Source organism: Nocardia nepalensis (assembly GCF_048910785.1).
GTDB lineage: Bacteria > Actinomycetota > Actinomycetes > Mycobacteriales > Mycobacteriaceae > Nocardia > Nocardia nepalensis.
On sequence record NZ_JBKBET010000028.1, the window covers coordinates 1 to 57,671 of the forward strand.

The 57,671-nt window shown below is 66.6% G+C and carries 47 protein-coding genes (1 of these 47 running past the window's edge); 32 read left to right on the forward strand and 15 right to left on the reverse strand.

The genetic code is table 11. From position 1 onward, the window contains the following. From ACHQ4I_RS20730 to ACHQ4I_RS20790, 13 genes are all read left to right on the forward strand, one after another. A partial coding sequence (locus tag ACHQ4I_RS20730; RefSeq protein WP_420773448.1) for a hypothetical protein occupies positions 1-1,863 on the forward strand: 1,863 nt, incomplete at its 5' end. After that, positions 1,863-2,687 (forward strand): ESX secretion-associated protein EspG, encoded by an 825-nt coding sequence (locus ACHQ4I_RS20735; protein WP_420773449.1) that lies wholly within the window; start codon positions 1,863-1,865, stop codon positions 2,685-2,687. The genes ACHQ4I_RS20730 and ACHQ4I_RS20735, both read left to right, overlap by 1 nt. Positions 2,688-2,728: 41 nt before the next feature. Then, entirely contained in the window at positions 2,729-4,333 is a 1,605-nt protein-coding gene (locus ACHQ4I_RS20740) for a hypothetical protein (protein WP_420773450.1), read from the forward strand. Next, a complete protein-coding gene (locus tag ACHQ4I_RS20745) occupies positions 4,330-5,112 on the forward strand; it encodes an ESX secretion-associated protein EspG (protein ID WP_420773451.1) in 783 nt (260 codons plus the stop codon). The genes ACHQ4I_RS20740 and ACHQ4I_RS20745 overlap by 4 nt, the downstream gene beginning before the upstream one ends. Next, a complete protein-coding gene (locus ACHQ4I_RS20750; RefSeq protein WP_420773452.1) occupies positions 5,105-5,608 on the forward strand; it encodes a hypothetical protein in 504 nt (167 codons plus the stop codon). The genes ACHQ4I_RS20745 and ACHQ4I_RS20750 overlap by 8 nt, the downstream gene beginning before the upstream one ends. After that, the gene (locus tag ACHQ4I_RS20755) at positions 5,605-5,901 is read left to right on the forward strand and encodes a YbaB/EbfC family nucleoid-associated protein (protein WP_420773453.1); all 297 of its coding nucleotides are present in this window, start codon (positions 5,605-5,607) and stop codon (positions 5,899-5,901) included. Before ACHQ4I_RS20750 ends, ACHQ4I_RS20755 begins: the two co-directional genes overlap by 4 nt. 150 nt (positions 5,902-6,051) lie before the next feature. Next, positions 6,052-6,372, forward strand: coding sequence for a type VII secretion target (locus ACHQ4I_RS20760; RefSeq protein WP_420773454.1), 321 nt, complete (start codon positions 6,052-6,054; stop codon positions 6,370-6,372). Then, the gene (locus ACHQ4I_RS20765; RefSeq protein WP_420773455.1) at positions 6,369-7,718 is read left to right on the forward strand and encodes a hypothetical protein; all 1,350 of its coding nucleotides are present in this window, start codon (positions 6,369-6,371) and stop codon (positions 7,716-7,718) included. The genes ACHQ4I_RS20760 and ACHQ4I_RS20765 overlap by 4 nt, the downstream gene beginning before the upstream one ends. Positions 7,719-7,731: 13 nt before the next feature. Next, positions 7,732-8,037 carry a PE domain-containing protein gene (locus ACHQ4I_RS20770; protein WP_420773456.1) on the forward strand — a complete coding sequence of 102 codons (306 nt, stop codon included), beginning with the start codon at positions 7,732-7,734 and terminating at the stop codon, positions 8,035-8,037. Between the two features lie 36 nt (positions 8,038-8,073). Continuing rightward, positions 8,074-9,084, forward strand: coding sequence for a PPE domain-containing protein (locus ACHQ4I_RS20775; RefSeq protein ID WP_420773457.1), 1,011 nt, complete (start codon positions 8,074-8,076; stop codon positions 9,082-9,084). Further along, the gene (locus ACHQ4I_RS20780) at positions 9,081-9,863 is read left to right on the forward strand and encodes an ESX secretion-associated protein EspG (protein ID WP_420773458.1); all 783 of its coding nucleotides are present in this window, start codon (positions 9,081-9,083) and stop codon (positions 9,861-9,863) included. Before ACHQ4I_RS20775 ends, ACHQ4I_RS20780 begins: the two co-directional genes overlap by 4 nt. Positions 9,864-9,935: 72 nt before the next feature. Then, entirely contained in the window at positions 9,936-10,259 is a 324-nt protein-coding gene (locus ACHQ4I_RS20785; RefSeq protein WP_420773459.1) for a WXG100 family type VII secretion target, read from the forward strand. Positions 10,260-10,300: 41 nt separating this feature from the next. Further along, positions 10,301-10,594 carry a hypothetical protein gene (locus ACHQ4I_RS20790; protein ID WP_420773460.1) on the forward strand — a complete coding sequence of 98 codons (294 nt, stop codon included), beginning with the start codon at positions 10,301-10,303 and terminating at the stop codon, positions 10,592-10,594. Between the two features lie 57 nt (positions 10,595-10,651). On the opposite strand, the gene eccE is transcribed toward ACHQ4I_RS20790, so the two are convergent. After that, positions 10,652-12,415, reverse strand: coding sequence for a type VII secretion protein EccE (gene eccE, locus ACHQ4I_RS20795; protein ID WP_420773461.1), 1,764 nt, complete (start codon positions 12,413-12,415; stop codon positions 10,652-10,654). Between the two features lie 122 nt (positions 12,416-12,537). Here eccE and eccB point away from each other — a divergent pair, with 122 nt between their 5' ends. From eccB to ACHQ4I_RS20850, 11 genes are all read left to right on the forward strand, one after another. Then, positions 12,538-13,944: a type VII secretion protein EccB gene (gene eccB / locus ACHQ4I_RS20800; RefSeq protein WP_420773462.1), complete on the forward strand. Its 1,407-nt coding sequence runs from the start codon at positions 12,538-12,540 to the stop codon at positions 13,942-13,944. Positions 13,945-14,060: 116 nt separating this feature from the next. Continuing rightward, positions 14,061-15,128, forward strand: a complete 1,068-nt coding sequence (locus tag ACHQ4I_RS20805; protein WP_420773463.1) for a hypothetical protein — start codon at positions 14,061-14,063, stop codon at positions 15,126-15,128. Then, entirely contained in the window at positions 15,125-15,589 is a 465-nt protein-coding gene (locus tag ACHQ4I_RS20810; RefSeq protein WP_420773464.1) for a YbaB/EbfC family DNA-binding protein, read from the forward strand. The genes ACHQ4I_RS20805 and ACHQ4I_RS20810 overlap by 4 nt, the downstream gene beginning before the upstream one ends. Beyond that, positions 15,586-15,990: a YbaB/EbfC family nucleoid-associated protein gene (locus ACHQ4I_RS20815; RefSeq protein WP_420773465.1), complete on the forward strand. Its 405-nt coding sequence runs from the start codon at positions 15,586-15,588 to the stop codon at positions 15,988-15,990. Before ACHQ4I_RS20810 ends, ACHQ4I_RS20815 begins: the two co-directional genes overlap by 4 nt. A 102-nt stretch (positions 15,991-16,092) precedes the next feature. Further along, complete coding sequence (locus tag ACHQ4I_RS20820) at positions 16,093-17,709, forward strand: MFS transporter (RefSeq protein WP_420773466.1); 1,617 nt, start codon at positions 16,093-16,095, stop codon at positions 17,707-17,709. 107 nt (positions 17,710-17,816) lie between these two features. Beyond that, on the forward strand, positions 17,817-18,179 hold the full coding sequence (locus tag ACHQ4I_RS20825; protein WP_420773467.1) for a DUF2721 domain-containing protein: 363 nt from the start codon (positions 17,817-17,819) through the stop codon (positions 18,177-18,179). A gap of 147 nt (positions 18,180-18,326) precedes the next feature. Continuing rightward, a complete protein-coding gene (locus ACHQ4I_RS20830; RefSeq protein WP_420773468.1) occupies positions 18,327-18,986 on the forward strand; it encodes a response regulator transcription factor in 660 nt (219 codons plus the stop codon). A 9-nt stretch (positions 18,987-18,995) separates the two neighbouring features. Then, entirely contained in the window at positions 18,996-20,396 is a 1,401-nt protein-coding gene (locus ACHQ4I_RS20835) for a sensor histidine kinase (RefSeq protein ID WP_420773469.1), read from the forward strand. Positions 20,397-20,467: 71 nt separating this feature from the next. Beyond that, positions 20,468-22,039 (forward strand): hypothetical protein, encoded by a 1,572-nt coding sequence (locus ACHQ4I_RS20840; RefSeq protein WP_420773470.1) that lies wholly within the window; start codon positions 20,468-20,470, stop codon positions 22,037-22,039. Then, positions 22,039-34,779 carry a WXG100-like domain-containing protein gene (locus ACHQ4I_RS20845; RefSeq protein ID WP_420773471.1) on the forward strand — a complete coding sequence of 4,247 codons (12,741 nt, stop codon included), beginning with the start codon at positions 22,039-22,041 and terminating at the stop codon, positions 34,777-34,779. Before ACHQ4I_RS20840 ends, ACHQ4I_RS20845 begins: the two co-directional genes overlap by 1 nt. Before the next feature lie 26 nt (positions 34,780-34,805). Beyond that, on the forward strand, positions 34,806-35,336 hold the full coding sequence (locus ACHQ4I_RS20850) for a type VII secretion system-associated protein (RefSeq protein ID WP_420773472.1): 531 nt from the start codon (positions 34,806-34,808) through the stop codon (positions 35,334-35,336). A 45-nt stretch (positions 35,337-35,381) separates the two neighbouring features. Here ACHQ4I_RS20850 and ACHQ4I_RS20855 read toward each other — a convergent pair whose 3' ends face one another. The 4 genes from ACHQ4I_RS20855 to eccD are packed head-to-tail and all read right to left on the reverse strand — an operon-like array spanning position 35,382 to position 42,594. Continuing rightward, a complete protein-coding gene (locus ACHQ4I_RS20855; protein ID WP_420773473.1) occupies positions 35,382-35,675 on the reverse strand; it encodes a hypothetical protein in 294 nt (97 codons plus the stop codon). Positions 35,676-35,700: 25 nt separating this feature from the next. Continuing rightward, positions 35,701-39,735: a type VII secretion protein EccCa gene (gene eccCa, locus ACHQ4I_RS20860; RefSeq protein WP_420773474.1), complete on the reverse strand. Its 4,035-nt coding sequence runs from the start codon at positions 39,733-39,735 to the stop codon at positions 35,701-35,703. Between the two features lie 11 nt (positions 39,736-39,746). Next, positions 39,747-41,159: a type VII secretion-associated serine protease mycosin gene (gene mycP, locus ACHQ4I_RS20865; RefSeq protein WP_420773475.1), complete on the reverse strand. Its 1,413-nt coding sequence runs from the start codon at positions 41,157-41,159 to the stop codon at positions 39,747-39,749. Then, positions 41,137-42,594, reverse strand: a complete 1,458-nt coding sequence (gene eccD / locus ACHQ4I_RS20870; protein ID WP_420773476.1) for a type VII secretion integral membrane protein EccD — start codon at positions 42,592-42,594, stop codon at positions 41,137-41,139. Before eccD ends, mycP begins: the two co-directional genes overlap by 23 nt. A 226-nt stretch (positions 42,595-42,820) precedes the next feature. Here eccD and eccA point away from each other — a divergent pair, with 226 nt between their 5' ends. Then, entirely contained in the window at positions 42,821-44,641 is a 1,821-nt protein-coding gene (gene eccA / locus ACHQ4I_RS20875; RefSeq protein ID WP_420773477.1) for a type VII secretion AAA-ATPase EccA, read from the forward strand. 143 nt (positions 44,642-44,784) lie between these two features. Here the strand turns inward: eccA and ACHQ4I_RS20880 are convergent, their stop codons facing one another. The 3 genes from ACHQ4I_RS20880 to ACHQ4I_RS20890 all read right to left on the reverse strand — a co-directional run bounded on the left by ACHQ4I_RS20880 (position 44,785) and on the right by ACHQ4I_RS20890 (position 46,089). Continuing rightward, complete coding sequence (locus ACHQ4I_RS20880; RefSeq protein ID WP_420773478.1) at positions 44,785-45,297, reverse strand: tetratricopeptide repeat protein; 513 nt, start codon at positions 45,295-45,297, stop codon at positions 44,785-44,787. 202 nt (positions 45,298-45,499) lie between these two features. Beyond that, the gene (locus ACHQ4I_RS20885; protein ID WP_420773479.1) at positions 45,500-45,622 is read right to left on the reverse strand and encodes a hypothetical protein; all 123 of its coding nucleotides are present in this window, start codon (positions 45,620-45,622) and stop codon (positions 45,500-45,502) included. After that, entirely contained in the window at positions 45,604-46,089 is a 486-nt protein-coding gene (locus tag ACHQ4I_RS20890) for a hypothetical protein (protein WP_420773480.1), read from the reverse strand. The genes ACHQ4I_RS20885 and ACHQ4I_RS20890 overlap by 19 nt, the downstream gene beginning before the upstream one ends. Before the next feature lie 917 nt (positions 46,090-47,006). On the opposite strand from ACHQ4I_RS20890, the gene ACHQ4I_RS20895 reads away from it, so the two are divergent. Then, positions 47,007-47,366, forward strand: a complete 360-nt coding sequence (locus tag ACHQ4I_RS20895) for a hypothetical protein (RefSeq protein ID WP_420773481.1) — start codon at positions 47,007-47,009, stop codon at positions 47,364-47,366. Here the strand turns inward: ACHQ4I_RS20895 and ACHQ4I_RS20900 are convergent. After that, a complete protein-coding gene (locus tag ACHQ4I_RS20900) occupies positions 47,297-47,755 on the reverse strand; it encodes an integrase core domain-containing protein (RefSeq protein WP_420773482.1) in 459 nt (152 codons plus the stop codon). The two genes, ACHQ4I_RS20895 and ACHQ4I_RS20900, sit on opposite strands and share 70 nt — an antisense overlap. On the opposite strand from ACHQ4I_RS20900, the gene ACHQ4I_RS20905 reads away from it, so the two are divergent. Beyond that, a complete protein-coding gene (locus ACHQ4I_RS20905; protein ID WP_420774199.1) occupies positions 47,682-48,419 on the forward strand; it encodes a hypothetical protein in 738 nt (245 codons plus the stop codon). The genes ACHQ4I_RS20900 and ACHQ4I_RS20905 overlap by 74 nt on opposite strands. Before the next feature lie 546 nt (positions 48,420-48,965). Continuing rightward, the gene (locus ACHQ4I_RS20910; protein WP_420773483.1) at positions 48,966-49,778 is read left to right on the forward strand and encodes a lipase family protein; all 813 of its coding nucleotides are present in this window, start codon (positions 48,966-48,968) and stop codon (positions 49,776-49,778) included. An 826-nt stretch (positions 49,779-50,604) separates the two neighbouring features. Here ACHQ4I_RS20910 and ACHQ4I_RS20915 read toward each other — a convergent pair. Next, positions 50,605-51,108: a hypothetical protein gene (locus tag ACHQ4I_RS20915; RefSeq protein WP_420773484.1), complete on the reverse strand. Its 504-nt coding sequence runs from the start codon at positions 51,106-51,108 to the stop codon at positions 50,605-50,607. 401 nt (positions 51,109-51,509) lie between these two features. Between ACHQ4I_RS20915 and ACHQ4I_RS20920 the strand changes: the two genes are divergently transcribed. Genes ACHQ4I_RS20920 through ACHQ4I_RS20935 form a run of 4 tightly spaced genes read left to right on the forward strand, consistent with a single transcriptional unit; the run spans position 51,510 to position 55,234 of the window. After that, positions 51,510-52,313: a hypothetical protein gene (locus ACHQ4I_RS20920; RefSeq protein ID WP_420773485.1), complete on the forward strand. Its 804-nt coding sequence runs from the start codon at positions 51,510-51,512 to the stop codon at positions 52,311-52,313. A 56-nt stretch (positions 52,314-52,369) separates the two neighbouring features. Then, positions 52,370-54,265 (forward strand): fatty acyl-AMP ligase, encoded by a 1,896-nt coding sequence (locus tag ACHQ4I_RS20925; protein WP_420773486.1) that lies wholly within the window; start codon positions 52,370-52,372, stop codon positions 54,263-54,265. Continuing rightward, positions 54,252-54,398: a hypothetical protein gene (locus ACHQ4I_RS20930; protein ID WP_420773487.1), complete on the forward strand. Its 147-nt coding sequence runs from the start codon at positions 54,252-54,254 to the stop codon at positions 54,396-54,398. Before ACHQ4I_RS20925 ends, ACHQ4I_RS20930 begins: the two co-directional genes overlap by 14 nt. Positions 54,399-54,418: 20 nt before the next feature. After that, positions 54,419-55,234, forward strand: coding sequence for a hypothetical protein (locus tag ACHQ4I_RS20935; RefSeq protein WP_420773488.1), 816 nt, complete (start codon positions 54,419-54,421; stop codon positions 55,232-55,234). A gap of 195 nt (positions 55,235-55,429) precedes the next feature. Here the strand turns inward: ACHQ4I_RS20935 and ACHQ4I_RS20940 are convergent, their stop codons facing one another. From ACHQ4I_RS20940 to ACHQ4I_RS20960, 5 genes are all read right to left on the reverse strand, one after another. Then, positions 55,430-55,792: an asparaginase domain-containing protein gene (locus tag ACHQ4I_RS20940; protein WP_420773489.1), complete on the reverse strand. Its 363-nt coding sequence runs from the start codon at positions 55,790-55,792 to the stop codon at positions 55,430-55,432. A 106-nt stretch (positions 55,793-55,898) separates the two neighbouring features. Continuing rightward, positions 55,899-56,435 (reverse strand): GNAT family N-acetyltransferase, encoded by a 537-nt coding sequence (locus ACHQ4I_RS20945; RefSeq protein ID WP_420773490.1) that lies wholly within the window; start codon positions 56,433-56,435, stop codon positions 55,899-55,901. Positions 56,436-56,493: 58 nt separating this feature from the next. Then, positions 56,494-56,811, reverse strand: coding sequence for a hypothetical protein (locus ACHQ4I_RS20950; RefSeq protein WP_420773491.1), 318 nt, complete (start codon positions 56,809-56,811; stop codon positions 56,494-56,496). Between the two features lie 45 nt (positions 56,812-56,856). Further along, complete coding sequence (locus tag ACHQ4I_RS20955) at positions 56,857-57,474, reverse strand: TetR/AcrR family transcriptional regulator (protein WP_420773492.1); 618 nt, start codon at positions 57,472-57,474, stop codon at positions 56,857-56,859. A 55-nt stretch (positions 57,475-57,529) separates the two neighbouring features. Beyond that, on the reverse strand, positions 57,530-57,671 hold the 3' portion of the coding sequence (locus tag ACHQ4I_RS20960; protein WP_420773493.1) for a hypothetical protein. 713 nt of this gene lie beyond the right edge of the window; 142 of the gene's 855 nt are visible here — the last part of the coding sequence; its start codon lies off the right edge, out of view; its stop codon occupies positions 57,530-57,532.

Genomic DNA, 57,671 nt, shown 5'->3' on the forward strand with positions numbered 1-57,671 from the left:
GGTAGGAGCAGGATGGCGGCGGGTATCGACCAGACCGATTGGGCTGGATTGTTGAAGAGTGCCCAGAACGGTCAGCTCCAACTCCTCAATGTCGACAGTGCCGCGCTGGGTAAACTGACCGGATATTGTGAGGATCTGGTCGCCGACATCCTCGGGTTGATCAATTTCGTGACCGGGAAGAACATGCCACCGAGGTTCGACTGGTATTACAACAATCAATCCAGTACCGATCCGAAACGGCCTGCCCAGCCGAAACCGTTCCCGGCCAGTTCCTATCAGTTCTTGAGCATGAAACATCTGTCGGACGCGTTCTTCGACAAAGCGAACCCTGAACTGGTCGACATCCTGGGTAACCATCAAGCGATCGTCACCGATATCGCGAACACCTTCACCGCGGCGAACAAGAAGTACTCGATCACCGAGGGACAGAACGCGAACACCTTCGTCGCACCGAACGCGCGTGATCATTGGCCCGAGATCTCGAAATATCATGCGGCGTCCTCGGTGTCGTGGGCGAACGGGCCGGGTTTGTCGACCACCGCCAGTTCCGGGGTGAGTTTCGACAACTCCCTCAAGGGCAGAATCGATCCGCTGATCGAACTCGGTGGCGCCCTGCACCTCTACGATTTCGCCAACATCGCCATGCTCGTGGGCTCGGTCGGTGGTGACATGCTGTGGTTGTCGGGTGAGTGGCTGGCCCTGTCCCAGATCTGGGGCAACTCGATCGATACCTTCACCAAGAACATCAAACCCGTGTTCACCCGGGGGCACTGGCAGGGCGCGGGCGCCGACCGGGCGATCGCCTCGCTCGACAAATACCTCGGTACCGCCGAAACGTTGCGGGCGGGCATGGTCGACATGTCTCATGTCGTGGGGAACACCGCCAACTTCTTGGCGTTCATCTACGGTCACGTTCCCCGTTACGACCAGATCAAGTTGAACACCAACGGCACGGTCAACTATGTCGCCAAGAGCGGCCGGTCCGGTGATCAGGCCCAAACCTATGCTCAGCAGTGGTGGGACAAGGGCGATGACACCAGTAACAACAAAGGTTTCGTCGCCGAGATGCGTCAACTCATCGGCCAGGTCCCCGAATTCGTCGACCCGAATACCGTGGCACCCGCCAACAATGGTGGCACAGGCGGTGGCGGGGGAACCGGAGGCAACAACGGCGGCAACGGTGCTGGGAGCGGCAACAACGGCCGATCCGGCGCAGACGGAAACAGTGGCACCGGCGGCGGATCCGGAAGCGGCACCGGCGGCGGCAGCGGCAACGAAGCCAGCGGCAACGGATCAGGCGCGGGTTCGGGCAGCGGAAACGGCGGGTCCAGTGGAAACGGCGGCCCGAGCGGCGCACCCTCGGGCAATCCCGGCCAGGGCACCGGTCCGAGCGGTGCCCCCGGCACCGGCGCCAGCGGCGCTCTCTCCGCCTCCGAGATGCTCAGCATGTTCTCGGAAGTGTTGCAGCTCATCACTTCCGGCATCACGACTCTCGCGCAACTCGGCAATCAACTTGCCGCGCAACTCGGCCCGGGATTGCAGGCGCTGACCAAAGCTGTCGAAGACGGCACACTGACGGTGAAGCAGGCTTTGGCCGAGGCTGCCGAGCGGATCGGCGAGGAGATAGCTGAGGTCGAGGAGCTACTCCTCCCACCGGGTGCGACCGGTCCGGTCGAATCGCGGGCGCTGTTGCCCAGCCCGAACGAGGCACTAGAACTACTTCAGCTGGGGGTACTAGGACGTGCGGCGGGCAATCAGCCCGCGGTATTCCAGGATTTCACGACGGCGAGGTCGACCGATGACGTCGTCGGCGAGCCGGGATCGGCGGGCGTCCCGGATATCACGGCGGAGGGTGGCAACTGATGGAACGGACCTGGCGGCTCACCGGCCTCGAATACCTGGTGCTGCGTGAGCGATTGGTCGGACGCCGCACGAGCTGGCCGTTCGCCTACGTCGCCGACGTGAAGGGACATTTCGACTTCCAATTCGTCAAGGCTCGGGTCTGGGGTGAGCTGCAGGCCGCGTGGGACCCCGCGCTGGCCGAGGTCATGGTGAAGTCGATGCAGGCCGATTTGCGGATCGCGGTGCTCGCCAATGATGAGAGCGCGCCCCATGATCTGGCCCGGCAGTGGACGATGGCGGGCAAACTGTTCGGCGACCGAGCGGTTCTGGTCGAGGGATTCCGCGTGCGGTCGCCCTATAGTCACGACGAACTGGTGATCACCGAGTGCGATGCGGTGGAGCTCGCACGGGTGATCGTGGACAAGCTTCCCCCGATGGCGGCGGGCGGCCAGTCGCAGATCGAATTGCTGAGCTCGACGGCCGAGCCCGCGTTCGATCACTGGCACGGTCGCAGTTCGCTGTTCGACGAAGGCGACGGCGATGTCGACACCCGGAGCCGCGGGTGGCAGGCCGCGCCGAAATCCACGGTCGGCCGGATCGAGATCACGCACGGTCACTCGAATTTCGGCCCGAGCGGGCAGGTGACCAAGTGGATCTTCTGGGAAGACCATCCCGGCGATGGCCGCTACATCGTCGATGCCGGGCCGCCGGTGGCCGCGGTCGCGACCGATGCCGAGCGGCTGGTGCGGCTCATCGAACGGGAATGCGCTGAACTGCGGCGCGTCCGGGGGGACGAGTCGCGGGGTGGAATCTCCCGGGTCAGCGTCTACGACGACGGGCTTTGAGATGACCGTTCCGAACCGATTGTGCTGACTGGAGTTTCGACATGGCACTGGATTCCGATGTCTCGGACAACACCAAATGGGCGAGCTTGGCCGGCGCGGAGCTACTGCTCGAGGCGGGCACGGCGCAGAAGTGCGCGCAGCACGTCGAGGACATGCTCAATGTCGTTGTCGGCGTGCACACCTGGGTGCAGGGCAACTATGAACGTGCGAGTCCGGTGTTCGCCGCGTGCGTATCGGGGGTGCAGATGTGGGCCCTGTTCAACTCGAAGATCGCCACCGAGTTGCTGGAACGCATGGATCGGCATCGCAACATCCTCACCAATATGGGCAACACGTTTCTCGCCGCGGGTAAGAAATACGACCTCACCGAGCACAACTCGGCCGTGAGCTTCGAGGGAATCTCCTTCGACAGCCCGCCGGGCACCCCTCCCAGCGGAGCGCCCAAATCGGTGAAGATTCCCCGGCATTCGAACAAGCCGGATACCACGACGCTCTACGACCCGGCCTTGTTCTGGCCCGAGGCGGGCTCGCAGCTGGATTGGTCGATTTTGTACAACGTCGGCCAGTCGATCAATGCGCAGGCGGTCGCCGACGCGGGCGGTGTGTGGTATTGGCTGTCCAAGGAGTTGGACCGTGGTTTCGACACCCTGCGGACCACCATCGCCGGTGCGTCGGATCAGTGGACCGGCTCGGGTGCGGACGCGGCAATTCTGGCGACGACGCAGTATGTATTCGCCTCCGAGCAGCTCACGACGGATATGAATCTGTTGGGTGACTCGCTGGTGTTCAGCTCGGGCTGGCTGCAGCAGACGAAGAACGGCATGCCGCAGACCCCCGAACCACCGCCCGCGACGACCACCTCACAGCAGACGCAGAACGACGCCGACCTGCTCCGGTTCCAAGAGCATTTCCAGACGCATTACACCGAGAACTACACGCATTTGACGACCCATATCGTGGCGCTACCACAGCCGAACGAGGTGGTGACGCCGAGCCTGGACGTCGGCGGGACGGCGCCGACACCGATCGATGCGCTCGACACGCCCGGTGCAGATGGGTCCGGCGATGAGCCGCCGACCGGCTCCGACGACAACGGCGGTGACGCACCGCCCGTCGGCGACGATCCGACGGGCGGTAAAAACCAGCCCGTCGACGGCGACGATCCCTCCTCCGGGCTCCGGAATCCCGAACCCGAAACGGGACCGAACACCCCGAACCTGTCGGAAGGGCTGGAGGACAAACCATTCGAGACGCTGAGCAACCTGCCCGACGACCTGACCTCGGAAAAATCGGGCAGCACCCCGTGGCTGATGAATTCCGCCCTCCTGCCGCCCGGAAACGTCCCTTTCGTCGGCAAGGGCGGTGGCGGCGGAGGTGGGACCGGTCGCGTATTCGCCCTGGAACAGCTGAAAAGCCAGGAGGCCAAGCTGTTCCCCCGCCTCACCGCCGTTCCGGACGAGAAGTTGCCCGGGCGGGCCGGGCCCGCTGGTGGGCGCGAACCGGGTGTCCCGTTCGGCGGTCACCCTGGCCGCCCGAATGGCGAGGAGAAGGAGAAGAAGCGGTCCGAACTGCTGGATTCGACCGAGCATCTCGACGAGGCGCTCGGGCAGCCCGGGCGCGGCATCAGACCGGTGCTCGATCGGTGAGCCGCACCTGGCAGCTCACCGATACCGAACTGATCGCGCTGTGGGACAGGCTCTTTCAGGACCGGCTACCGTCGCCGCTGTTCGCGCTGAATCGCGGCGACAACACGCGGGACTGGGCGCGACTGGCGACGGCGGCGCTGGCCGGGCTGGCCGAGACGGCTGACGGCGGTCTGCACGACGCCCTCACCCGGGTCGCCCACGCCGATATCCGGGTCACCGCGGTGGCGTTCGACCCGCGCGATTGCGGCGACCCCGCTGGCCAGCTTCGCCTGGTCGGAGCCCGGCAGGGCGACGTGGCGACCCTGATTCGCCAGCTTCCCGGCGAAACCCGTTGGCACAGTGGCGGTTATGTCATCACCAGTGGCGATGCCGATCGGCTCGCCGGTGCGGTGGTCGGCGCGCTCCCCGCTCGGGTGGCCGGGCGGGGGCCGGATACGCCGTTGATCACCAGCCCGACGAGCGCGGAGGTCGACCACCACTATGGCCGGTCTCCGGTCTACGACAACTATGCGGCCGATCGCGCCAGCGCGGCGTGGCTGCGACGGCCCGCGGAGCGGCTCGGAGTGATCGAAACCCGTATGGGCAGTTCGATCTTCGGGCCGCGCGGCATCACGCCCTACCGCATCGAATGGCGAGATCTGGTCGATGACGGCCGCTACGCCGTCGCCGAGACGGCAGGACCGGTCGCGACCGCGGTCGACCGGACGGCGCTGGCGACCATGATCGCCGCCGATATCGCGACCGTGTCACAGACCATGGAGGACGAGCGACGTGTCTGAACAACCCCCGAGAATCGACGCCGAGTGGTCCGCGGACTCGATGTTCGGCGCCACGATCCACGAGAGCCCGGTCTTCGACGGGGCCGAGGCCGGGCGAGACCCGGAGACGACGCTCGATCGGGACGCGCCGGAACTGGAAGCACCGAAATCGGATTTCACGCCCTACTCGACCGGCGAGGCCGCATTGCGCGGTGGCGACATCGTGGTGACCGCGACCGATTCGGCTGTGCCGCTGGCGGTTCGGCTCACCGCCGACCAACTCCGGCGCGACCCGGATGATCTCGGTGACGACATTCTGCGGCTGTGCAAGCTCGCGGCCAACCGGGCCGGCTTGCTCCGGCGTGCGTACCTGGCCCAGATCGGTGTCCCGGAATCGGCGCTGGACCTGCTCGAACTGCCGTCCCGGGACGCGGTCGAACACTACGAGCTCGCAGCGGAATTGGAGCACGGGTACGAACCGCACAGCTGGCTCGACCGGGATGGAGATTCGTGGTGACAGATTTCGCTGCCCTCGAGGCGGGTGCTCGCGCACGACTGGATCGGATGCGACGGCTCGCCGCGGATCTCGCCGCGGTCCGGGTCGACCACACCGATGCCGACGGGACCATCACCGTCTCGGTCGACGGGGTGGGCCGACTGCTCGATGTCCGTCTGACACAGGGGATTTCGAGTCTTTCGCCGTCCGAGTTCGAACGGGTGCTCGTTGCCGCCGCCGCTGCGGCGGTGCGGCGGGCTTTGGGAACGCGCGGACAACTGATCGAGGAATTCAACGGTCAGGTGAACAGCTAGCGCTGCCCTGCCGGCACGGCCGAGTCAACGGGCAGGTGAACAGCAGGGGCCGCCGCTCGCGCACCGCTTGCGGACACCGCGGCCCGAATTAGATTTCTGACGCAGCCGTCTAGGTATCGAGATCACAGACCAGCCCAGGAGGGTACCGCGATGAACGTCCTCAATGTGCAACCGCAGACATTCCGCCGATACGGCGAGATTTCGGACGGGATGGCGGCGACGGTCGCCGTCGCGGGGGCCGTCGACCAGGCCGCTGTCATCGCGGCCATCGCTCCGACCTTCGGGTTGATCGGTCAGGAATTCCTGACGAGTTTCGCCTACGCCCAGGCCAACCACTTCGCCGCACTGACCCAGCTCGTCGAAATCCTCACCACCACCGCCGAAACCGCGCGGGTGGCCGCGGCTTCCTATGAACTGACCGAGCAGCACAGCGTGGCTTCGTTCGCTCCGCTGACGGGCACCGAACAATGACTCCCGCGCAACCCCTTGCGGCGCCGCTACATCCGACCGTTCTCGACGCGCTACGAAATACGCCGGCCGCTCCGTTTCTCGATCAGCCGACCCAGCAGGTGCTGGCCGGCATCGGCTTGCCCGCGCTGCCGCAGTTTCCCGCTCTCCCGCCGCTGCCGGGCCTGCCGGTCCTCCCACCGCTCGACCCGGCGGCACTGTTCAAACCGGTAACCGACCTGATCAGCGGCTACGGTAACGGCAATCTGGACGCGGGGGAGTTCAATCCGCAAACGTTGATGCGCAATGTCACCGACGCGGTGCGCACCGCGATGCAGCTGACCTCCACGGGCATTCAGCTGCTGCAGTCGATGGAGAGCTCGGGGGCAACGGCGGCGACCGCGGCGGCGGTCGACACCGTGGCGACGTCCGCATCGATCTCCGAGCAGGCCGCCCGGATCAACCTGACCACCGGTGGCGCCGCGGGCACCGTCGCTGCCGGATATGCGCAAATAGCGGCGGTGGCAACGCGTTTCGCGCTCACCACCGCAGCGCTCGGGCCCACGCTGGTGACGCCGCCCGGCCAGGCGGCGCTGCTGGCCACCGCCATCGAGGCGGGCACCGAGGCGATGGCGATCACCGCCCAGACCAAGGCGCAGTTGCTGGCGCAGTCAGCGGAGATGACCGAGGCGGGCAAGCCGGTGCCGACTCGCAGCCCGAAACGTGCGGACCTCGGCAAAGTCCAGCGTTCGCTAACCCCAACGGTTTCGGCGGCCAGTCCCTCGGCGCCGGATGTGCCGGCGGTCCGTTCGCTGTCCTCCCCGGGATCGGCCTCTGCCACCGCCGGGGTCGCGCCCTCCTCGCCGAACCAGCCCACCGTGACGCAGTTGCTGTCGCAATTGCAGCAGGTGGTGACGCCGTTGATCTCGGTCGCGCAGACCATCGGTACAGAGGTCTCCGCGCAGTTCCCGGCCAAGCCTGCCGCCGACCCCGCGGCGCCGGCTCCGACGCGCTCCGCTACGGCAGCCGTGCCGGTCGGGTCGACGAGTGGGGGAGCGGCGGTCGCCCCGGCGGCGGCTCCGCTGGGCGAGTGGCAAGCCGAAGGCGTCATCGCGGCGACCGCGAGCCCGGTTGGCACGCCGCTGATATCGGCGTCGACCGCGACGTACTCGCATGAAGTACTCCCGCCTTTCGCCCCTGGCGCCGGCTCGACCGGCGACGAGCGGGCCCGCTCGGCGGGCGGCCGACCGGAATCGCCGGTCGATGCCCGCTATGGCGACGAACTGGTCGGAGGTCACCCGCCCGAGACCGCGGCACCCGTCATCGGCGTGGAATCGACCGGCGACCCGGATACCCCATTCAGCCTGTAGGAGGAGAACTTTCATGAGCAGTATCGCGATAGATCACGAACTCGCCCGGATGGCGGCCGGTCGGCTGGACATGCTGGCCGACGGCCTGGAGAGCGGGCTACTGCAGCGCGGCGACGCGCTGCGTCCGGTGCCGGGCGCCGCCGACCCGGTGTCGCGGCACACCGCGCAGGTGCTGCGACAGGTCAGCGATTCGTTCGAGCAGTCCTACCTGGGTGGCATCGACGAACTGCGCAAGATCGCCGCGAACCTGCGTTCCCATGCAGACCTCGTCGGGGATTCCGACGACGAAGCCGTGCAGTCGTTCCAGCGCCTGGTGTAGTACCGCGCGGCAGACACCGAGACGAGGAGTGACGCGATGGTCGAACTTCCGCACGCCGGTTTCACCGGCACGATGTGGGACGCCGTACCGGCCGAGCAGTTGGCACGCGAGCTGACGACCGGCCCCGGCGTCGTGCCGATGGCCGAGGCGGGGCTTGCCTACGCAGCGCTCGCGCTGGGCCTGGGGGAGGCCGGTGCCGAGTATCGCGCCATCCTCGCCATTGTCGGGAACGCGTGGGGATCGGATTCCAGCGCGGAGGGCATCGCCCAATTGGCGCAGCTGGCCGACTGGTTCGACGACATCACCACCGCCGCCCAGCACAATGCCGCCACGGCCGCCGAGCAGGCCGCGGCCTACGAGATCGCTCAGCTCACGATGCCGCACGTGGACGAGGTGGCGGCGGCGGTGCGGATGGCCGAGGAGATGGTCAGCGGCACGCTGCTCGGCGCACCGCTTGCCGGACTGTTCGACACTGCCGAGCATCAGGTCGATGCCCTGCGCGACCACGCCGCCCAGGTGATGCGCACCTACGAGGCGGGCAGTGACAAGCTGTCTGCGGCGTGGGAGCAAGAGACGGCCCCTGCCGTCTCCGCGGGAGCCGCCCTACTCGCTGAGCAGAAGCAGACGTCGAAGCCGGTCGTCGGCGGGTCATCGGGGCCGCCGCCGGACGCGCAGGCCGTTTCCCCTCCCGCACTGCAGTTTTCGTCGGTCGTCGACCTGTCGGCGCTGACTGCCGCGCCGACGCCGACCCTGATGGTCGGCGGTGAGTCGCTGGTGTTCACGCCGATCCCGCAACCCGTCGCACCGGTCGTGGCGGCAACGGCCGGCGCTCCTGTCATGGCATCGGCCGCGCAGGTACCGCCACCGTCGATGCTCGCGCCGCCCACGAATTCGCCGGTTCCGGTGTCGCCGCAAGCCGGTCAGCGGGCGGTGGCAGCCGAGGCCGGAGCTCTCGGCGAGCAGATCGTCGTCCAGGCCGGGTTCGCCACCGCGCCACCAGTTCTGGGCGGCGTAGCGCAGTCTCGTACCGCTGGGGCGTCGCAGTGACGACCCTGACCGTCGATGCCGCCCTCGTCGTCGCCGAAAAGCTCGGCGTGCAAACCCTTCCGATGGTTCTCGCCCTGCGCCCACGGCACCGCGAGCACGCCGACTTCCATGCCGCCCGCGTCGCCGCTGTCGCGGAGCTGTGTGCGCGCGGCGTGCTCGACGAGGACGGGAACGTCCTCGACGGGGAGCTGACCACGGCATTGTTCGCCCTGGCCCGTCCGGAAAGGGAACTTGCCCTGCGGATCCGGCGCGGCGGCGTGCATCGAATCTGCCTGGCCCGGCGCGGCCTGGACCACGCGGTGGCGGTGCGAGTGGGCGACGAAATCCAGATCGGCACCGTGTGGGGTGACGAGGATCCGGTGGCGTTGAGCCGGCCGCTGCTGGCCGCACTCGGCGCCCGTCCACCCGCGGACATCCCGGCGCTCACCGCCCCCACCGCCGAACTGCGTCGACGGCTCGACGACGCGGGAACCACCGAGGCCAGCGCCGCCTACCAGCTCGGCATGTCCGAATCGGACGCGCTGACCCTGGGAGTCGCACTGCGCCAGTGCATTTCGGTCGCCGAGTTGGTGTGCTACTCCCACCGTGACGGCAGCGCGGTGCGGTCGCCCGCCGCCGTCGCCGTGTACGACACCGCGGCCGGCCGGATCATCGGCGGCGGCAGCATGGCCCCTGACGGGCAACCGTGGACGACCTTGGCCCCCGGCAGTGATCGCCGGTTGGCCCACGTCGTCGGTGCGCAGATCGAAGCGCTGCCCGAGGGCCGCTGGATGCCGTAATCGGTACGCGCATCCACCCATCGTCCGGAGTCACTTCTCCGGAATTCTCAACACATCATCATCCGAAAGGAAATGTCAATGGCTGGCGCAGATGCTCTCCACCTTGATTTCGCCATTTTTCAGAAGTATGCGAACGCGTACGCCGACGTGATTCCGCCCATCGACAAGAGCGTCGACAACCTCGAGGCGACGGTGATCGCCGCGAAGAAGGATTGGGAAGGTGAAGCCAATATCGCGTTCACCAAATTCGCCGATGAACTGCAGGCGAAGATCCGCAAAGTGAATGTCGATCTGGGCCAGGTCGCGGAGGCGTTGCGTACCGGTGAAACGAAGGTCGCGGCAACCGAAAATGAGAGCATGGGCGGGTTCACCACGCTGAACACGAATTACCTCTGACCGAACCGACCGAAACCACTTCTGAGAACGGAACCAGCACAATGTTGTACAACCCGCCGGGCGTCATCCAGCTGATCACCGATATGGACAACTACCACACGGCCATTACCGCGGAGCGGGAAAACGCGCAGAACGCGGCGACCTCGCTGGTGCGGGAGGGCTGGCAGAGCGGCGAAGGCGGCGCTGCCGGCTCGTTCCTGGCCAAGCACAAGACCCTGATCGCCGACCTGGACGACCTGCTCGTACTGCTGAAGAAGGGACGTGACAACGTGCAGGCCGCGCTGGACAAGGCCCGGGCGACCGATCAGCACGTCGCGGACGACTTCGTCTGGTAGATCCGGCACCGAGGAGGCCCAGGGGGCCCGCCGCCAACTGGCCGCGGGCCCCCGTTTTCATGCGGATTGCAGGGCCGGCTCCGGTTGCGGCTCGACCTCGGTTTCGGCGTCGGTTCGAGCGCCCTCGAGGTACTCGACTTCCTCCCGGATCGAGACCACCTGGACGGTCAGTTCTTGGCCCGCGCTGCGAATGTGCACCCGCCCGGGCACGTCCGCCGATTCGATCAGCGCGACATCGGCGCCGAGCAGAACCTCCGCGGACTCCCGCGGCGAACGGACATGGACGGCCGTCGCTTCCGACACCTGTCCGGCCGAGGCGACACCGTCGTAAACGATCATCGTGGCCGCGGCCGTGTATCGCGCGCTACCGGGCGCGGGCAACGACAGCGCGGCAGGCGCGCCGACCGCCGCGACCAGGCATTCCCATTCCCGGGGGCGAACGCTGTGCACGATCACCTGCGCACCCACCGCGATCGCGCGCAGCACCATCAGTTGGGTCAGCCGCAGCGACCCGACGATTTCCACCCGCCGGACCGCGGGCCCGAACAGCGGCACCGCGACACCGAGCCCGTCATCGGTAGCGCCGATCACCTGACCACACCCCGCGGCCGGCACCGTGAATCGCGACATCGCCGCTGGTACCCCGCGCAGCGCGGCAGACAGCTCGAGGTGCCCGCCGTCGAGCAGGACCCGGCGCTGCAGGCCGCGCAACGGACGCAACCCGAGTTCGGCGGGCGGTTCCTCGGCGTCGTGATGACCGACGCCGGCCAGGTCGCGCCGCACGACCGCGCTGAGCGCGACCATGGCGCCGCGCCGGCCCGGCGAGTCCGATTCGACGGCCGGTGTCATGCGCAAGCGGGTCAGCACCGACTTGCCGGGAAGCGTCCACACCGCCGCGAGCACCTCCGGTTCGAGGAGCTGTGGCCGGACCGCGTACCCGGTCAATTCGATGCCGCCGCCGCGCAAGACCTGCCAATCCTCGGCCCACTGCTGTGGGTCGTTGTCGTGCAGGACGGCGGCCTCCGCGGCCGCCAGTTCGTCGGCGGTGAGGATCGATACCCCGACGCCGCTGGTGGCGATGCGACCCGCGACCCGGCGCGTCGCGACCAGGGCGGCGCGGATCACGCCTTCCTGTGCGCTGCCCCGGTTGTCGATCGCGCCGACGTTGTCGAGCGGGTCGAAACGCAGGACCAGCCAGACGTTCTGGGTAGCGGCGGCAGGCAGTGGTCCGAGCAGTCTTTCGTAGACCCGGACGACGTTGTGCGGGCCCTGGGTACGGACACCGAGCGTGACAACGTCGACAGCGGCCAGCCGGATGTCGAACTGGGACAGGCACCGTGCCACATCGGCGAGTGAGATGGCCGCGCCCGCCTCGATCCGCGCCGATCCGAGCAGGGTCGGCCGCACCGCGGTGCGGCCGAGCCCGACCATGGTGATCAGGTGGCTGCCGTCCCAGCGCATGCCACAGCGGGCGCCGGCGGAGTCCGGGATATCGACATCGAACGGCTCCTGGCGTGGTTCACTACCACTACCGCGCCGATTGCGCCACCAGAGCGAGCCGCGCATTCCCAGAATTCGCCAAACATTAGTTTTCCGAACTCGGACGCCACCGAGCAACGCAATTGCGATCCCGACGCCGAGCGCCACTCGAATATCTGCGCCGAGGACGATGGCTATGGTGGCGGCCGTTGTTCCCGCGGCCGCCGAGGGCAGCACGATGGACAACGGAACCCGCGTGAACAGTTCGCTCCGACCTGAACTCAGCGGTGGCGGATCCGACGATTCCCGAGTATTTTCCGGCGGCATTGTCTCGCTATTCATTCAGCACATCTCCATTCGGCGCGCACCTGTGTGGTGCGGTAGCCTCTCACACGCCAGACGAGTTTGCGCATTCAGGCACACGGTGTTCATGCGCACGTGTTCACGCGCACGGAGGAGTTGAAATGCCGGCACAATTGACGACCCGGGCGCAGGTCAATGGATACAGATTTCTGCTGCAGCGTTTCGAGCACGCGCTGGTTCGCCGCGATGTGCGAATGCTGCACGATCCCATGCGCATCCAATTCCGTTCCTTGCTGACGGGCTTGGTGCTGGCAGTGCTGGTGACCGCCGGCTGCGGCGTCCTGGCGTTCCTGCGGCCGCAGGGGCAACTCGGCGATGCCAAGATCATCATGGCCGGCGACAGCGGCGCCCTCTACGTCATGGTGGACAAGACCATGCACCCGGTGCTGAATCTGGCTTCGGCCAGACTGATCACCGGTACCAGCGAATCACCGACGTCGGTAAAGTATTCGAAGCTGGCCTCGGTGCCGCGCGGACCGTTGCTCGGCATCCCCGGCGCCCCCGCATCGCTGCCGGGGGCGGTCGATCGCGATCGCTCCGAGTGGACGCTGTGCGAGGACGCGACCGACGGTCTGCGCAGTACGGTTCTCGACGGCGTGCCACAGCTCGGCCCGCGGATCCGGCCGGGCACACCGGATGAGGCGGTGCTCGCGACCTATGACGGCGCCACCTACCTGATCTACGACGGCAAGCATGCTCGCATCGATATGAGCAGTGATGCGGTCGTGGCTACCTTGCAGATTCGCGGGATGCGGCCGCGGCCGATCGGTGCCGGACTGCTCAACGCGACCGTCGCCGCCCCCGAACTCCTCGCTCCGGCGATCCCCGACGCGGGTGCGCCAAGCGCCGTGCGCGGCGGCAATGTCGTTGTGGGGTCGGTGATTCGGGTCCAAGGCGTCAACGGCGCGCAGCCGTATGTGGTGCTCACCGACGGGGTGCAGAAGATTTCGGAGTTCACCGCGCAGGTACTGCGCGCGTCGAACTCGATGGGGCATACCGTCATTCCGCTGCTGTCCCCGGACGCGATCGGCGGTCTGCCGGTGCTGGACACCCTGCCGATCGGGCAGTTCCCGGCCGGCGTCCCGTCCATCGTCGCCATGGACACCGATCCGGTGGCCTGCGCGAGCTGGGCACGTGGCGCGAGCGATCAAACCGCCACCCTGCGCTTGCTCGTCGGCCGGCAACTGCCGCTGGCGTCCGGCCGGACCCCGGTGCGGCTCGTCGGGGGCGAGGCCGCCCACGCGGCCTACATCCCCGCAGGCACCGGCGAATTCGTGCAGGTCACCGGTATCGAGCTGGACAGCACCCGGCGCGATGGCCTGTTCTATGTCACCGATACCGGCGTTCGATTCGGTATTCCGGACGCCGCGACTGCAGCCATGCTCGGCCAGACCGCCGAGCCGAAGCTGGTGCCGTGGCAGATCATCAGCCAACTGCCCGCGGGGCCGATGCTGGATCGCCAATCCGCCCTCATCGCCAGGGATGTCGTCCGCACCGACGGGTCGTAGCCGGTGTCCGCGGGTGACGAGAAGGTGAACGGCTGTGGCGACCAGATCGTGCCCGGTCGCCGCCCGTGCGTCGGATGGGTACTTTCCGGGCAGTCGAACGCGAAGGGGACTTGCTGATGCCGCGGATTGTGGGCAGGCGAAACGATGGCGGCGTCGTCGTCGCTGTCGGCGGGGTGTGTGTCATCGTCGGATCCGACGCCCTCGACGCCGCCGGACACTGTGCGACCCCGCCGGAACAACTGCGGGTGATGTTGGTCAGCGCCACGGCCACTGACGCCGATTGCACCGTTACCGACGAGCCGATGCCCGCCGGTCTGCTGTCGGCGGCGCAGCTCGCAGCGATCCTGGCCTGGGAGGTCGGGTTCGTCGAGGGCGAACTAGGCGACAGTGAGCGGCCCGGACTGAGCGGTGCCGAAACCGAACTCTACCTACGCTATCGACCCGATACCGGGGACGACTATCCGAACAGTCTGGCCGTGGCGGAGGTCGACCGCCCGTTCTTCTCACTCGAACCCGTGCCCGCACCGGTCGCGCCGTCCGATGCGCTCGAGTTCACCGACCACGAGTCCGCGCCGCTGGTTCAGCTCTGCGCATCGATGGCCCACGTCGAGGATCTGTCCGCCGCCGAGGTCGTCGCCGCGGCAGCCGAAGACCTGATCGACCACGTCAGCTATGCCGAGACGGTCGAGGAGTTCTATCCGTCACTGGCGCAAGCGGTTTCGGCGCAGACGGTGCCCGCTCCCGCCGTCGAGGCGGCCGGCGGCGTCGACCGGGACGAAATCCTGGGCTTCTTCGGCCGCCTGCTGGCGGAGCTGGATCGGCGGCGGCCCTGGCCGGATCCGGTCACGGTCGCGGTCGACCCGCACACCTGGCCGACCCCGGGGTCCAGCAGGCTCATCGGCTGGGTGGATATCGGCATCTCGGCCCTGGAGTGGGCGGTGAAGGCGGGCTTTGCCGAGGTTCCCGACGACGATCAGGCGTTGCTGGTCTTGCGTTTACGGACTGGGCAGCTGATCGCGCTGGTGGGGGAGCAGGACCCGGACCCGGCCCGGTTCATGGTGCTGCTGCCCGATCTCGACGGCCAGCAAGATCCCGTGGCGGTGATCGCGTATCTGGCGCGATACGCCGGACTACGGGTCGAATTCGATGAACGGGCGGCGATGGCAGAGGTGGCGGCACAGTGATACGACCGGAGAACGCGAGCGCGGCGGCCGATGCCGCTGATCTGATCGATGCCGTGGGCCGGGCGCTGAGCCAGATGCGCGATCTGCGCGGTGCCCGCGACGCGCTGACCGCGTCCGCTACCGTGGAACACGGCCGAATCACCGTCGTGGTCAATGTTTCCGGCTCGATCATCGAGACGTACTACGCCGAGGACATCAACACACTCAGCTATGGCCAAATCGCCCGCGCGACAGTTCAGGCGGCGCAGGCTGCGGCCGCGAAGGTGGCCGCCAAGCAGGAAACGCTCCTGGCCCCGGCAGCCGAGCTGCGTTCGCGAATGCCCAAGCCCGAGGATCTGTTCGCGGGCCTGGCCGAGCTGCGGGCGCAACTGCCGAGGCACACACCGGCACCGCTGACTCCGCCGTCGGAAAACACGCTGAACGATCGTCGAAATGATGGTCATCGAATTCTGGACCGATGAGCCGCCCCACCGAATTCTCCAGCGCGACGAGAGGACCCGCCACCATGGATGACGATTTCAATGCTGCTGTCGAGGGATTTCAGGCCAAGGTGGCCGAAATCGCCGATCTGCAAGCCGCACGTGCGCTACTGCTCGGCGTAGGCACCACTGCGCGACGGCGGGTGCGCGTCACCGTGAATGCCGACGGAATCGCCACCGACATCAAGTTTTCCGGCGCGATCGGCGAATTGACCCCGGCGGAACTCGCCGACGCGGTCACCGCGGCGTCGCGGGCGGCCGTGCTCGACGTCGCGCGCAAGGCCAAGGAACTGATGGCGCCGCTCGACGTCGACCAGGCCGAGGCGCCCAGACTGGACGACCTGTTCGCCACCATCACCTCGTTGCGCGATCACTTGGGCTGATGCCGACCGCGGTGGGCCGGCGCCGTGTCGATTGGCGAGATCGCCACCGATAGTCGAGACTTCCGATCGGGGGTGGCCGAGCTATCGAGTTGAGGGCGCACCATGGCAGTCGAGATCACCCGTCCAGGCCGAGTGATCCGGGCGCAACCGGCGCTGCCGTCGAACCGCGGGCGGCGCGCACTAGTCCTGTCGCTCATCGGCGCCACCGGATTCCTTATCAGCCAGGACGTTTCGTTGCACAGCGTCGCTGTGTCGACCCTGCTGCAGCAGCTGGGTGACCGGGACGTGCTCGAGTTCTCGCTGTGGATCCCGAAGTCTTATGTGCTGTCGCTCATCGTGTTTCTACTCATCGGTGGTGTGCTCACCGACCGCTGCGGCGCCAAACGAGTGCTGGTTGCCGGGTATGTCACTTTTCTCGCGGGTCTGGTGGCCCACATGCTGCTGGCCGCGACCTCGATTCCGTTGCTGGTGGCCAGAATAGTGATGGGTGCGGGTGTCGCCGCTATCGTCCCCGCGTCGCTGTCGATCCTCGTGCTGGTCAGCAATGCCGGTCGGCAACGCACCCAGGCGCTGCTGTTGTGGGCAGGCTGTCTGGCCGCGGGTGTGACAGTCGTTCCGCTGGTGAGCGGCCTGCTGTTGAACAATCTGTGGTGGCCCCGGGTCGCCCTCGCCGACGCCGTGGTCGCGGTGGCACTGTTGGCCGGCATCGTCAGGTTCGTCCCGCGCTGCCCCGGCGATCCGCAGGCTCCCGTGGATTGGCCGAGTGTCGTTGCGGCGACGGTAGGTTCGGGGCTGGTCGCGCTCGGTCTATTGAAGGCGCCCGACTGGGGTTGGACCGCCGTTCCCGTCATCGTGCTGCTGGGGGCAGGCACCGTCCTCTTGGTGCTGGCGGCGGCCACCCGCCGTGGCGGCGAGTTGCCGCACGACATTCTGCTGCGGGCCGATCCGCGGGCGCAGCCCGCGATGTTCGCGCTGTCCGCGGCGGTCGTGGCGGAATTCGGCATCGTCTTCGTGACGATCCAGTACCTGCAGGCGGTGCGTGGTACCCACCCAGTGGTGGCCGGCGCGCTCATCTTCCTGCCCGCCTGCGTGGCCTCCGCAGCGGGCGCCAAGGCCGGTGCGGTGCTGCAACGCCGTACCGGCGCAACAATTCCGCTGATCATCGGCTTGACGATGGTGCTGGATGGCCTGGCTGTCGGTTTGACCGCGGACGCGGCGGGCAGCCTGGAGCGGATCGTGGGGATGGTCGCGGTGATGAGCGTGGGCATGGGCATCGTGATGGCGGTCGCGCTCGACGCGATCGGTACCGCGCTGCCGTCGACCCGCAACGGCGTCCTGTTCGCGGCGCAGTCGGCCGTCGTCCAACTCGGCAGCCTGCTCGGTTTGGCGGTAGCCGGTGGTCTCGTCGACCAGGGATATCGAGCGGGGCTTGTCATTCCGGCCAAGGTCGCCGCGCACGAAGGCATCGTCGCGGCCGGGCAACCGCTCGGCATGAACGTGGCAACGGCGGCCTCGGTCGGCGACACGCTCGGTGGGCCGCTCGCCCGGGCGGTGCAGAACGCGTTCTTGGTCGGCTACCGGCAGGCGTTGCTCGCCACCATCGTGGTGGTCGTCGTGATGATGCTCGTAATCGGCGTCCTGACCGCCCGCGCCCGCCTGCGGAGTGCCGGGAATTTCACGAGTTATCAAGAGATTCCAAAGAATACGCGGGAAATATAAATATTTGCAAAGTCGATATCAAGAAATTCGCGGCAAGGTTGACGCTTTCGATGCGGTGCGCATAATTCATTTCGGGGCGCACGGACTATTGAGAGGCTGGGGTTGTCGTGAAAAAGGTTGGCGATGGCACTCCCGGTCGGCGCCGCATTCGGCCGGGTGCTGGAACGGCGCGACCGGCTACGTCGCGAACCTCGGCCGAGGAGATCCTGACCCGGGCGCGAGCCGAACGGGCACAGCTCGAGCAGGGCCGGCACTTCTATGCCCAGCTCATCGATCAGGCGGAACTGTTACACGAGGAGATCCGTGCACTGCACGAGGAACAGCGCGAGGTCTATCGGCAGCTGAACAACCTGCGTCGACGGTTCACCAGCCTGCCGCCCGTCCCTCGGCCGACCGGCTATCCGCCGATCACGGTCGCACCGGCCACGCAGGCCGAGCCGCGCGCCGGTGCCGGCCGGGCGACTGCCTGACCTCGGATCCCCTCGGTGAGTGCCGTTGCCGGACAACAACGTTCACCGATCGGCGATGCTCCACTCCGCGACGGCAGGCGCGATCGGCTGCTGTAGTCTCACCTCGTGTTCAGGCTCGGACCTGGACTTGTGGAAGGGACCGGGTTCGTGCGTGTGGTGGTGGTGGAAGACGACGCGGGCGTTGCCGGTGCTGTTGTCGAAGGCCTCCGAGCCCATGGTTTCCCGGACGTCGACCATCTGTCACACGGGCTCGACCTGCTGACTTCGCACGCCGGCTACGACGCGGTCGTGCTCGATCTCGGGCTGCCAGACGTCAACGGCTATCTGGTGCTGCGCCAGCTCCGCAAGGTCAGCACGATTCCGGTGGTCATGCTGACCGCCGAGGGCGACGAGTTGGCGGTGGTGTCGTGCCTGCGCGCCGGAGCCGACGACTACATCGTCAAACCGCCGCGGCTCGGTGAACTCGCCGCCCGCCTGGAAGCGGTCGTGCGACGCAGGCAGCCAACCGAATCCGGTCCGGCCGTGGTGGTTACCGGTGATGTCACCGTAGACTTGGGGGCTCGTGCCGTCGAGGTGGCCGGTCTGCCGGTCCAGCTGACCCAGAAAGAATTCGCCATAGCACGGGTGCTGGTCGAGCGCGCGGGCACCGCGGTGGGCCGGGACACGATCATGGACGAGATCTGGGGCGAGAAAACCCCGTCCACGTCTCGTTCGCTCGATGTTCACATGGGCGCGCTGCGGGCCAAACTGAACCGTCCCGGACTGATCGCCACCATTCACGGCTTCGGCTACCGCTGGACCAGGTGACCTGGCCGGATGCGCGTTCGGTTGGTGAGTGTGTTCACGCTGCTAGCGGCGATCTGCATGATCTGCTTCGGGATCGGGATCGGGATGGAGTTGGCGTCGAGCCGGACCCAGGCGATGGTGATCGATCGGATCCAGGTCGCCAACCAGTTCGCGGCGACGGCATCGGTTGATCCGGCACGCCTCGAGGGGGAGGCGCAGACCTATTTCGAGCAGACCGGCAATGGTGTCCTGGTGATCGCGGGCAGCGGCAGGGTGATGGTCGACGTCGGGGTGGACCGCGCCGACGCACGGGTCATCGAGGTATCGAACAACGCACACCGGTTCGTACCGCCGGAGACGCTGTATCCGTGGAGTACGCACCCGATGGTGGTCGGCCAGCCCATAGGAACCTCGCAGCAAGCCGGTGGTGTGGTCGTCATCGCGATCTCGACCTCGGCGACTCGCCGCGGCATTACCGACAGTTGGATTCAGCTCGCCTGCGTGACCTCCACCGCTCTGCTGGCGTTCGGCGGCGTGGCGCTCGGGGTATCGGGGTGGATCCTGCGACCGGTGTCCAAGCTGCGCCGCGATGTCGACGCGCTGACCTCGACCTTGCCCGTGCGGTGCGCGGAGCCGCAGGGCCCCCGGTCCAGAGGCCAGGGGCCACCGGAGATCGTCGAACTCGCGGTCGGTGTCGCGGCGATAACCCGGGCCGTCGCAGACCTGGCCGCGGCCGAGCGCAAACTGGTGGTCGATACGGCGCATTCGCTGCGAAATCCACTGGCCGCGCTCGCGGTTCGGCTGCAGGCCCTACAGCCGATGATCGCCCAGGATCACGCGGCGGCCACCTTCGCCGGTGTGGTGAGCGAAGTGGACCGGCTTGCCGAGTTGCTGGACGGATTGCTGACCTCGGCGGTGGCCGATGCCAAGGACGGCGGCGCGACCGTGCGCCCGAACACGTCGAGCTGTGACGCGGTATCGGTGGCACGGGATCGAGTGGACGCGTGGCATGCCGCGTTCCAGCGCGCCGAGATGACCCTGACTCTCGATGCGACCGCGGAGGTCGCCGAGGCCGGCGTTCCGGCGAGTGTGCTCGCCCAGATTCTCGATGTCGCGCTGAGTAATTCCGCGCGCTACGCGGGCCGCGATGCCCATACCGCGATCACCGTCAGCCACGAATGCGAGTCGGTGGTCGTGTCGGTGCGCGACGACGGCGTCGGGGTGTCACCCGACGAGCTCGATCAGCTCACCACCCGATTCTTTCGCGGAGCACAGGCGACGGCCGGCGGTTCCGGTCTCGGTCTGCCTATCGCGGCGACCATGGCGACCCAGTACGGCGGATTGTTCTTCGTCGACATAGCCGACCCGTGCGGTCTGGTCGTCACGGCCAGCTTTCCGGCTTCGGTCGCGACGAACCTTACATCCAGGTGAACGCCTGAAGGTTTGGTGAACTCCGTCGGCGTGCCGCGCGAGCGGCACGAGGGCGACGGAACGATCGCCCTGTGGCACCTAACCCTGACGCCGGTAGCAACCCGTTCCTTTCGCTGATCGGTGAGTCGGGGCAATTCGGGTTGCCGGCGGGGTTGTCGTTCGTGGATCTGAAGGGGGACTGGCAATCGTCCGGGTTTCCCTGGGATCTCGACGGCGAAGGCAAGCCCGAAGATGAAAAAGACGGAAAAGACGGCAAGGACACGGATAAGGACGACAAAGACGGCAAAAAGGATGATCCCGCCCCACCGCCCGGAGGCGGTTCGGACAAGGGTGGCTCCGGTAAGCCCGCGCCGAAAGGCGGCGGTGCGGGGCCGAGTGGCGGTCCACCCGGCAACAACCGCCCGAGCAGTGGGAACCCGAACACTGGCGGCAGGCCCAACAGCGGTTCGAACTCCAACGGCGGCGGCAACCCCTACAGCGGCGGCCCGGCCAATTACAACTCCGGTGGCGGCCCGATCAAGGTCGATCCGCAGGATCTGATCAACAAGGGTAAGCGGCTCGCGGAACTGCCGAGCGCGCCGAAGGGTCTGTTCGACATTCTCAGCACCCTGAACGACTCCTTGCAGCGGCTGGGAAATCCATGGGGCGCAGACGAGTTCGGTAAACAGTTCGCCGAGGGCGCGACGGGCTATTCGGCGTCGGCCGAAGCGCTGGTGGGCAATGCGAGCCGGGGGTCGGACGCCACCGGGGCGATTCCGATCTTCGGACAGTTGCTCGTCAACTATGGCACCACTATCGAGCAGGCGGGCAAGGCATTTGCCGCGGGCGAGGACCTCTACGCCCAGTGGATCCTGAAGAACTACGTGGACGAGAACGCCAGTGGCGACCCCGGTCCGTACAAGGGCCCGCTCAGCTCCGATCCGAACTTCGGCAAGAACACCGGAAGCAACAACCCGTCCGACCCGCCGCCGGGTGATCAGGACCAGCGGTCCGGCAATGGAGGAGGACAGAATTCGGGTGGATCCACCGGCGGTGGCTCGAATTCCGGTGGTTCTAATCCCGTTGGTTCCTCGGCCGGCGACCCGGATGCCGACCGGCCGAACGGGCCTTCTACGCCGAATCTCGCGGCCACCGGTACTCCCGATCCTGCCGCGCCACTGAGCGTAAAGGCTTCCTCCTCGAACCCGATCGACGCACTCGCGACGCCGGGACCGACGCTCGGCGGCATCCCGGCACACCCCGGCGTCCCCGCGTTCCCCGGTGCTCTCGGTCCGAACGCGTACCGCGCGGCCGATCCGGGAACGGTTGTGCCGGTTGACAAGACCGGTGGTCCGACGACCGGCGGCAAGGGTGGCGGCATTCCGTCGGCGCCGCTGCCGCGGATGCTCGGGGCGGCCTATGACGGGGAGAAGCTGGTGCCGAAAGCCGGTGGCATCGGCGCCCAGTCGCGTGCGGGCGTACTACCCCAGGCCTCGATGCCGGGGATGCCGGGGACGCCCGCGATGGGAAGTGGTGGTCAGTCGGTCCCGGGCAAGGAGAAGCGGCAAGAGCGTCGTGAGCCGCCGGTCGAGGAACAGTTCGAGCCCGAGCCCGACGCTGCCGACCCGTGGCATGGGCCCGGTCGGCGAGACGGCGGCCGGTGATGTCGATTCCCGATGCGGTCCGGCAATCCGATATCAACCTGCCCGAGGACCTGCGGTGGTTGAGCTGGGTCGCCGGTAGCGCGTGGCCGGAGGGCAGCGAGAACGGCATGTTCGCCCTGGCTGACGCCTGGTCGGAAGCCTCGGCGGGATTGACCGGGCTGGTCTCGAACATCGAAGACGCGGTGGACGAGATTCTCTCGGCGTATCCGTCGGCCGGTGCGGGTTCGGCCATGGCGCGCACCCTGCAGAACCTCACCGATGAGTCGGATCAGGCCTCGTTGCAGGCTATCGCCAAATCGCTCGGTCAGCTTGCTGATTCGTGCGATCAGGTCGGTTGCGCGATTCAGCAGAACAAGATCATGATCATCGTCGGCCTCGTCCAGCTGGTCTACGAGATCGCGCTCGCGTGGCTGTTCCCGCCGACCGCCGGCCCGGCTCAGGCGGCGTTGATCGGGTGGTACCGCATTGTCTTCCAATACTTGAAGCAGCTGTTGCGGCAGATGCTCGTCGCCGCGCTGAAAGCCATGGGCCAGCAGGTGATTCTGACGCTCCTGATCCAGCTGGGACAAATGGCGGCCGGACATCGCGATGGTGTCAACGGTAAGGATTTGTGGTTCGCGGCGCTGGGCGGCGCGCTGGGTGGTGCGTTCGGCGCGATGTTCGGCAAGCTCGGTGGTGATCTGTTCAAATTCCTGGGCGGAAAGATCACCCGTTCGCAATTCGACAGCCGGTTCCAGCAGCTCATGCGCGGCGCCGTCGAGGGCGGCGCCGGTGGTGTCGGCGGCATGGTCGGCGGCGGCATCGCCAACCAGGTCATCAACGGTGGCGAATTCGAACTGGACCCGCGGATGCTCGGCGCCGGTGCCGCGGGCGCGTTCAGCGGCGGCGCGGGACGTTGGCGCGGCGCCGGCGCCGGCGGCGGCAAAGTGCACGTCGATCCGGTCGGTGGCCCGCGCAGTCCGGCCGGATCGACACCACCGACCAAAGTGCCGCCGTCGGCCTCGGATACCGGACCCGCGGCTGCGCCCAAGAGTGCTTCGGACTCGCCGAATGTCAACGCAGGGAAGGGGAGTGGCGCGCAGCCGAACGAATCGCTGTCCGAATACCGCAGTGGGTCCTCGGCATCCGACCACGGCGGTGATCAGACCGACTCGACCGTGAGCTCACCGCACCGGAACACCGCCGAGGACAACCTGTCGCAGCAGGCGTCGTCCGCGAAATCGGGTGGTGACGACTCTTCCGCACCGAACACCGGTCGCGCGCCCGCGAACCATGAACAATCGGAATCGACTGCGCAGCAGCAGTCTTCCGATATGGCCGAGCCCGCGCCGCAGCAGCACGACGGCGGTCAGCTCGTACCGCAGCCACACAACGCGGCAAACGCATCCCAGCAGCCGGCGTCGAACGCGAGCGGCGGGGACAAGTCCACGAGTTCGTCGCCATCCGCCCAACGTGGCGCGGACACCAAAGTTGTTGCAAGCCGCGACAACCTGACGACGGCACCGAAGAGCGACGTATCCGGTGACCACTCGGCGCGCGCGCAACCGCGGGCGGGTGGCGCACTCGATGCTCCGGAGTCCATTCAAGCGAAACAAGTCGACTCGACCGTCGCGCCCAGGCCGGACGAGGTGTCGTCGTCCCCGGTACAGCGGCGTGCGGAATCCGCGCAACCCGAGATCGATTCGGTGTCCCCGAACCGGCCGGATGCTCCGCAGGGAACCCGGCCGAACCCCGAGAATTCGGCCGCGGCAACCGACAGGACAACGCCGGTCAAGGAACCAGCCGGTGCTCCGAAACCCCAGGGCGACAAAGGGGAGAAGGCTCCGGCGCGCGACACCTCGGCCGCGCCCGTGGCCGAACCGCGGGCCCGCGCGGGCGCCAAAGGCATAAAGGGCGTCAGCGACGACCTGGCTCTCGTGGGAAAGATCGACGAGGCCACCGGCCTGCGCTGGCGGCTGGTCGAGACATCGCTGCTCGATCCGGCCTGGCCGGGTGGCAAGGCTTTCGTCCGGGAAGTCCTGGGCTTCGAGCAGACAATGCAGATGCTCCGTGGCAACAAGTCCCCGCACGAAGGCCGGGACCTGTTTCGGCCATTCCAGGACGGTGACTTGCCGATGCGCCCTGGCTTCGGCCAGAAGAAGGCGGCCGACGCTGCCGACGGTCTCGGCGAGGGCGCGGGCGGCGGCGTCCGTGGTTACGACGAACGGAACTCCCGTGGTGTGTTCCGGTTCAACACCGACGAGTTGCCCGATCACCGGTACACGATCGACAAGGACGGCCTCTGGTCCAAAGCCTCCGATTCGGAATCCAACGGTAAGCCGGATCCCGAATCGGACGTGATCCCGCGCAAGGGCGCCACAACGATCGAGGTGCCGCGCCAGGGCCCGATTCTGCAGCGCTGGGCCGAAATGTCCGCGCCCGCAATGCGTACCGTGGTCGGCGACCATGACGGCAACTGGTACGTCGGCAAGAACCTGCACCACGAGCAATTCCACAACGCGGGCGTTTACGTGGCTTTCCAAGCACATTTCGTCAACGGGAAAATGGTCGCGGTGCACGACTGGGCAGGTGCGTACCAGCCCTCGCCGACCCGGGTGAAAGCCGCGCTGGAAAAGCTCGGGATCTACGGCGATCTGGACCATTACGACCAGCAGGGACGCAAGTACACCGATTCCGATCGGGAGGGTTGGACGCAGGCCGCCGAACCGACGCCGACTTCGCGAAAAAGCCCTGCGACAGAAGATGATTCGAATGAGCGCCCCGAGCCGTTCACCCGTGCCGTCTCCGATGAGCCGCAGCGGGACTTCCTCCGGGAAGCCGAAGATATCACCCGGATGTACAAGCGTGAAGATTGGGAGAACGCCACACCCGAGGACCTGCGGGAGGCGCTGCGGGGCAGCGTCCACCACGATGCGCGCGACGCGGAAAGCGTTGCGAAATATCACCGCGCGGTGACCGCCGCCGTCGAAACCATCCGGCGGGGGACAACGAAGTTCGACGACGACGGTGCGGAGGTGTCGCCGGGCAAGGTCCTGCGCTGGACCCAGGTGATGGGCACGATGGGAATGCGCGAGGGCCCCATCAATATGGACGCGGGCGAGGGTAAGACGTTCGTCTTTCTTGCCGATTCGATTCTGAAGGCCGCCGCCGGTGACTCGGTGCACGTCTTCACCACTCGCGACACTCTGGCCAACGATGCGGTCAACCTGTACAAACAGGTTCTCGGGGTGCTCGGCCCGGACGTGTTCAACGTGGTCAGGATGAACCCGAACGGCGCCGACGAGTCCGGCCTCGATCCGGCGAAGCCGACCATCTATATCGGCACCCTCGACGATGCGGCATTCGGGCAACTCCGCGGCAAGTTCATGCGCGGCGATATCGCGGTCATCGACGAACTCGACGAGGCGCTGTACTACGCCGACACCACCTGGATCATCTCCGACGGCCCCAGCCTGGCCGCGGATCCGCATATCGCCTCCCGCATCATGGCGGCTCGGCACTTTCTCGACAATCGGCTGAATTCCGGGGATCTGAGCCCCGCGGACTTCGATCGAACGGACGGGCAGATCGGCGGCCCGGCGAAGCTCAACGCCGAGGGCGCCGAGAAGGTCAGAAGACTACTCGCTGAAGAGGATCCCGGCGCGAGCCCCGACGAGCTCGCCGTCCAGATCGACCGGGTGAATTCCGCCGCCTCGGCGCACTGGGAGTTCGTCGAGAACGACCACTACATCGTGCACCGAGGTGGCGACGGCGTCGACAAGGTCTACATCATCGACCAAACCACCCACAAGGTGATGTTCGATCCGGCGACCTCGACCGAGAGCCGGTGGAACGGCGGTTTGGCGCAGGCCATCGAGGCCAAGCACGGGATCACGATCCGGGGCGACTCGGTGTCTTCACAAAGCCTCACCGCCAAGACCATGCTCGCGGAGCGGTACGAATGGCTCTCGGGCGCTTCGGGCACGGCCGAGGGGGTGTCCGGCCACCTGGTCGACAACTACGGGATGAAGCCGGTAGTCACGGTTCCGCGCTTCACGGAATCGAAACTGGACACTCTCGAGGCGAATCTGGCTCCGAACCAGTTGGCCAAGCATGATGCGATCGCCGACAAACTCATCAGTCGGCACAGTGCCCAGGCGCGTCCCGAGCTGGTGATCACCAACCGCAACAGTGAGGTCGCCGAGATCTCGGCCCGGTTGAAGCTCGCGAATATTCCGCACGAGGTCGTCGATGCTCGGTGGTTCGCCGACCGGGGCCCCACTGCGGAAGCCGATTTGAAAGCGATCTTCGACAAGGCGGGTCAGCTCGGCGAGATCCTGATCATCAACCGTCAAGGCGGCCGTGGCGTCGATATCGAGATCAGCGATGCCGTCAACGCGGTCGGTGGCCTGCATGTCAGCATTTCGGGCAAGTCGGATGTGCGTGACATCGATATCCAGGCCGAGAACCGCGCCGCGCGCAACGGTCAGAAAGGCAGTGTCGAATACTTCCTCGCAGCCGATGACGCGCTGTTCGCCGGCGCTCCGCACCACGCCCAGACGATCATCCGCTACACCGACGCGGTCACCAGCCACGAGAACGCGACGGTCCGGCTCGACGAGGCAAGGGCTACAAGGGATCTCGCGGAGAGCGCCGATGCCGCGGGTAGCACCGCGCGGACCCGCGCGGTCCGGGACACGGCCTTCGACGACTACGCCGTCGCGCGGGACGCGCACCAAGCGGCAACGGCCGAACGCGAAGCCGCCGAGACCGCGGTGCGGGCCGCGGCGTCGAACCTGCAAGCGGAAAACGCCGCACGGCGGATGGGCCGCACCGTGGCGCCGCCGATCGCCGTCGCCGCGAGCGCGGCACAGCACACACCCGCGCGGGACCTGGATATCCCGTCGCCGATACCCGAGCAGCAGGCGGACCTCGTGCAGCCGGAAACCGATGTCTCCCAGGCGGCTACCGGTTCGTTCTGGGACGACCTGACCGGTGCCGAACCGCCGCAGCTGTTCGGCGACGATCAGTTCGGTCCGCCGGTGCCGCCGCTCGCCGTCGTCGACTTCCCAGGCCTGTTCGTAGCCGATACCACCGGGCATCTGGTCGCGTTCGGGACCGAGGAAATGCCGGTGGTGCGGACCTATTCGCACGAGCAGAACCTCGTGCACGAGATCGAACATCCGGTTTCCGGTCCGGTGGTGCTCGACAGCGCCCTGGTGGCTGAGCTTTTCACCACCCGGACGCGCGATGACGGCACGGTGGTGGTGAGCTCGACGGCGACAGGGGCGCATGTCGTCACCGCCGGGGCCGCGTCGATGTTGCCCGCCGGATCCGTCTACGGACGTCCCGATCCGCTCGACTCGACCAAGTTCACGCTGTACGGCGGGTCGACTGTCGGCTGGTTGTCCGTGGACGCGAATCGGATCGGCGTGACGGCGCGCCGGGCAACCGGCCCGCTCCAGCGTGACGATGTCCCCGAAGCGGCGTTTGTCAACGGCCACGGACCCGCACCGGCGGTACTGTTCGCGGACCCGCGGAGTCGTGTGCTGGGCAGGCAACTGGCGGAGCTGGCCGACGAGATCAAAGCCAGTCGCAACGATTCCGCACTGCGTGCCGAGTTGACCGCGCGGCGGACGGCATTGCACGACGAGTTGGAGAATCACTTCGCGAACCTGCCGATGGAGCAGCGCACCATCGCTGTGGCACGCGCGATGCAGCTGGGGAGCATCGATCGGCACACGGTGAAACTTGCCGCCGAGCACCAGATTTCGCTCGAGACGGCGCGCGCGGAGATGAAGGCCGAGCTGGTCGCGGCGCTCGCGGGCAAAGATATCGCCGTGCGGATCTCCGAGGATTCGCTGCTGGAAGTACTGCAGGAGGGCCGGTTCAAAACGATCTTCGATCTGGGCGACACCGGCACCGGAATGGATGACCGAGCGCTGCTCGAAGCCCGCTGGTTCGGCCATGACCGGAATGACCATCCGATCGATAAGCGGGCCGTCTACGGGTACGTTCGCGTCGGCGGTGAACAGCCGGTCGGCGACCTGCACGACGAACGATTGAATGTCTACGGCGACGCCGTGGTCGTCCTGAAGTCCGCGGTGCGGGCCCGGACGACGGTGTGCGTGGGAGATTCCATCGGGGATCAGCTCAATGTCTATCCTTCGAGCCTCGAGGACCCCGCACCGGAGTCCTTCGGCGTCTACCCGCCACGCAGGCCCGGCCTGCCGAGCGCCCATGTCGGTCTGCGGCGAGACCTGACGCATTCGGATTTCCGGAAGTGGGGGTATGTGGAGGCGCAGGTGCACGGTGGCGTCACCAGTGCCGACATCGATCATGTGGTCTTCAAGTGGGAGCCGGAAACAGCCCTGCGGGATCAGCTCCGTGCAGCCGGAATTCCCTGGAAGGTACTCGAGCACACCGACCTGCCGATAGTGAACAAGCCGGGGCAGGTGGACCCCGCGATCAGCAGCGGATGGGAAACCTATCTCAACTCCTCGCGCGTATCCGATGATCCGAATGCGTTGCGCGGCAAGAACTTCCTGGGTGTCACGGTCAGTTTCACCTACGCCGACGTGGTGACCCAGGACCTGATCGGACCGGCTGGGACGCCGATCGGCGTCAGTTACAAGCACGTCGAGTCGGAGATCGAGGGGGCCGAGCGCTGGGCGGGTGCGCAACAGTGGCACGACAAGGTGGTGCGTACCCGGCCCGGTCAAACCGGCAACGATGTCTTCGCTGGTCAGACCAGGGTCGGGCACGAGGTCGTCGCGGCGCCGTGGGCGGCCGAATACGGCGGGGTCGGCCGGGAACCGATTTTCGTCAACGCCCACGCTGGTCCGAACACCTTCGAGATCCGGCTGCGAACCGGAACGACGCTCGAGGTGAGCGGCGCGACATTCGCCAAGCTCGTCGAGCAGTCTGCGGCGCTGGAAGCCGCGCGCGCCGCCGGTGGTCCGAGCTCGGTCGTGCTGGTCGCGTGTGAGCCTGCGAAAGGTTCGGCGGCAACCAATTTCGCGGCTACGCTGCACCAGAGGTTTCCGGCCGCGCCGGTGCATGCCGCCGCCAGCGCGGTCTGGATCTCCAACTGGCGCAACCCGGCCGCGCCCACTGTTCGTTACCGCTACCTCGCCGCCGACAACAATGCCGGCTGGGTGAGTTTGCACAGCGACGGCACCCGGGTCGAGCACGCCGGCACCCGCTATCCCACCGGCGCGACCGGATCGTCCACCACCGCCGCAACCAAGCTCGCCGGGTCGAATTCACTGGCTTCCAGCCGCAATCCGATCGTGCGGCAATGGAAAGAAGTCCTCGATCCACCGGTGAGCTCCCCGCTGACGACGACCACGGCGGAAGGCGTGCGCGGCACGAACAAGCAGCACACCGAGTTCGAAGTCTCGGACGTACTCACCCGAGCCCTGCTCGACAAGAGCGGCACAACGATCGGAGTGTCGTTCGTCCTCGAGTCGGAGGGGCAGCGCGAGGCGATCAAGTGGGCGCGCGCGGCATCCGGGCAGGACATGGTGGTGCTGACCGATACCGGTCAGGACGTGGACGAGGTCACCAAGTGGCGCTTGGAATTCGGCAAGAATGTCGTCGACGCGCCATGGAAGATCGACTATGCCCAGGACGGTCCGGGTCCGGTCTATATCGACGCGCATGCGAACTCGAAGGGGTTCATGGTCGAGATCATCTGGAAGAGGGGGACGAAGCAGGAGTCGACTCGGTCGGTGCAGGTCGACGGTGCCAACTACGCCAAGATCGTGAAGGCCGCCGGGCACTTCCAGGAGGCGCTGCGGACGGGTGGTCAGGCGACGGACCGGTCGCTGGTGCTGATCTCGTGCAAGGCGGGCAAACGGACGGCGGCGACCGATTTCGCGCTGGCGATGCGCGATCTGCTGCCCACCGCCCCGGTGCACGCGGGCGCGGGCGTGGTGATGGTCAGCGCCAAGAAGGCGGGGAAGACCTTCGCCACCCTCGGCGTCAACAACGACCGGGGCTGGGTCACCATCGGTTCCGATGGCGCGAAGGTGGTGCAGCAGAACACGATCAAGCATGCGTCCGCCGCGATGGGCGGGACACCTGGGCGGTCTACGGGGACACGGACCGGCGCGGTGCGCGAGGTGGCCGAGGAGACGGTGGCCGACACCACCGCGCAGTCCGGGGCACTCGTCGGCCCCACGGTGAGCAGTGGCTGGCGCACGTATCTGAACTCGTGGCGGGTATCCGGCGATCCGGACGTCCTGCACGGCAAGAACGCCTTCGAGTTGCCGGTCAATTTCACCTACGCCGACGTCGTCGCGCACGAGATGTTCGGACCGACCGGAGCACTGACCGGCCTCTGCTTCCAGCACGTCGATCTGGAACTCGACGTAAATCGGCGCTGGGCGGCCGCGACGGAGTGGCACGACAAGGTGGTGCGCACCCAGCCGGCGCAGACCGGGAAGCAGGCCTTCCATGGTCCGATCAGGGTCGGACAGGAGGTGGTCGACGCGCCGTGGGTTGCCGAGTTCACCCGGACCGGACACCGACCGGTCTTCGTCACCGCCCACGCGGGTCCGAACACGTTCGAGATCCGGCTTCGGACCGGAACCACGCTCGAGGTGAACGGTACGACGTTCGCGAAGATCGTCGAGTGGTCACCGGGACTGCGAGGCCCGCTGAGCACCGGTCAGGCGACCTCGATCGTCCTGCTGGCCTGCAAACCCGCGAAGGGTTCGGCGGCAACGGATTTCGCGCGCACGCTGCACCAGAATTTCCCGCATGCGCCGGTTCATGCCGCCGCTACCTCGGTCTGGCAGTCGACCATGCGTTATCCGGCGCGGCCGAATGTCAACTATCGCCTGCTCGCGGCGGACCGCAATGCCGGTTGGGTGACATTGCACAACAACGGCACTCGAACAGAGCACGCATCCACTCGCTACCTCGCCCCGACCGCCGCTTCGAGTGGCGTGGTCGGCTCCGGATCGACCATCGGTGGCGCGCTCAGCGCTCCGCTGCGTTTTTCCTCGGACCAGGAAACCACCGAGGTGGTCGCGGCGGTAACCCCCGCCGAAGCGGCCGCGAACGACGCTCGCCTGTGGAAGTGGCTCACCCGCAACATGTTCGACGACGCCTTCGACCACGCGGTGCGCGGACGCAGGCTGCGCGACGGGTCCGATCTCGAGGAATTGTCCGATCTCGAGGGTATGTCGGAGGATGCGTGGAACCCGGCGCCGGGCGCGGGCTTGCTCGCCGATACCGCCGAGGTCCAGTGGAGCGATGACGAACTCGCCACGCTGTTCGCCGAGCCGGACGCCGGCTCGACGGCAACGGCGCTGAGCCCACCCGCTGCGACGGCGGAGCATCACCCGCCGACCACGGAAACCTTGGGGGCGTTGCCGTTGCACGTCGCCCCGGCCGCCGAGGCGTTCGTTCGCGGCGATCGATGCGTGCTGATCGACGGACTCGGCACCGCGCACCGGCTCGACGTCGGCAGCGGCTGGCGCGCCGTGAAGGGAACGTTCAGCCATCCCGGCACCGGCGCCGAATACATCGGGCTGGTTCCGCTGGATCAGCAGCACGATGCCAGTCCGATCCGGATCCGTAAGACGTTGCTCGCCGAGGCATTCGAGGAGAATGCCGCCACGTTCTTCTGGGAGACGACCTACTTCTTGGCCCGTGCCGGTATCGGAATCGAAGGGTCCGGCGACACCCCGGTCTGGCTACCTCCGGGTGCCGTTGTGGCGGTGAAACACGCGCACCATCCCGATGGGACACCGGATCCGAGCCGGACGATGCTCGGGCGCCCGAAGGCCGCTTCCTGGCACACCCTGGACAGCGACATCCTCGGTCCACTCGTCCCCGAGCTGCGCCGGGCGAACAATCCGCTCTGGGATGAGATCAGCGGTCCCCGGGTGTCGGACGTGCGGCAGGGCGCGCTGGACAACTGCTTCCTGGTCGCCAACATGATGGCGCTGGCCCGCAGCCCGCTGCCCTTGCTCCGCGAGATGATGACCGATCTCGGTGACTCCGTCGCCGTCCGGTTCTTCGACAAGAACGGTGACGCGGCTTGGGTACGGGTCTCCAAGGATCTCTATGTCAACGGCGACAACAGCACTCGCTACGCCGCCGACCTGGGTGTGTTGTGGCCCGCAGTCCTGGAGAAGGCCTACGCGGTCTTCGTCGGTGAATTCGGTTACGCCGGACTCGACGGCGGCAGTCCCGGCACCACCGCCGCGACGATGCTGCCCGCCACGCTGCCCGGCGGATTGCGGTTCCAGCCGTCCCGGGCGGTCACCGATGCCTATTTCCATCATCCGATGCGCATGGACATCGACGAGCTCCGCAGCCTGGCCGGGAGCGATGACGAGTTCGCTCGCGCGGTCTCCGCATTGCGTGGCGAGTGGGAAGATCGGGTGCGCGATCATCGCGCGCGCGAGGCGAATCCGATGGGCGCCGACGCGGATCGCGCACAGGTGCTGGCACTGGTGGCCGGCAACGGGAACAACGTGTGGGCGGCCGTGCGTGAGTTCTACCGGCTGATCCGGCCGGACAACCCCGGCTCGACCGAAGGGTTCCGGCGCTTCCTGAACCATGAGTTGAGCCCGGAGCAGCGCACGCGCTGGGCTTCGAACATCGAGCGCCTCGTCGATTCCGTGGACCGGGCGGCGTCCTGGCGCACCCGTGAGCTGGACCAGCAGACCGGCAGGCACATCGCCGAACGCGTCGACTTCGCCTTGGGCCGAGGCGATCTGGTGATGCTGGGTACGCGCAACTGGGGTCGCGACGACACAGTGCAATTCCCAGGCCTGGCAGGCAATCACGGCTACACGGCGCTCGGCGTGCAGCGGGATAGGGACGGCTGCCCGGTGGCGCTGCGGCTGCGCAACCCGTGGGGCACGAACAGATCGGCACAACCTCCGCTGCCGGGGATCACCTTCCGGGCCGACGGTGTGGTGGACGTGGAGCTGCGGCATCTCAACAAATTCGCCACCCTCGCGGTCTGTGGTCCGGGTGCGCGCGGCCTGTTCGGACTCGACCGGCTCGCCCCGCCGGGCGCCGACGACCTGGTCGGAACTCACTCGGAGTCACCGGAACCGGCGCAGATCGCCGACGAGACCGAGCTTCTCGGCGTCGAGTTGCCTGCCACCGACGAGGTCGACGGACAAGCGGTCGCGCACGTCTCGCATCCGATCGATTGGAAGAAGCACCTCGGTGTAATCGGACAGCTGGTCGGTGGAAAGAAGTTGTCCGGCACCGTGGATCACACCGTTGTGCGGTTCCGCGCCAAGAATCTGGTCCAGGAACCGATCCTCGATCACCAGGGCCGCACGGTGGGCATCACCTTCCTCTACGGGCCCGACGAGTTGGAGGTGCTTCGTACCTGGGGCAAGGCGCCGAACGGCCACGGGATGGTCTTTCGCACTCGGCCAGGCGAAGCCGGCACCGCCGCGCTCGCCGGTGACCGGAATCGAATCGGGTTGGACCGGTTCGTCCCGGCTCCGTGGGAGGCCGAGTACCAGCAGGACAAGCCGGGTCCGTTCTACATTTCGGTGCACGCCGACAGCCGCGGTTTCGAAGTCCGGTCGCGTGGCGGGCGGTCGATCGTCGTCGACGGTACGACCTTCGCTGCTATCGTGCAGGCGTCGCCGGCCTTTGCGGCGGCGATGACATCGGGTCCGTCGCGGTCGGTCGTCATGATCGCCTGCGCGGTAGCGAACGGCCCGGCGGGCGAGCAGTTCTCGGCCGCACTGCACCAGAATTTCCCCGACCGCCGGATCTACGGGTCCCGCGGCGATGTCGATGTCCATGCGCAGAGTGGTCACGGGGTGGGCCTGCTTGCCGCCGGCGACAACGCGGGGTGGATGTCCTACCTGAACGCCGTCGCGACCGACCACGCCGCGACGAGGTACGACGCTCCGGCCACCGATGGCAGGGCGGCATTCGTCGAACAGACGGCGAATGGCACCGATATCGGCGACTGGGTCGAGCAGTTGCGGTCGACCGAGCGATTTTTCGGTGAGGAACCGTACTTCGCGGTGACCAGCGACCACCGGGTAATCGGCTTCTTCGGCGCGGACGTACTCGTCAACCCGATGCTCGATCACCAAGGCACTACGATCGGCGTCAATTTTCATCAGCCAGGCCATCTCGAGGACGAGCTGTTGTGGGCGCGGACGGAGAATTTCCACAACGTGGTCACCAGAATGCGCGACGGCGAAGACGATTTGAGTGTGGTGGTACAACGAATCCTGCAGGAAGGGTCGTCTCGCACCGAAAACGTCCGTGCGCCGTGGGCCCTGGACTATGCGCACGGGAAGAATGGACCGGTATATATCAGTGCGCACGCCGATGCGAACGTCTTCGAAATCAGCCTGCGGTCCGGGGTGACCATCGACGTCGACGGGCGGACCTTTGCCTCGATCGTCCGGTCCGCGCACCCTTTCGGCGACGCGCTTGCCTCCGGGCTCGCCGCCGCGCTGGGGACGCCGAAATCCTTCGTCTTGATGGCATGCAAGGTGGCGGCGGGCGACGCGGGATCCGGTTTCGCCGAGGTATTCGGCAGGGCGTTCCCGGGGCGCCCGGTCCATGCGAGCACGGGCACCATCAACACTCATGTCCTGCGGGTCGACAACGAGGAGGGGCCGCCGATACGGATCAGCTGGCTGGGTGCGAGCCACAATGCCGGCTGGATGTCCTATCGCAACGGCCAGCAGATCCGGCACGACCATACCCGGCACCCACCGCCACACCCCGATTCGACCGAATCCAGCTGAGAAGACTGATCGAGAAGGGCTCATCAATGACCGAGCAGAGCAACGACAACGACGCGGAATGGCTGTTCCTGATCGATCCGGGCTGGCAGCCCGCCGACGAGGACGATCGCCCGCCCGCGCACGCGGTGCTGGGCGGCTGGTTCGTCGATACCGACGGCACGGCAGGCGAATTCCAGCCCAACCCGGACTATCGCCCCGCCGACGCGGGGTCGTTCATCGACCCGATCGACGCGACATTGCGGCTGGTCCTGGAGAAGCGGGCCGAACCGGGCCAGCTGCTCGCGACCCTGCGCGGTGCGGTGGTCGGTGTCGCGGTCGACGAGAACGGCAATCCGGTCGTCGCGGCGTCCCCGGATCAGATCCCCTGCGTGCTGGTGACCTCGGCGCCCGAGCACCGCCGGCACGCGCAGGTCGAAGGCTGGACCGAGGTCTCGATGGCCGAACTCGCCGCGGCGCTGCCGGAGGAGGGCATCGATGTCCTGATCAATCCCGGCGCTCCCGCATCGATGCGGCTGCTCGCCGGTGCGGTCAAGGCGGCGGTCGCCGTCGCGACCTGAGTGTGTGGTCGCTGAGCTGGCGTGCGCCGGCTCAGCGACCGTGGTTCAGAACGGGAATTCCTCGAAAGCCTTTGACTGATACCGCATTTCGGCGATGTGCTCGGGCGTCAGCAGCCGGTCGGGTACCGGTTCGTCGCGCCGCGTGAAGCCCGGCCGGGCGAGCAGTGCGGCCACGGCGAGCACCTGGAGATCAGCCGGCGCCACCGTGTAGCGACCCGCGGCATCGACCACGCGCGCGTCGACCACGATGCACACGCTGCCGACCGCGACGACCGGAGCTCGATCGCCGCGCTCGGCCACGATCCTCGGCAGGTGCTCGGGGACGCTCGGCTCGTTCATCACAGGCCTTTCCGATCGGACCGGATCACAGGGCGGGCAGCTGACAGATCTGGACGAGCTCGCGCCCACGCGTGCGTGACACCAGCATGCCCCGGCCCGGCGGATACTGCGCCGGGCGCACGTCACCGAGCAGCACACCCTCGTCCTTGGGGGTGCTCATCAGAATGCCGTCGACCGACATGTCCTTGAGCGGGCCCAGGACATTGTCGTAGAGCGCACGCGACGCGCCGCCGGCTCGCCGCGCGATCACCACGTGCAGGCCGATATCGCGGGCCTGCGGGAGCAGATCCATCAGCGGCAGCAGCGGATTGTTCGACGCCACCATGTCGTAGTCGTCGACGATCACATAGACCTCCGGGCCGGTCCACCAGCTGCGTTCCCGAAGCTGCGTGGGGGTGATGTCGGCGCCCGGCATCCGCTGGGACACAAATCCCGCGACCTCTTTGAGGGTCGGGACCGAGGTTTGCGCCGAGGTCGAATATCCGGCCAGGTGCGGGCCATCGATGGCGCCGAGCATGGTGCGGCGATAGTCGACCATAATGACCCGGGCATCGTTCGGGCTGGAGTTCTCCACGATTCCCTGCGCGATATTGCGCAGCAGTGTGGTCTTGCCGCAGCCGACGTCGGCGAAGACCAGCAGGTGCGGTTGCTCCTCGAAGTCGAGCACCATCGGCGCCAGTTCCGATTCGCTCAGTCCGATCAGGACCCGTTTGTTGTCCAGGCGCAGGCCCTGCGCCCGTGCGGTTTCCAGCACCTGTGCCCGGTCCAGTTCCAGCGGGAGTTGACGCACGGGGGGTGCGTGGCGGTCACCGTAGACCCGCACCATCGCTTCCTTGGCCGCGGCGACGCCCTCGGCGAGGGTCCCCGGGTCGACGTCGGTGTCGAGGCGGGGCAGCGCGATCAACATGTGCAGTTTGTCGGGAGTCATGCCGCGGCCCGGGCGATTGATCGGAACGCCCACTGCCGCACGACGATCCATCTCCGAGTCCGACGGGTCGCCGAGGCGCAGTTCGATCCTGGTGCCGATCTGGTCCTTCACCACCGGCCGGATCTCGGCCCACCGGTTGGCGCCGAGCACGAGGTGGATGCCGTAGGACAGACCGCGCGCGGCCAAACCGAGCACCTGGCCTTCGACGATGTCGAAATCCTCCCGGAACGCCGCCCAGCCGTCGATGACCAGGAAGACATCGCCGAACAGGTCGGCCGAGAGCGGGTGCGCCGCGCGTTCGCCCTCGGGCAGCTCGGCGAGCTGCGCCTTCAGTTTCCGGAAGTCGCGCATGTTCTCGATGCCGAGGTCGAGAAAGCGGCGTTCACGCTGCCGCAACAGCATGCTGAGCTCGGCCACTGTCCGCCGGACGCGGTCGCCCTCGAGGCGACCTGCCGTCGACCCGACGTGCGGGAGACCGGCGAGCGCGGACAGTGTGCCGCCACCGAAATCGAGGCAGTAGAACTGCACCTGCTCGGGGGTGTGAGTGGCCGCGGCAGCCGTGATGATGGTGCGCAGGGTGGTCGACTTGCCCGACTGCGGCCCACCGACCACCGCGATATTGCCCTGGGCGCCGGCCAGATCGATCGTGAGGACATCGCGCCGCTGCTCGTAGGGCTTGTCGACGATGCCGATCGGCAACCACAGATTGCCGTTGCGGTTGCTCTCCGAACGCCAATCCTGCTCGGGCAGCAGCATATCCACGGTGGGCGAGATCTCGAGCGGCGGCAGCCAGACTTCGTGCGCGGGTCTGCCGTGCCCGGTCAACCGCTCGACCACCACCTGCAGCAGTGACTGCTCGTGCGTAGGGGTGAGGGGTTCGGTCGCGGTTTCGCCGAGCAGTTCGCTCAGGTCCGGCAGTTCCACCGGGACCGGCTGCGCCGTGCGGACCGCGACGGCCGCGGCGGTGAAGAGGTCGACCGCGCCCGCTGTGCCGGTCGCCTCGGCGACGGCACGGTCACCGGCGGGCGGCACATAGGTACCCGACACGTAGGTCGCGTTGAACCGCAGCGGGTCCGAGGAATCGCTCTTGAGATATCCGGCGCCGGGTTGACCGGGCAGGTGATAGGCGTCGGTGATGCCGAGCACCTGGCGGGACTCGCCAGCGGAGAAGGTGCGCAGGCCGATTCGGTAGGACAGGTGCGAGTCCAGACCGCGCAGCCGGTTCTCCTCGAGGCGCTGCGATGCCAGCAGGAGATGCACCCGCAGCGATCGCCCGAGCCGGCCGATCATCACGAAGAGCTCCGCGAAATCCGGCTTCTGCGAGAGCAATTCGGAGAACTCGTCGACGATGATGAACAGTGCCGGCAGCGGATCGAGCTGGGCTCCGTTGGTGCGCGCCTTCTCGTATTCGGTGACGTTGGCGAAGTTCCCAGTCGCTCGGAGCAGTTCCTGACGGCGGGTCAATTCACCGGCGAGAGCGTCACGCATGCGGTCGACCATCGAGAGTTCTTCCTCGAGATTGGTGATCACCGCGGAAACATGGGGAAGGGGGTCGAGACCGAGGAAGGTCGCACCGCCCTTGAAGTCGACCAGGACGAGGTTGAGCAGATCCGGCGAATGGGTGGTCACCATCGACAACACCAGCGTGCGCAGGAACTCCGACTTGCCCGAACCTGTGGCACCGATACACAATCCGTGCGGGCCCATGCCGCTCTCCGCGGATTCCTTGATGTCGATCTCGACGGGCGTGCCGTCGGGAGTGACGCCGATCGGAACCCGGAGGCGTTCGCGCGCGGATCGGGGCCGCCACACCGACTCGGCGTCGATCGTCGCGGCGTCGGGAATCGACAGTAGCGACATCAGACCGGGATCGCCGGAGACGTCGTCGCCGAGATTGACGATCTGGGCGGTGGTGGCGATCCGGAACCGAGCCATGGCGCGCGCGAAGGTGGCGGCCACCTCGGGGCTCAGCCGATCGGGACCCGCGAAATTCTCCACCGACCCGCCGGTGCGCGCGCCGATCACGTCCTCGTCGACGACCAATTGCAGGCCGCGCCGGACCGCGAGCCCGGCTGGTGGCGCGGTCAGGTCCAATACGGTGACCGAGTCGAGGCCCGCGTCGCTGATCGTGCGTTCGGAACCGCTGACATAGCCGTCGTCGATGACGACGACCACGTGCAATCGCCCCGTGGTCGGCGGTGCGTTGCGCAGGAACCGGCCTCGTTCGAGCAGGTCCTCGCTCAATGCGCTCTCGAGCTCCGAGAGCGACTCGTAAACCATGCGCGCCGAGCCGATCCCGTCGCGATCGCGCGGATGTTGCAGGTGCGGAAGCCATTTCGTCCATCGCCAGGTCTCCGCGTCGGGGTCGGCGGTGACGATGGCGAAGATCATGAAGTCCGGACCGTGAAAAGTGGCCAGTTCCATCAGCATCGACCGGAGCAGAGCGCGCCCGTGCTCCCGCGGGCCTTCTATGTTGACCGCGGGGAACGCGCGCAGCGAGATGGCGGTCGGCAGGCCGTGCACGACCGAGTGAGTGCGCACGAACCGGCGCAGCGCCACCGTCGCCACCGGTTCCAGGTCTTCGAGCGGGCCGGTCTCGGGCCTGGCCAGCTTGGTGGCGAGGCGATGGCTGCCGACGCCGATCCGGACATGCCCGAAGTCGGGGTCACCGGGCCGGCGTTCCCACATCCGCCGGGTGCCGATCAGGGCGTGCAGGTCGACCGGGTGCGGGTGGCTCCAGATCAATGCCGCCCGCTGCGCAGTGCCGGTGCCGCGGACGTCGCGGCGCAATTGATCGAGGTAGCGGAAATAGTCCTTGCGTTCCTCATTGAGCTCGGCGGCCTTCTTGCCACCGCCGCCGGTGCGACCGGCGAACATGCCGACCATCGACATCAGCATCATCATCGGAAACATCATGGCCATGGGGTTGGTCAGCATCGACCGGCCGCTCATGGTGAACATCAGCGCCATCATGCCGACCATGGCGACCACCATGACCAGCGGAAGCAGGCGCTGCCACAGCGGGCCGGGCACCGGCGCGGTGATCTCCGGCGGTGCGTTGAGCACCACGTCGCCGCCGGGCGGCCGCGGCGGAGCGATCCGGGCCAGCCGAATGAAACCTTGTGTACTCATGGCTGTTCCGTTCAGTCGTCGCCGGGCAGAACGAGCGGCATGCGCTGCTTGCGGCGGGAGGGGATCGACAGCGTCGAGAAGATGGCGAGCAGGGTCAGACAGATCGCGGCGCCCGTCACGCCGATGCGCCGCGGCCACGGGTTCACCGGTGCGATCGGGGTCGGGCCCGCGATCTGTTCGCGGGCCGCCGGATCATGGAGCGGCGGATTCGGCAGTACGGCGGTGAGCGCGGCTACCGGGTCGACCATGCCCGCGCCGATCCGGGCGTCGTGGCCGTCGCCGGGGGCATGCGCCGTGCCGATGATGCGATCCATCACCTCTTTGGCGGACAGCTGCGGAAAGCGTGCGCGCACAAGGGCCGCCAGGCCTGCGACGTAGGCGCTGGAAAAGCTGGTTCCCGCCACCGGCGATACCTGACCGTCGGCCTGCGGGGTGCCGTTGACCAGGCCGGTGCCACCAGGCTTGCTGTCGAGTGAAATCAGGTTGCTGCCGGGGGCGGCCACCGAGACCCACGGCCCGTACAGTGTGAACGGCGACGGCGAGCCGTCCGGCTCGACCGAGGCCACCGAGAGCACATAGGGCGAGAACCACGCGGGCGTCGCGATCGTTCTGACCGAATCCCAGCCGGCGCCGTTCTGCTCCTTGCACGCGCCCTGCGATTGCAGGTTTCCTGCGGCCGCTACGACGACGACATCGCGGTCGTAAGCGTATTTCAGTGCGGCGCCGAGCATCCCGTCCACCGGGCCGGCACCGGCGGGCCGGCAGGACACTTCGGAGATGTTGACGACCGTCGCGTGCAGATCCACCGCGCGGACCACGGCATGCGCGAGGGTGGCGACGGTGCCGTACCCACCGGCCGACATGCCATCCGGCCGGTCATTGCCGTAGCTGTTCTTGGCTTGATAGGCCAGGCTGGTCTGCCGGATCGCCAGCACCGTGGCGCCCGGCGCGACACCGGCGAAACCATCGCCGCCGTCCGGGGACGGGTGCGCGGCGATGATCCCCGCGACCAGGGTGCCGTGCCCGTCGCAGTCGGTCGTGCCGTCGGAATCGGAGACGTAGTCCCCGCCCGCGTCGACCGTCAACCGCGGATGGCGATTGACTCCGGTGTCGATCACCGCGACAACCTGTCCCGCCCCGCGACCGAATTCCCAGGCAGCGGCGAGCCCGAGCGCTTTTTGCGCGGCGGGCACCCCGGCCGGACGTGGTCCGGTCCAGCTGGGTTCCGAGCACAGCAGTCGCTGTTGCGAGGGTTCCGGCGGGGCTACCGGGGCGCCGGTGATCAGCAGGCCCGGATCGACCCCCGGCGGCGCGACGGCCCTGGCTGGACCGGCGGGCAGCAACGCCGCCGTGATCGCGAGTGCCGCGACGGCGAGCGCGGCCGGTGCCGATCGTGCGTGGTCACGCATTGCGGGCCAGGGCATAGACGTCGATGATCCAGAAGACCAGTGGCCCGATCAGGCAGATCATCAGGTACTCCAGCAGCTCACCGGCCCGCTGCACGACCGGCGAGATCTCGAGCTTCGGCCCGGCCACCCCGATCAGCAGCGCGAGTGCCGCGACGACGAGCAGCGCGCCCGCGGCGGGCAACGCGGCATCGGTGAGTTGGGTGCCGAGCAGCACCATCGGCGGGATCAGCGCCGAGCAGCCGCCGAGCACCAGCAGCGCAGCCTGGGTGAGGTCGGAGAAGGCACGCCCGCGTCGGGCCAGCACGATGCCGACCGCCACCGCCAGCAACGCGGTCTGCCAGAGGTGGTCCCGGGCCGCCGCGACCACCATGATCGTCGCGAACACCGTCACCGTCACGATCCCGGCGATCATCCCGGACTGATATTCGTTGGCCCGACGGGACCGTTCGCCCAGCCCGGCCGCCGAGGGAATCGAGGTCGCGCCGATCGCGCCGATGCCCTCGATGGTCGGCCGGGGCTCATGGTCACGCGGATCGATCACTCCGCCCGCGGTCGGCACCGGCGGCACCGGCAGCCGCGCGGCCGCGACCGCGATCCGCGGCGTCAGCGTGATGCCGAGCAGTGCGATGAAGATGACTCCGGCCGCGGTTTTGGACGGTGCCACCTGCCACACCGTGGTCGTCCCCGCGGCGCCGAGGCCGAACGCCGTGATCGTGATGACGGCGGTGAACATGGTTGGGCGCACTGCAATCACCCGCATCGCGATCGTCGCGAGCAGCATCGTGACGGCACAACTCAGCAGCACGTGCGGTGCGCCCGGCCGACCGGGCACGAGCGCCGCGGCCCCGGTGCCCATCAGCAGCAACCCGCACAGCGCGAGGACCGTGGCGGGCAGTGTCGCGGCATACCAACGGGCGACGAGCCCGGCTCCGACCAGGACGAGGAGCCCGAACCCGACGCCCGCCGCACCGGCCCATCCGCCGGTCCCGTGTCCCGCCGCGTACAGCAACAGAAGGCACGCGCTCGCGACCGCGGCGATCGCGCCGCCGAGCCCGGCCAGACCCGCGGACTCGGCGGTCCACCCGCGAAACGAGTTGTCGGTCAGCCGGGCCACGGCGTCGATCACGTCATCGAAGAGCGCGGGGGAGTCGACCGAATCCACCGCGCGCAGCACCAGCAGGTCGCCGTCGAAGACCTCGGCCTCGGTGAGCGTCCGAACCGGATCGATCGCGGTGTGGCCCAGCCGGGACAGCGTCCAATGCCGGGCGGCCAGCGGCCCGTCCTCCTCGTGTTCGGACAGGTCCGGATTGCGAGAGGCGATGAGTGTCACCACATCTGGAATGAAATTGGCGATCGGGATCGTGGCGGGCAGCGCTACATCGACCTGAGTGTTCCCGCCGATCACCGAGACTCTGCACAGCTGCGGCTCGATCGCCGTTGACTCGATCACGTGATGACTCCCGAATTCCCTGGTTACGACGATCGGGAAAGTAGCAATCACGGTGCCCCGCGGCAGTGGCCCGACGCGGAGTTCGCTTTGTCGTAACCCGCAGTGTGGCAACGACATGCGGTTATCGCGTCGAGCGCGCGCAGCGGGGTGAACTGTCCGTGAATGGCCGGTGTTCGGCGTCCGGGTTCGCTGGGCCGGACAGCCGAGTTCGCGCTAATTTCCGGGCATGTCAGCGATTCGGCAAGCGCAACAGGTCTTCGACGCGGGCGTCCTCTCGCTCGGTCTGATGGTCGACGGCCAGCAAGCCGCGAAGAATCTCGAGTACGCCAAGGTCGCCTTCCGCCGGGCGACCGAGCTCGATCCCGACATGTGCGACGCCTGGCTCGGGCGCGTCGCCGCCGGGGACGCCACCCAGGAAGTGCTACGCCAGTTACACCGCACCTCGACGACTTCGCATCTGCGTGAGCAGCGCCGGCTCGGTCTGCCGCCGCGGCAACTGGCCGGCCGGTTCCAGATCGGCCAGTACATCGACTATCCGATCGCCAGCCTCACCGAGATCTGGCTCGCCCGGGCGATGCACCTCGTCGAGGATCGGGATTTCGATGCGGCCGAACGCGTTCTCGACGAGCTGGACGAGCGTCGCAGGCAGCTGACCGAGGATCCCGACCGTGCCGTCGACGACAAGGTCTGCGCCTACGCGCGCGGCGTGCTCTATTTCACCGGTCAACTGTGGCCGGAGGTGATGGGCGTGCTGGCCGGGTCGGCCGACTGGCAGGACCAATACATGGCGGCCGGGGCGCACGTCATGGTCGGCACCGCCTGCGCCCACCTCGGCCTCTTCGGCGAGGCGACCCGCCGGCTGGAATTGGCCGAGCGCGGCCCGATTCCGGCGGCCCGGACCGCGGCCATGTACTGCCGCGGGCTGGCGTTGCGCGAGCAAGGCCACGAGGACGAGGCGCGGGCGTTGTTCGAGACCGTCTACACGCAGGTCCCCGGGTTCGCCTCCAACGCCACCGCGATGCGCGATCCCAAGTTCCGGATCATGGTGACCACCAAGGAACAGATCGAATCACGCACCGACCGTTGGGATCCGGCGTCGGCGCCGTCGCTGGCGGAGGCGGCCGAAGAGGAACAGCATCACAGGGCCGAGGTGATCCTCGCCGCCGCCCGCGCGGAATTGGCGGCGCAGATCGGCCTCGGTGCGGTCAAGGTGCAGGTCGCCAAGCTGCAGTCCTCGGCGATGATGGCCAAGATCAGGGCCGAGAAGGGCCTCAACAGCATGCCCCGCGGCCAGCATCTCGCCTTCACCGGCCCGCCCGGCACCGGCAAGACCACCATCGCCAGGGTGGTGGCCAAGATCTACTGCGGGCTCGGGTTGCTCGAGACCGACAAGGTCGTGGAGGCCAAACGGTCCGATTTCGTTGGCCAGCACCTGGGTTCGACCGCGATCAAATCCAACCAGCTGATCGATTCGGCCATGGACGGTGTGCTGTTCGTCGACGAGGCCTACACCCTGATCCAGGCGGGACTGTCCGGTGGTGACGCCTTCGGGCGCGAGGCCGTCGACACCCTGCTGGCGCGGATGGAGAACGATCGCGACCGCCTGGTCGTCATCATCGCAGGCTACGACGGCGAGATCGACCGCTTCCTGGCCAGCAACGACGGCCTGTCCTCCCGCTTCGCCAAGCGCGTGAAGTTCGACTCCTACTCGCCCGGCGAACTCTGCGAGATAGCCCAATTCATCGCCGCCAAACGCGATTCCGCCGTAGCCGACGAGGCGGTCGAACTGTTGCGCGAGTCGTGCGCGACGCTCTACGCCACCGAAGGCACCGACCAGAGCGGCCTGCCCCGCCGCGGCGTCGACCTCGCCGGCAACGGCCGATTCATCCGAAACGTCATCGAAAGCGCAGAGGAAGAGCGCGAATACCGCCTAGCCATGGACGACAGCCTCGACCACCGCGCCCTCGACGAAGAAACCCTGATGCGCATCGAGGCCGACGATATGCGCAAGGCACTGGAAGTGGTGCTCTCGACCCTCATGCCCTGAGTGCGAATACAACTGGGAGTCGAAGCCTCTCGCCCAGCAGGCCCGAACTATCCGACACCAGTCGGGACCCCGTCTCACCGCGGCCAGGTTCGCGCCGGTCATGTCTGCGCATTTTAGGGCGGCGCCGGATCGGACCTTCACAATTAGGGTCGGCGGCGCGCTGGCTTCTTCGCCGCCGATCGATGGTGGGTGCGGCGGTGGGACAGCGATGTGGTCTTGGTGATTGAGGCGTCCTCGCCGAGGAATCGCTGGCAGTCGGCGAGGTTGCGTTCGAGCAGGGCGATGGCATCGGTTATCCGGCCGGCGCTTTCGTAGGCGTGGGCGAGGCTGTTGCGCGAGCCCAGGGTTGAAGGATCGCTCGGCCCACGCATCCGCTCGTGATCGAGCACGTCCTTTTCGAATAGTTCGACAGCTCTGCCGATCTGGTTCGCGTTGAGATAGGCAAAAGCGAGGCTCGTTCGCGCGAACATGGTCTCGTAGTTGTCCGAGCCGTGTATGCGTTCGCTGTCGTTGAGCAGCCGCCTGTACAGCCTGATCGCAGGGCGGTGTTGGCGGCTCATGTCGAAGGCAAAACCGAGGCTGGCGTAGGCGGACAGGGTGCTGCGATCGTCACGGCCTCTGGCTCGTTCGGTGGCGGAGGCGATCTTTTCGAACATGTCTATCGCTGCGAAGGTTCGGTCTTCCCGGAGATGTCCGTAGGCCAGCTTGCGCGGACCGTGGTCGAAGAAGCCGTCGAGATCTGCGTGATCCGCGATCCACGAATCCGGGACGTCGCTGCCGAGAATCCGGGCGAGCAGAACCATGAGGGCGATGTTGGTGAAGATGGCCACCACGACGAGTCCCGCGCCGAAGTTGTTGTCACTGAGGACCGGAAACAGGCCCCAGACCGCAGCCGACCATCAGCACCGGTTCGTGCGCCAGCACGTCCAAAGTTCCTGCAGCGGCGATGAACAGCAGCCAGATCACCGGCAGGACCAGCACGCCGACATAGACAGCGCCCGAAAGCGGATGCTCCGTTCGGACTCTGTCCGGAGCTGCTTCAACTCCGCATCACGGGCGGCGATGTCCTCGCGCAACTGGGCGATCACCTGCTCGAGCTTCGTCAGATCCGCATGTGTCGGTGGCCGTTTCGCTGCCCGGTTCCTGTGTTCTCGGCAGGCGCGATCGGCTGCGGCGTACAGCGCGTTGACCTCCCGGCGGACCGTCTGCGAATTGGGGCCGCCGCGCTGTGTGTAGAGGAGCACGAACGCCTCGACCAGCTCCGGGCTCGGTGGGCGTGGATTGTCGCTACGAGGATTCAACTGGGCCGACACCAGCCGGGCACTCACCACCCACCGGCCATCGGCAGTCCGATCGTGCAGTTTGGGGACGCCGCCGGGCTCGACCAACGCCGCAGCCTCGCGATGCTGGAAGCCGGCCTCGACCGAAAGCTCCAACAGCCGGATCAACAGCTCCTACAACGCAGTCGGGTAACCCTTGCGCCGGACTTGGTCCAGCTTCTTCGGGCTCGGTGTCTTACCCATTCCGTCCTCGCCGGTCCGCTCCACTGGTTTCCGGACCGACCCTGCTCGGCCCACCGTGAAGGGTGTCGCCACCGCCGGTGGCGGCATCTTCTACCCAGCAGCGAAGCTGCGGCGGCCACGACCCAATCCCGCACCGCCACAACCTCGCCCGGGCTCTCTCAATAGGAGAACCGCACGTCGAGCATGAAGCATTACCGCAACCCTCGAAAGACCCCGCAGCCCGCCCAACCACCGCTGACCTGCTGGGGATTTCTCGACCGGCTCTTCGGCAGCTCTCACCGCTTCCGCCGGCGGCAGGGGCCGGACCGGTGTGTTCGCCGCGCACGGCCCGGGGGCGACGGGCTGGGCTGTCGATACGGTCGGCGAATGTGCGGAATCAGAACCGGTCTCGACGCGATCCTGATTCAATTGATCCGGAGATTCGCCTTGGAAGACCGACTACGAGATCAGTGTGGCGTGACCGGTGGTGGATGGACATCCGGTGGCGCCCTGTTCACACGGTGAGGACGCACCCATGGCTGAATTCGATGGCACGTATCCGATCGTCACCACGCCGCCCGGCGGCGGTTCCGCGCTGAAGCCCCGCACCCCAATCCGAACCGTTGTGGATGAGACTGCCCGACGAGACGTGATTCCTCCTGGGTGGTGAATCACGTCTCCTGGGGCTGCTGCTCACACTCTGCACCGTGCGAACAGGAGCTTCTATGTGTCGAGGCGCGGGTCGCTGCTCGCGGGCGACCTGTCGTCCGGCTTCCATTGGAAAAGCGCGGGCTCCAACCAGTCTGGCCCAGTCCGCGTCACCGATTCCGCGTGGCCAGCGCAACGAGCTACAGGAGGAAGCGATGACCGTAACCGACGCGCAGCTCAAGCAAGTGACCGTGCCTTTATCGGAGATGCAGAAGCCTGCCGAGCGAAGCTCGGTCGCCCCGTACACGGTGTACAACGACACCGATCGCCACGTCTCGGTCTTCCTGCAAGAGGGGGAAGCGGGCAACCCGGTAAGCATCATCACGCTGGCCCCCGGCGAAACCAGCAGCTCCTTCGATCGCGGAACCTACGCGGCCATCATGGACGTAGGTTCCGGCCACCAGCAGCAAATCCTGTGGTGGCCGGACGACCGGTCCGAGTTCACCTACTGGTTCAGCTGGAGTGGAGGAGTGGCGGGGGGCCGGCGGAACAGAGTGAGTGACTTCACCGGTTGATTGATAGGGATGCGGGATCGGCGAGAACCTCGCATTCGAGTGCTCGGTATCGTCGAGCCGATCCCGACTCCCCGACCGTCCCGATCGTCTGAACGGCACGCGAAACCTGGTGTCGAAGAATCAGTCCCGGCCGCAGGCATGCCACCACCACTGCTGATCAAGCCATTATCGTGTCCGGCCGGGGTCTGGTAGCTCAACGCGGAATGTTCTCGCCGGTGGTTGTATTCGTTCTTCCAGCCGCTGATTACGACGCGAGCCCGGGTGAGTGGGACCCGAAGCTGCTGATGTTGAGGTATTTCGTCGCGCAGTCCGCCGTTGAACGATTCGCTGGAGCCGTGCGCCAAGCGATCAAGAACTGAGGAGGATGACAAAATGCACAAGCTCTGCATATCTGAGATGCCTTCCCGTGACGAGCTGCAAAACCCGTCAGAGGCCGTGAAGAAGTACATCCCTGCCTCTGACGGAGGCCACGATGACACATCCGGTCTATTCGGATTAGCGGTAATGCAGGCTGCCGTTGAGGCGGAAGAAAACGGCTCAGGAGACGACGTGAAATGCTTCGACATATTCAGTAGCCAGTTGCCAACCTATGTGAGTAAGTGGGGCTTGAAACTGAATGTGCACAGCTGTGGCGTCTACAATATAGCGGGCCAGCCCTCGAGTGTTGACCATGGAGATACGTCTTCGATCTATTGGGTGATGCAGAAGTTCAGCGACAGGCCGCGTACCTACGACGCGATCGCCCTGCCGTCCGATGCACCTAAACCCGCCGATTCGCTTATCAATCAATACAATGACTGGTCCCAGTCCGCTGGTTGGACAGCAGACCAGGCAACAAGCGACTCGACGCGTTTCTCCGCGTTCGTAGAAAAGATGTCCGGCAGTTTGAATACATCTGGTGACGCGCTTGGTGGAACCGCATTTGTGTACTACAACACAAACGGCGGAATGGTATCTTCTGTGCAGGAGGAGTGCGAGATGTTGTGGAGCATCGCGCCATTTGGTTCTGAAGCCGGCCATCACTACGAATGCGTCACTGCGCTTCCGAAATGAGCAAGTCGCCCGGCACGGCTTCCACGAGATAGCAGGCGGCTCGCGCCGGCACAGACCAGGCAGGCGACGAAGGCCGTAACTGCCCAGGGCGGGCCCACCAGCCGAGCGAATCGAGCGGCCAGCGGTTCGACCGGATCCGGCCCATCAGATCCATGGTCAACCGCCCAATTCGGCGAAGCTGAACGCTGGGCCCGCATGTCTGGTGGACCGAGGTCTGGACTCGCCTCCACGGCTTGCGGTCCAGGATGATCTGTCCCCGCTGCGGACCAGGCCCGCGAATCCGCGTCACCGCTTCAACTCTGTCTCTGTTCGGATGAAACTTCTATTCGACAAGGAGCGGCACATGACTGCACAATCCACGACGAGCAACGAGGCGACCCTGCAAGACAAGGTCACATTCCAGCTGTCGCTGTATGCGAACTTGATCAACGGCGAGGAAAACGACGGCAACCTGGAGCACCTGCTCCAGCAGCGGATCCAGGACCATCTCGACATCAACCGGGGGTCATCGGGGGATGGGAGATCGTCTGGGGCCCAGGGATCGAAGTGTTCACCACCGACCTGTACGCGCTCAACGTCCTGTACATGGTGCGAAGCACCGACGACCCCTCCCGGTACGTGATCGCCGTGGCCGGCAGCACAAACGGACCGTTCGACTGGCTCGTCGAGAACTTCCTGATCGGCCAGATCCCGTGGCTCGCCCATCCCGCCGCCCGCTACACGACCGGCGCGGCCATCGGGGTGAACATCCTCACGAAGATCACCCCCTCCGGCGACCGCCCCGGCGCCGGTCGCACCTTATACGCGTTTCTGGGCGCGCTCGATCACACCGATATCGACCTGACCGTCACCGGCCACAGCCTCGCTGGTGTCCTGTCACCCACACTGGCCCTGTTGCTCCGCGACACCCAGCAACTGTGGGACCCATCCGAGAAAGCCAGGGTCAGCGTGCTGTCCACCGCCGGACCGAGTTTCGGCAATCCCGAATTCGTCGCCTATACCACCCAACGCCTGCAGCGGGTGCGGCGCTACGCCAACAGCCTCGACGTCATCCCGAACGTCTGGAACCCCGACGATATCGATCGCGCCAAGACCTTCTACTCCGACAACAACCTGCCCGCTCCTTGGCCCGGACTGTTCGACCTGATCAAACAGGCGTCCAACTCGGGCCAGTATGCACACCTCGACTCCACCAACGGCGTATTCCAAGGCACGTTCAACCCCACGGTGACCGACTACCCGGTCAGCCATATATCGGTCGCGTGTGGACCGGGACGTGGTGGGCGGTCGCTGCTGCGCGGCCCGCCGGGGACCGCGATCACGTCGTGGGGCCGTCTCGGAGCAGGTCGCGCGTCGTAGACCGCAGCGAGAGTGGCCATGCGTTTACGGTGAGGCTTCTCTCCCGAGGCCAGCCGGGTCCGGAATGCTGCGCTCGCGCGGTCGGCGGCGCGGCGGGTGGCTTCACGAAGTGCTTCTGGCCGCATGACGATGCCCTTGCCGTCGACCGAAACCACCAGCAACGTGTCCGCGGCGGCTGGTGCCGGAACTTTCCTCGCGTAGAAGTCATCGATATCGACCGCGGCGGCAGCCACGAGTCCTTCGAGTTGCCGTTTGCCGGCCACCGGACCGCACCATCGTGTGATCGCCGATCGCGTTGTGTCATAGGAAGATCGCACTGCTTCCAGCACCGCCTGACGGCGCAGGCCATAACTGTGACGACCAGAGGGCAACGACAGGGTCGCATCAGCAGGATAGAGATTGCGCTGCCCAGGCATGCGCAGGGCGCAGCGGCGGACCGTCACCGGTCCGAGCACCGTCGCCAGCTGCCGAGTATGGCCGTGCTCCAGGCGATTTCGCCCGGAGATCGGGCCGGCCAGATGCCGCTCGGTCATCTCGGCTTCCTCGCGCGCCGCGCGCAGATCGAGATGGTCCTGCAGCAACTGCCGTAACACCTCCCGGCCTCGCTCATGCACCAGATCCTCGAGCTGATGGTGCGCAATCGTCGTGGTCGCCGGACCCGCGAGGTCGGCGACCAAGGTCTCGAACGATTTTCTCGACTCGTCAAAGGGGTCAGCAATCGCGCCCGTGCCGTAGCGTGTCACCGGGCTCTTCTTTCCGGAGTTTCTGTTGAGTGGCATCTTCGAAACTACGGGGAAGAGCCCGTCAATAACGCTATGTACCAACCTTATTCAATGATCGCGAACAGCCCGGGAGTCTGCTCGTCCAGCCAGCCCCGCGCGACCAGGCGCTTGAGTTTCGAGCGCAGCCCTTCGACTTTCGCCGGTGCGATCTCGAGCCCGAGTGCGGCGGCGATGTGCCCGGCCCGCAGCGGACGTCCGGCGTCGGTGAGCACTTCCACAACATCTTGGTAGTCCTGCGGCAGCACCAACACATCCATTCCCGGCCCGTGCTGCGGCACCAGCACCACCCCGATCGGCGAGCCGCTCACGGCCTCCGGCTCTGGTTCCGGCGAATCGCTGCCGGTACCGCCCGATTCCACCGGCTCGTCGAGATCACTTGTCGCACCGAGAATCTCGATCATCGTCTCCCGCGTGACCTGCAACTTCGACAACAGCCGCTCCTCGACAGCCAGTTGCTCGGTCAACTCCGAGATCCTCTCCCGCAGCCCCTCGGCCCGCTTCCGGGCATCGGCTTCCCGCCGCCCGAGTTCTTCCAACCACGACCCCATCGCCGCCTCCGAACCCCCGACCCGACGATAAGCCGAACCACGCCCACCACAACAGACCCAAACCTGTTACCGCAGTTCAGAGGCTCCCTGTGAAAGTGCTACTCCCATTGGGGATAGTCCTGGCCAACATGATCAAACTTGGCTACGCTACATTGCAGCAGGACTCTCAATCTACCGCTGCTACGGCGAACCCGAGTTCAACAATCGTGTTCGGAACGTCAGTACGATGCTCGCGTAAGGTCCCCGGGGCGTGAATGCTCGGGTCGGCAGCACTGGCAGCTATGCAGTGTCGCCCGATGGCAGCCCTGCCTGGAATAGTTCAGCCTCTCTTCAAACATCGTCTCATCTCGCTGTGGCACCTCACCCTGTGTAGCACCTCACTCGCAGACAAGGAGTCAGTCATGACCGAGATCAGTCAGTCCCAGCTACGCCAAGAGGCCGTGGAGATCGCGCTGTGGCAGATGCCTTGCCCCAAACCGGACGCCGCCACGAAGTCCGTGCTCTCGCAGTTCGACTCTGGGAGCCAGGACCTGGCGGTGGGCAACAGCGCGGTGGACGACGGCAGCTCGATGCCCGACCTGGGGCCTCTGCAGAGCTTCAACACGTGGGGGGACGTCGCCGCCACTATCGTGAACAAGGCTTATAGCATCAGCAACTTCAACCCAGCCATCACGGACTACGACCCGGTCGCTTGGGCCAACTTCCTCTATAAGTTCTCCACGATGCCGTTCTTCCAGGGGGGAACATTCTATGCTGACAACCGTACAGCGGGCATCTCGTCGCTCTCTCTGGAGAAGGGCGTCGATGCGGTGAGTGACCTGGTCCTGAGCATCGTGACGTCGACGGAATTCGATGAAATCGTGACGACCATCAAGAAAGTTGGCCAGCTGGCGTTCCAGAACAAAGGGACGCAGGAGAAGCAGACCAAACAGCAGACCGGGCTTCTGTCGTGCAATGGCGGCAAACTCTACCTCGGAGCCGTCCGGACCGAGGTAAATATGAAGTACACGGAGGGCAAGGGTGGGTACTCGCAGCTGACACAGGACCTCACAGTCTACAGAGGCTACGGCGTGCTCGACTTCGATAAGTGCAAGCGCAGCGCCAGCTACCTGCTCGACTGGGATGGCCTGGACGTGTCTGGTTGGGTGGGCGGGACGGCCAGCGCCTCGATGCCGCCCAATAATAGCCCCGCTTGGAACCAGTAAGTCGGTTCGAGGTCCGTTCTGCAATCGACCCACCGGACTCCCCCGGGGCAGGTCCCATGTTCTCCAAAGAAGCGCTGCCTGAGGGCGCGACGGCCTCGACCTTCACCCAGGTCCTTGCCGAAAACCTCGGCCACTCGGACAGTGGCTATACCTTCGTCCGAGAGGACGGGCGCGAAGACTTCGTGAGCTGGTCGGAGCTGTCGCATGAGGCCCTGCTCCGGGGGCGCAGGCTGCTTCGCAGCGGCCTGCGCAAGGGCGAGCGCATCGCGCTCATCGTCCCCGAGGAGCACGAGTTCGTTCTCACCTTCCTGGGCGCGGTCTCGGTGGGCGTCGTCCCGGTCCCCCTGTACCCGCCTATGAGCTTCGGCAAGTTGGAGGCGTACTGCGAGGACGCCGCCGGCATCCTGCGCGCGGCGGGAGCGCGTGTGCTCTTGATGCCCCGGAGCCTGGCGGACCTGCTGGACCCGCTCGTCCGAGCGGTCGAGGGCCTGCAGTCCGTCGTCGCGGAGGAGTTCTTCGCCGAGCCTCTGGTGGGGAGTGCGCCCCAGCCCGAGGCGATCCTCCCGCAGGACGTGATGTTCTTGCAGTTCACTTCGGGGACCACGGCGGCCCCCAAGGGAGTGCGGGTCACGCACGCCAGCGTCCTGGCCAACTGCGCGGCCATCATCGGCGCCCTTGGCCTCGAGCGCGGGCGAGACCGGGGCGTGAGCTGGTTGCCCATGTACCACGACATGGGGTTGGTCGGTTTCGTGCTGGCACCGCTGATCGTGCGCTGCCCGGTGAGCTTCCTGCCGACGCTGCGCTTCGCGCTCTCACCGAGGTTGTGGCTGGAAACGGTGAGCCGTCACCGGGCGACCGTGACCTTCGCGCCCAACTTCGGTCTGGCGCTGGCTGTCAAGCACACCTCGGCGGAGGAGCTCGAGCGGCTGGACCTGTCCTGCTTGAGGGTCGTGGGCTGCGGCGCCGAGCCCATCCACCCGGAGACGCTGCGCTCTTTCGCGGCGCACTTCGCGGCGGCGGGGCTGCGGCCGGGGGCAGTGGTGCCGTGTTATGGCATGGCGGAGGCGACACTCGCGATCTCGTTCAGCGAGATCGGAGTTCCGCTCGCCCTGGATGTCATCCAGGGCGAGCCCTACCACGCGAGCGGCCTCGCGCGGCCCGCCTCGCAGACCGAGGCCCCCGGGGAGCAGGTGGCGTTCGTGCCCTGCGGACGCCCCATCGCGGGTCACCGAATCCTCATCGTGGACGATGCGGGCAATCCGCTCCCGGAGCGGCACATCGGCGAGGTGGTCTTCCAGGGGCCGAGCGTGGCTGCGGGCTACCACGGTGACGCGGAGGCGACCCGGCGGAGCTTCACAGCTCACGGCCTGCGCACCGGGGATTGTGGATACCTGGCGGAAGGCGTCCTCTACGTGACGAGTCGCAAGAAGGACCTGCTGATCATCAATGGGCGCAATCACGACCCCCAGACGGTGGAGTGGGCCGCGGCCGAGGTGCCCGGCCTGCGCAAGGGCAACGTCGCGGCCTTCACCCGGCCAGGCCGGGCTACCGAGGAGGTGGTGATCGTCGCCGAGCTCCGCAGGGGATACGCCGCCACGGTGGCGCGGCAGGTCCGAGGCCACATCCAGGCGAAGCTGTCCCTGCCCGTGGCGGAGATCATCCTGCTGCCGCCGGGGGGGCTGCCCAAGACCTCCAGCGGCAAGGTGAAGCGACGCAAAACACGGCAGCAATATCTCGAGGGACTGTGGAGCGCTCCCCCGGGCCAGCTGGACACCATCCATACACCCACGAGGAGCAGCCATGAACACCCATCTGACCCCCCAAGAGCGAGAGCAGCTGTACTCCCTGATCCGCGAGAAGTTGGACCTCAGCGGCACGGAGTGTCGCGAGGAGATCATGAACACCACCATGGTGAGAGAGCTGCCAGGGGTCGACTCCATGAGACTCCTTAGCCTTCTGGGCTCGGTCGAGCTGGGCTTCCAGGTCAACTTGGGCTTCCAGGCCATCCCCCAGGTGCAGACGGTGCAGGACATCGAGCGGTTGATCTGCGAGTCGCGCGAGCAGTACGCCGCGCACGCATCCTGAGTGCAGGAGGAAGGAGGACCGTGAGCACTCTGATTCGAGAGCAGTTGCGGCGGGAAGCGTTGGAGATCGCCATGTGGGCGGAGGGCAGGCAGGCGCCGCCACAGGAGATGCTGGCGAAGCTCGGGCTGCGGGGCCCCGACGGCTGCGAGCTCGACGACAGCAACCAGGAGACAGGGGTCGGCAATGCCTACGGCTGGGACAACAGTGGGCTGCCCAGCCTAGGACCGCTGGCGTCCTTCGGCTCATGGCAGTCCGTGGCCGCCACCATCCTGCGCAAGACCGAGGACTCCGCAGGCTTCGATCAGTCATCCACGACTTTCGATGTCTTTCAATGGATCATCTTCGCACTCCAGTTCGAAACGATGCCGTTCCTGGTCAACATCACCGGCGACAGCCGCAGTGTGTCCATCTCGTCCCTGTCCCTGTCGCCGGCCATCTCGGCGGTGACCGAGCTGGTCGGAGGGCTGGTGACGGCGGACACGCTCACCGGAATCATCAACTCCCTCAAGAAGATCGGCCAGCTGGCGGTCCAGAACAAGGGGCTGCAGGAGAAGGACAGCAACGTGCAGCAGGGAGTCCTGACCGTGGTGAACGGGGATCTGCGCCTCGGGCTGCTCCGGACCACGGTGCAGATGGAGTACAAGACAGGCAAGGGGTACCAGCAGCTCAATCAGCAGATCACCGTCAGCCGCCTGTTCGGAAGTCTCGACTACGACATGTGCATCCGCAACGCCGAGACACTGCTGGAATGGGACGGGCAGGACGTGAATGGCTGGGTGAATGGCGCCTCCAGCTTTAACTACCCACCCAACACCAGCCCCGCCTGGGGCAGCTGAATCGCTCTGGCCCCAGACCTGGGGGCGGTGGCCAACCCGAGCCACTCCGAGCCAGTGAAGGGCTGGCCGTGCCGGGTCGGGCGGGTGGTGGCCGTCTGGACGACGAAGTCCTCGTCGTCAGTACCGAGGAGGCGGGGACGGCCTCCCGCCCACCCGAAAACCAGGCAGGCCCGGCCGACCTCATCCGACGGTGGATCACGTCCCGCACCGAGTCGTCGTCCGCCTGCACAAGCCGGGCGATGGCCGGCACCACGACACCATCACCGCCTCCGCTACCGACGATAAATGCCCCACAGCCACTGCAACAGCCCTGACCACATTTCGCCAGCTCACAGCATGATCAACCGTCACTGAGAACGAGCTGCACCCATCTGAGATAGTTAGCGATGCGCCTGGTAGTTGGCGAAAGTCCACTACGTCAACGGTGATGCCGGTGTCGGTCAGACCGGGGATAGCGCTGAGGAGTTGGTCCGCAGACAACGCGGGCACGATACCACCGGAAGAGGCGGTCGTCATGGCGATGGTGCCGCCCAAACCGAAAACGGTGACGAGGGGCATCAAGCGTAATCCCCTCCTAGGCAATGGAAATCATGGATTGACAGCGCGGATCTGGGGAGGCACGGTTACCGTGCGCCACGCGGCAATGCCCAACGCAAGATGGAATTCAGTCGATCCAGTAACGGCGGATGAGGGTGCCGTCGGTGTGTGGTTCGACCGATTCTAGTGCACCGCCGCAGGATTCGATTTGTTGTGAACCGACGTTGTCCTCATCACAGGTGATGAGTGCGCGGTCGATACCGAGTGCGCGGGCGATGGTGAGACTGTGACCGAGGATGGCGGTGCCGTATCCGCGGCGTCGGAACTGTGCCAGAACACCGTAGCTGATGTGACCTCTGCGGCGCAGTGAGTCGTTGAGTGTATGCCGGATCGACGTGCGACCTACCACCTGGCCGTCTGCGATGGCCACCAGATACGTGGCGGCGACGATGCCGTCAGGCAGATTCGACGACCCTCGTTGCTGGCCTTCGAGGGTGGACAGGTAGTGCGACCATGCCATGTCTGGGGTCAGTCCCAAGCCGAACGTGAAGTTGTCCTCCGACATCGCCTGATGCGCCGCGCGGACGACTGCCTCGTCCGATGTCCGCAATGGGCGCAGGCGAACCGCCTCCACGGGGATCGGTGTTCGCGAAACAGGTGCCATGAGCCAGCACCGTAGTTGCCGATGTTGTTGTCGTCGACGGATTTTCACGGTGCCGCACCTACCGCCCCGGTGTCGTGATTCGCCTGGTCAGCCATTCTCGGGAGATGCGGGCGTTTTCGGTTTGGTGGACGCGCAGATACGGTGACCGCGCTGGCGCGGGGAGTCGACTGTTGCGGGCCCAGTAGCCCGACAGCGCGCACACGAACGCGGTGATGGCGGCGGGGTTGGCATCAACAGTGGCTGGATGGGTGGCGAGGATGGGGTCGGGGTCGATCCCATTGGCGAGCAGCGATGGCATGAGTGAGACGAGGTCGACCCACGCGGCACCGCTGCATGACAGTTCGTTCGTCCTCTGTGCTGCCCGGTGGGCAGTCATGGCTCGGAGGCTATGCAGTCGAGCTCCGTGGTGACGGTAGGCCTGCTACCGCAGCAACATAACCACTGCGACCGCGGATCGGACGAAATCGTCCTCTTGGAGCGTCTCGGGCACGAGTTGCGCCTGTTGTGCCAGCCCGGTCATCCACGCTGTCAGGATGAGGGCGAGATGGCGTGCCTGGTCGTTGGTTGTGCGGGGTCCGGTGGGGTCTTCGGTGATCGCACGATCGGTCAGCAGCTGTGCGAATCGTGCGTGGTCGCGTGCACTGATCGATTCGCCTAGAACGGAACTGACCGCCGGGTCACGCAAAACCGTACTGAGAAGCTCCATTTCGAATGCGAAAGCCTGGCGCGCCGGCGGCGCGGTGGCGGCGCGGAACCATGCGGCACCGATACCGTGGAGCACCTGCTGCAACGACAGCTCCGGATCCTCCAGATCGGCTGTGGCAGCGATGAGTTCGGCACCGAGCCGGTCCACGACCGCCATGAGCAATTGTTGCTTGCTGCCGAAAATCGAGTAGATCGAGCCGATCGTCATGTCGACGCGGTCGGCGATGTCGTCCAATCGTGCCGCCGTGTAGCCCTTGGCCGCTATCTCGGCGATCGCGGCGTCGATCAAGGACTCCCGCTTTCGTTGACGGGTTTCGGCCCGGGTCAGGCGCATCGGTGTCCTCGTCCTTTCTGCTGAGACCTTGGTTCGGCCGACATTACGGGCCCGCTTACACCGGTCGTTGATCGCGCAACCGTGTCACCGCCGTGAGGACGGATGATGCCTGGATGGTGACCAGTCGATTCAGCGGAACCAGTTCCCCGGGTGCATCACGTTCGATCTCAGCGCACCACCGATCGAAGACAGCGTCG

Bases quoted from the DNA above. Each gene is read 5' to 3' on its own strand.
- ACHQ4I_RS20760 (WP_420773454.1), top strand. From the start codon at position 6,052: ATGAACGTCCTCAATGTGCAACCGCAGACATTCCGCCGATACGGCGAG.
- ACHQ4I_RS20945 (WP_420773490.1), bottom strand. From the start codon at position 56,435: ATGGCACCTGTTTCGCGAACACCGATCCCCGTGGAGGCGGTTCGCCTG.
- ACHQ4I_RS20775 (WP_420773457.1), top strand. From the start codon at position 8,074: ATGGTCGAACTTCCGCACGCCGGTTTCACCGGCACGATGTGGGACGCC.
- ACHQ4I_RS20930 (WP_420773487.1), top strand. From the start codon at position 54,252: ATGAGACTCCTTAGCCTTCTGGGCTCGGTCGAGCTGGGCTTCCAGGTC.
- ACHQ4I_RS20770 (WP_420773456.1), top strand. From the start codon at position 7,732: ATGAGCAGTATCGCGATAGATCACGAACTCGCCCGGATGGCGGCCGGT.
- eccB (WP_420773462.1), top strand. From the start codon at position 12,538: ATGCCGGCACAATTGACGACCCGGGCGCAGGTCAATGGATACAGATTT.
- ACHQ4I_RS20895 (WP_420773481.1), top strand. From the start codon at position 47,007: ATGACCGTAACCGACGCGCAGCTCAAGCAAGTGACCGTGCCTTTATCG.
- ACHQ4I_RS20835 (WP_420773469.1), top strand. From the start codon at position 18,996: ATGCGCGTTCGGTTGGTGAGTGTGTTCACGCTGCTAGCGGCGATCTGC.
- ACHQ4I_RS20925 (WP_420773486.1), top strand. From the start codon at position 52,370: ATGTTCTCCAAAGAAGCGCTGCCTGAGGGCGCGACGGCCTCGACCTTC.
- eccA (WP_420773477.1), top strand. From the start codon at position 42,821: ATGTCAGCGATTCGGCAAGCGCAACAGGTCTTCGACGCGGGCGTCCTC.
- mycP (WP_420773475.1), bottom strand. From the start codon at position 41,159: ATGCCCTGGCCCGCAATGCGTGACCACGCACGATCGGCACCGGCCGCG.
- ACHQ4I_RS20820 (WP_420773466.1), top strand. From the start codon at position 16,093: ATGGCAGTCGAGATCACCCGTCCAGGCCGAGTGATCCGGGCGCAACCG.
- ACHQ4I_RS20785 (WP_420773459.1), top strand. From the start codon at position 9,936: ATGTCAATGGCTGGCGCAGATGCTCTCCACCTTGATTTCGCCATTTTT.
- ACHQ4I_RS20955 (WP_420773492.1), bottom strand. From the start codon at position 57,474: ATGCGCCTGACCCGGGCCGAAACCCGTCAACGAAAGCGGGAGTCCTTG.
- ACHQ4I_RS20735 (WP_420773449.1), top strand. From the start codon at position 1,863: ATGGAACGGACCTGGCGGCTCACCGGCCTCGAATACCTGGTGCTGCGT.
- ACHQ4I_RS20900 (WP_420773482.1), bottom strand. From the start codon at position 47,755: ATGCAGAGCTTGTGCATTTTGTCATCCTCCTCAGTTCTTGATCGCTTG.
- ACHQ4I_RS20940 (WP_420773489.1), bottom strand. From the start codon at position 55,792: ATGCCCCTCGTCACCGTTTTCGGTTTGGGCGGCACCATCGCCATGACG.
- ACHQ4I_RS20950 (WP_420773491.1), bottom strand. From the start codon at position 56,811: ATGACTGCCCACCGGGCAGCACAGAGGACGAACGAACTGTCATGCAGC.
- ACHQ4I_RS20790 (WP_420773460.1), top strand. From the start codon at position 10,301: ATGTTGTACAACCCGCCGGGCGTCATCCAGCTGATCACCGATATGGAC.
- ACHQ4I_RS20740 (WP_420773450.1), top strand. From the start codon at position 2,729: ATGGCACTGGATTCCGATGTCTCGGACAACACCAAATGGGCGAGCTTG.
- ACHQ4I_RS20815 (WP_420773465.1), top strand. From the start codon at position 15,586: ATGAGCCGCCCCACCGAATTCTCCAGCGCGACGAGAGGACCCGCCACC.
- ACHQ4I_RS20845 (WP_420773471.1), top strand. From the start codon at position 22,039: ATGTCGATTCCCGATGCGGTCCGGCAATCCGATATCAACCTGCCCGAG.
- ACHQ4I_RS20805 (WP_420773463.1), top strand. From the start codon at position 14,061: ATGCCGCGGATTGTGGGCAGGCGAAACGATGGCGGCGTCGTCGTCGCT.
- ACHQ4I_RS20850 (WP_420773472.1), top strand. From the start codon at position 34,806: ATGACCGAGCAGAGCAACGACAACGACGCGGAATGGCTGTTCCTGATC.
- ACHQ4I_RS20855 (WP_420773473.1), bottom strand. From the start codon at position 35,675: ATGAACGAGCCGAGCGTCCCCGAGCACCTGCCGAGGATCGTGGCCGAG.
- eccCa (WP_420773474.1), bottom strand. From the start codon at position 39,735: ATGAGTACACAAGGTTTCATTCGGCTGGCCCGGATCGCTCCGCCGCGG.
- ACHQ4I_RS20765 (WP_420773455.1), top strand. From the start codon at position 6,369: ATGACTCCCGCGCAACCCCTTGCGGCGCCGCTACATCCGACCGTTCTC.
- ACHQ4I_RS20920 (WP_420773485.1), top strand. From the start codon at position 51,510: ATGACCGAGATCAGTCAGTCCCAGCTACGCCAAGAGGCCGTGGAGATC.
- eccE (WP_420773461.1), bottom strand. From the start codon at position 12,415: ATGAATAGCGAGACAATGCCGCCGGAAAATACTCGGGAATCGTCGGAT.
- ACHQ4I_RS20915 (WP_420773484.1), bottom strand. From the start codon at position 51,108: ATGGGGTCGTGGTTGGAAGAACTCGGGCGGCGGGAAGCCGATGCCCGG.
- ACHQ4I_RS20880 (WP_420773478.1), bottom strand. From the start codon at position 45,297: ATGTTCGAAAAGATCGCCTCCGCCACCGAACGAGCCAGAGGCCGTGAC.